Below are 56,822 nucleotides of genomic sequence, written 5' to 3' on the forward strand. Positions count from 1 at the left end.
GCGACCGGCTCGACCTTGCCGTCGGAGTCGGGCGCGGCCAAGACCATCAACCAGTTCCAGAACGATCACGACATCCAGTTGATTTCGGCGCAGCAGATGCAACAGATGGCGCAGAGCGGCTATTACACCGACAAGGATGGCAAGAGCATCCAGGTGCCGCCGGACGTGCAGGCCGCCGCGCAGGCAATGATGGCCAACAACGGCGAATTGTTCAAGAAGATGGAGTCCGCCAAGAACGGTCAGTTCGACGGTCTGCTGGGCAAGGCCGATTATCAGGCCGCCATCGACGACGGCACGATTTCGTCGGGCAACGGCGGTCCTCCGGTATTCGACCGCACCGGTCAATACGGCATGCCGCAGGGCAGCAGCTTCCCGCAAAGCGGTTTCCCGCAGGGCGGGTTCCAGATGCCGTCGTTCGCGCCACCGTCGTACCAGCAGGCGACCGGCTCAACCTTGCCGTCGGAGTCAGGCGCGGCCAAGACCATCAATCAGTTCCAGAACGATCACGACATCCAGTTGATTTCGGCGCAGCAGATGCAACAGATGGCGCAGAGCGGCTATTACACCGACAAGGATGGCAAGAGCATCCAGGTGTCGCCGGACGTGCAAGCCGCCGCGCAGGCAATGATGGCCAACAACGGCGAATTGTTCAAGAAGATGGAGTCCGCCAAGAACGGCCAGTACGACGGTCAACTGGGCAAGGGCGATTACCAGGCAGCCATCGACGACGGCACGATCTCGTCGGGCAACGGCGGTCCGCCGGTATTCGACCGTACCGGTCAATACGGCATGCCGCAGGGGCAGGGCAACGGTTTCCCGCAAAGCGGCGGGTTCCAGATGCCGTCGTTCGCGCCGCCGTCGTATCAGCAGGCGACCGGTTTCCCTGGCAACGGTCAGGCTCTGCCGTCGGATTCGGTAGCGGCCAGGGATATCAAGAAATTCCAGGACGATCACGGCATCCAGTTGATTTCGGCGCAGCAGATGCAGCAGATGGCGCAGAGCGGTTATTACACCGACAAGGATGGCAAGTCGATCCAGGTGCCGCCGGAAGTGCAGGCCGCCGCACAGGCAATGATGGCCAACAACGGCGAATTGTTCAAGAAGATGGAGTCCGCCAAGAACGGCGAATTCGACGGCCAGTTGGGCAAGGGCGATTATCAGCCGGCGATCAACTCGGGCATCATTGCCGCAGCTTGACAGGGTACATAGCAGGGCCGCGGCAGGGTACACGGCAGCACGCACCGCAGCGGTCCACGGAGGCAATCCCCATCCGGCAACGGATGGCGGGATTGCCGCCGCAGGACAGGCGCAGCGGAATATCCGCACCTGTCTTGCGGTGAATTTTTTATCAATATGTTTCAGTTTTCTAGTTTGTACTATTTATGATTTCCGCACCTTCTCCCGTGAGCACCGGGCCTTCCAGAACAAGCGACCTGGCTGCGCTATGGCGTGACTACGACGACCTGTGGAATGCTCGCAACGAAGCCGCCGCCAAGGCGCTTCCCGCCGCCGAGCCGCAGTCTCCGCAATTACGCAATAACGCCATCGATGCGCCCACGCGTAGCGCGCCGCTCTGGCTGGTCGGTTCTACCGGCGTCAGATTGTCGTCGAACCGGCGCAGCAATAGCCATAAATCCGCGTCGGAACGTCCTAATCAAGATGGCCAGGCCGAAGTGCCTCGGTGGGAGCGCATGCTGCCCGAAGAGTTTTCAGCCATCGAAGCGATTCCCGGCAATAAGCCGATGGAACGTCCGATTGCCGCCGATCGCGCTTATCAGCGTCAGATCGGCGACATGCCGGATGTCGACGCCCAGGCGCGGCAGCTTGCAGAACCGACGCCGGCGCTGCCGGCAAGCAATGCCCGGTTGACGTCGGTCAGCAGATTGGCCGGTCGGCACCGTGTGCAAGCCTCGCGCTGTTTCGTCGATGCACCGAAGGAATGGGGTCAGACCCACGCTTGGTCGGGGGCCTCGCCGCTTGCAGCGGCAGCTTGAAAGAATGCAAGCCGGAGCGGTCTTTCGCGTAAGCGCGTAGACCGCTCCGGGGTGCTGTCGGACCCGACCCTTGAGGCCGGATGTGGAAGCACGTCAGTCGATTTTTATGGATGGATGCCATGGATAAGTACACCGTTCAAGATGAAAACTTCCTCAATGCCGGCGCCGCCGGGTGGTATGCAACTGGAGGCGATGTGCATGCCGGGCACAGCGACATGGTCGGCATGACGACGTTGGCTGATGATTTTCCCTGGCACAGGATCCGCAGATTGCATCGGAAGTAGCTTCTTTACGCCAGGGCTGCCTACACACCTTGCCGGCGAGGGGCATGCTAGCTATCGCGCGCGTGGGTTACGACGCGCGATAATGCGTTTGCGAGTGGATTCTCGCGATGTTGGCGACGCCTGCGATGCGCCGCTGGCGCCGTCGTGTCTTTTATCAGGAACCATCCTCGAATGGCGGCCTCGGTCGCCTGTCGCTGTTGCCGTCCAATATCGCGCAGCGATGCGAGTCGCACCGTGCGTCGTCGAGAAACGATGGAACGAAGCGGATGAAGCTGCTTGAGCGGCGCCGATGGGCGTTGGTCGTCTGCATGCGCGCGTCTGCTGCACCGAGGGCGGAAGAATCATTTTTTACAAAAGGAGATGCGCCGCGAATCCGCGCGGCGCAGGCGTCTTGCCTTTTGGCGCGCTTGACAATAGGGGGTAAAATGCAGGTTCTTTCCACTAACGCTGTCAACGTCGGCACCCTTTCCGGGCTGCTGTACCTGCTCCAGCTTTACCAGACCATGACGCGGAAAAGCGACGATGAGATTCGCGGCAACGACATTCACGGCGACATTTCCGCAACGGCGGTCGATCGTCTTTTGTCCGACCTGATCGAGATGACCGGACAAGCATCGATCAGTCCGCGTGTGCTCGAATTGCAAATCGGCGAAATTTTCACGCGTACCGCCGTGGAGCGCGGCGCGGAACACTTTCTTTCCGTGACGGCGTCGCTGCCGAAATGCGAGCAGCCGCATTATCTGCCGCTGCCGGTGATGCCGCCGGCAGCGACCTCCCAACGCTTGTCTTCGGTCGACTTCCTCTGGCACGCCGATGAAGGTCGCTACATCGTGGTCCGCAAGATTCCGCTCGGTTGCTTCAGCGACGAGCGCAGTGTAATGGACGCCATTCTCGAAACCGCAGACATCGCCGGCGAATACCTGATCGCGGTGCAATCCGGCCAGGCCGACAATCCCGCTTCCTGAGCGCGCACCGGCGCGACGCATTGCGCAGGAAGACGAAAGTCTGGCGAGGCCGGTGTGCATGACGGCGTCCAAAGCCGATGTTCAGTTATTCCCGCGCGTGCGGGAACTGCCATATTCGTTGCGCACCGCGGCGCGCACGCGCGAGACGCGCGAACGCACCGTGCCGATCGGAATATGCAACTGCTCGGCCACCTCCTCATAAGTGGCGTCGCCATCCAATACTGCTTCGAAGGTGGAGCGGATCTTGGGCGGCAATTCGCTCAGCAAACTATCCACTTTTTCAGCGATCTGGCGCAATTCGAACAACGTGGCGGGATCGGCGTGTTTGTCGACCAGTTGTTCCATGAAAGTCTCATCCACGGTTTCATAACGGTCCGCGATATTGCGGCGGACCTGGTTGCGCGCCAGGTTGAGGGCGATGCCGAACAGCCAGGTGGAGGGTTTGGACAAACCGGAAAAACGGTGTGCCGATTTGACGGCTTCGATGAAGGTGTTTTGCACGACGTCTTCGGCATCTTCGTGATTGCCGACATAGCGCTGTACGAAGCGCAGCAGATGCGTACGGTGTTCGGTGTAGAGCTCGACGATATCGATAGGCTGGATGGATACCGCGGCGGTTTCCGGCGACGCCTCCGCTTCGGCGTCGAAGCCGGCAGGGTCGATATATCCGGAAGCTGATTGGTTCATAGCGTTCTCCTTGAGATACTGGAACTCATTTCATCAATAGGCGCGAGATGCGTTCTTCCCAGAAAGGGCACTGGCAAGGCGTGCGACGCGTCGCGTGGCGGTACCACGCGCAAGGAGCGCAACGCGGCCAGCGCCCTTTCTGGGAAGAACCCGGCGGGAGCGGCCTGTTTGGACGGATTGCTGCGTTACGAAACTGGGTCAAGACGTCCAGTCTTGACCCAGTTTCGCGCCTTGCACTCCATCCCAAACAGGACAAGCTCACACTCACGCCTATTGATGAAATGAGTTCCAACATTGTTGGTAAAAAATCGAGGCGTTGCCACTCACTTTCCCAAATCTCAAACACCGCCTCAGCAGGTATGACCGCAAGATAGCAGCGCTCACGGCAAGTGCAATCGTTCGGTGAGAATTCGTGAGACATTGAAGAAAAATGAGAAATGTCGCAGCGATCCGACGGAACCGATGCACGAGCGCAAGCCACTAGCGAGGATGTGCGTGCTGCAGGGAGGTCGACCCGGCGGGAAGAAAATATTCCGTTACCGGTGGGAACAGACTGTTCGGACGCATCACCCGCGTATGCCGGCGCCTTGTCATGGACAAGGCGCCGCACTCCGGCGATGGTTTGGGGACACTTGCCTGAAACAAGCGTCGTGACATAAGCCGATCCAAGCGTATGCGAAATTCGAACGCCCTGTCCAGAATTAATTTTTTCAATCCGGACGGAACTCTGTGCGTCGCAATGCCACGTGCGACGGGCCTTGTAGCCATCTTTGCAGTTCCCGTCATACGTTCTGCCGGCAGCGTTCCGTGCTTGCTGCGATGGCTGGCGCGACGACGGCAATGGAACCTGGCGAAGTCGTCGCGCCACGAATGGCCATGAATATGCAAATCAATCGATTCAATGACGGTGCCCTGGAGAACGCCAATACACAACAGGTTCGTCCACAAGCCAAGTCGGGCCAAAAGTCCGGCCTGGACAGGGCCGGTCAGCAGTTGGGCGCTACCGATTTCGCGCCGACGGACGCGGTGAAATCCCAGGCCGGTTTCAAGGATGGCGTGAGCTATCGGTCGCGCGCTCTGTCGCAGTTCGTATCGCCGCGGCAAAAGAGTGCGGAGAAAGGCACTTCCCAGGCTTCGCGCAGGAACCGCAGCAGGTCGAAAGAAGTATTGGATGATGAGGATCTGGACGAGGAGTTGTTGGCGCCGGTCATGGACATTCTGGATTTTCTGCGTGAGAACGCCGGTCGCCAGGGGCAGGCTATGGCGGAAGACATGCTGGCCGAAACCTTCGATCCGGTGCAGCGTTACAACGTCCTGGCCGAGGCCTTGGAAACGATCGACAATGAGGCGATGAGCATGGCGGAAAAGATCATGCTGAGGAACGCCATCATGGAAATGATGAGCGATCTGTATGAGAAGTACTTGCATGAACTCAGGAGGGCATTGCAGGAAAACGACATCCTGATGAATTCATTGGAAGCGTTGGCGCTGGATGAGGCCGGCAAGCGGATGCCGTCGACGCGCGATTTGCGGTTTTTGATCGGCGCGAAGTCGAAAGGAAAAGAGGATTTGCCGCTGACTCCGCTGACCATGCTCAAGGCATTGATAAAGAATTTTGGCGCGCGTAAGTGCATGAAGGTCATGACGGGATTGCGCTCGCGAATGATGATAGGTTTTTAAGGAAATTATGCAGAAACATTTCAGAAAGAATATTCAACACGATGTGCTGCGCCGCCTGGCGGCATGCAGGGCATCTTCGTCCTTCCGCTTCGGTTTTGCCGACGCTTTGCGGCGCGACCTGCTCGAAGGCAGGTTCCGGCAGCATGACATCTGCTGCGGTGAACCGAGGCAGGTCAATTTCATGCGCTAGCAGGAAATCCACAAAACATACGGAAAACGGAAGCACGAGAAGCGCTGCCATATCGAAGTCAGCAGCACGAAGAAAAAACGGGAAGCGGTTTTTGTTGGAGTTGCTTGAGAAATCATGAGATCTGATCTACGAAGAAACCCGCTCAGAAGCATCGGTCGATACTGGCTGACGATGTCCGATGCTTCCGCTTTCATGCTGGTCAAGTCCTGCGTGTCGATCGCGGAAACCCTGCGTAGCGAGTTATCGGACAAGGCACGGATCCACGTCAAGATCAGCGGACCTGAACTGGCGGTGATTTTGTTGACAGCCGCCGAATCGGGATGGGGAAAAGGGAAAGCCAACCAATTGGTCTTGCAGATATCGGAAATGAAAAATCCCGACGCTACGCAACGCGCCCGTGTCTTCAACCTGGTGCGCGACGCCATGGCGCAACTGCCCTTGACCTTGTGGAGCCAGGAAAAACTGCCGGCGCGGCGCGAGCTGCTGGAGGAGCTCACGCGTCAGTTGCAAGGCATTTACGGCGACTTGCCGATGCTGCCCAACCGGGAGGAAATACGCGAACAGGAGTGGCGTGCAGCCATCATGGAAACCAGCAAACGCGAAGCGCGCGACAGACGCTAGGGGAGCCGCACTATGGAAGAGTTATTGATGAGACTGGCGGCTGACGCGCGCATACAGGAGGCGGTGGCCATGGCGACGCTGGACAACGGCATGCACCTGTTCGCCTATCCGCTCGAGCAAGGCATGCTCATTGCCGTAGGTATCGGTCCGGACACACAAATACGGCCTGAATCGGTGCTGAGCAGGCGCGCGGGCAACCTGGCGCGTTATGGCGCATGGCTACCGGCGATGTTCAACGACGGCAGCATGTACGTATTGCGTCGCATGGTCGAGCATGGCGACGACATGACAGTGTTGCCGGGGGATGCTTTCGACGCGGCCGAGGAGTTGCTCGGTGATTAATACAAGTTCTCCTATCGATCGGTCGGGCTTGACGGATGTCGGCGAACTTGCCGAGATCCCCCGTTTCGAGAGCGCGGAACCGATCTTCAAGTCGCGCCCGTTCCTGCTGCCCGGCGAGGAAGAAGCGTCGCTGCCCGAGGCCGACTATCCTATCGATCCCACGCTGGCGACGCTCAAGCAAATGCTGGGCGCGCGCCTGACGGTTGACAGCCAGGCCTGGGTGGGCGACCCGATTCCGCGCATGCGCGCCTTGCAGAAAAAAATGATCGAATTCTCCCTGACCCAGGACGAGTCGGAGCGCGGCCCGTGCATGGACGCCATCCGCATTGTCGATCTGGCGGTACGCTGGCGCCTGCGCTGGCAACAGATGCGGCGCAGCGACCTGGAAGGCAATCCTGCCGGCGCGTCCAACCAGAAGGAGGAAAACGATGAGGAAAAAGAAGCCGCGTGACACCATGCCGGAAGAATTGCAGTTGGCAATCGGCCTGGTCTGGGGGCATCTGAGCGCCTACCAGTACGAAGAGGCCTACTTGCTGGCGCTCGGTTGCCTGAAACTGTGGCCCCACGATCGCCATTTGCAACTGATGGCGGCGTATGCCGCTGCGGAAGTCCTGGAACCGGTCGATCGAGTGCGCCTCGAAGCGCTGCGTGCGCCGGAGACCGACGCCTGGATCGACCTGGTCTTGCGACGCCTGGAAATCCACGACGCCAAGTCAGTCTCCGCATCCCCGGCCTGAGTCGGTTTCGCCGCCGCGTCCATCTGTCGCACCATCGCGCTCGCGCCTGGCATGTGCCGTGCGGCGCGGTTCTGTATTGCTCCTGAATAGTATTGTTTGCCTGCACCGGGGATAGAAGAAATGAGTCTTGCCGCCACCAAATCGAACGAGCGCAGAAAGGGCCAGCCGACCCAGGTGATGGGTGTCGTGCTGTTGCTGAACAAATTGGCGGCCAAGATGGCCAAGCGCGCCGAATTGCTGGCGGCGGGGCTGGTCATCGGCATCGTCTTCATGCTGGTGTTGCCGATGCCGGTGTGGTTGCTGGATATTCTGATCGCGTTCAGCCTGTGCATTTCCGGACTGATCGTGGTGGTGGCCATGTACATGCCGGGCCCCACGGCGTTTTCGACGTTTCCTGCAGTGCTGCTGCTGACCACGCTGTTCCGGCTGGCGATCTCGGTGTCGACGACGCGGCTGATCCTGCTGGAAGCCGACGCGGGCCATATTGTCGAGACCTTCGGCAATTTTGTCGTCGGCGGCAATCTGGTGGTCGGCCTGGTGATTTTCCTGATCCTGACGGTGGTGCAGTTCATCGTGATCACCAAGGGTTCAGAGCGGGTCTCCGAAGTGTCGGCGCGCTTCTCGCTGGACGCCATGCCCGGCAAGCAGATGTCGATCGACAGCGATTTGCGCGCCGGCATCCTGACGCCGGAAGAAGCCAAGGCCAAGCGCGCCATGCTGGGGCAGGAGAGCCAGTTGCACGGCGCCATGGACGGCGCCATGAAGTTCGTCAAGGGCGACGCCATTGCCGGCCTGTGCATCGTGGTCGTGAACCTGATCGGCGGCATCTCGATCGGCATCATCCAGCGCAACCTCGATGCGGCCGAGGCGATGCGTGTCTACTCCATCCTGTCGATCGGCGATGCGCTGATTGCGCAGATCCCGGCGCTGCTGATTTCGCTCGGCGCGGGCATCATCACCACGCGCGTCACCAGCGACGACGGCCACGAAGGCGAGGATAGGACCAACGTCGGCCGCGATATCGTCGCCCAGTTGTTCGCCGAACCCAAGGCCTTGCTGACCGCTGCCGGCATCATGCTGCTGTTCGGCCTCATCCCCGGCATGCCTACCGTGATCTTCGTTTCGCTGGCGGTGGCCTTGTTCGTATCGGGCGTGGTCGGTTTGCTCAAGCCGCTGGCCGACGCCGAGATACAACGCGAAAACGAAGAGCTGGAGCGCAAGAACGCTGGCATTGTCGATCTCACCAATTTTTCCGCCACGACGCCGTTCATCCTGCGCATGCCGGAGGCGCTGCGCGCTACGCCGGAAGCGGAAATGATCCGTAACGCCGTGCGCATCATGCGCAACGGCATGCTGGAAAAACGCGGCATTCCCGATCTCAAGCCAATCGAGTTCGAGTTTTCCATTCTGATGCCGGAGAATCGCGTGCACTTCCTGATGGCCGAGGTGCCGCTGGTCGATCATGAAATCATGATCGGCTGGGGGGCTACGCGTGAGACGTTGGACCGTGTCACTGAACTGGGCTTCGAAGCATTTGAGCGCAACATCTCCGGGTCGCGCCGCCGCCGCGTCTGGCTGCGCCTGGAGGACTTGGACAGAATGGAAGAGATGGGCGTCCAACACCAGCGCTGGGAAACCGTGTTTGCCGCCGATATCGAGGTGGAACTGCTGCGCAATTGCCAGATGTTCGTCGGCGTCAACGAAGTCATCCGTTTTACGCGTTGGGCCGAACGCCGTTATCCCGAGCTCGGCAAGGAAGTGTTGAAGTCGGTGACCTTGCCGCGGCTGACCGAAGTGGTGCAACGCCTGACCAAGGAAGGCGTGTCGCTGCGCAACGCGCGCCTGCTGCTCGAGACCACGCTGGACTGGGCCCCCAAGGAGCGCGACCCGGACGTCATTGCCGATTACGTACGGCTGGCTTTCAAGCGCCAGCTCTGCTTCGAGTCCGCGCGCGACGGCCTGATCGAAGTGATCCTGCTGTCGCCCGAGCTGGAAGACCAGTTGCGCAACGCCATGCGCCAGACCAGCCAGGGCAGTTACCTGGACATCGATTCCGAGCTGGAGCAACGACTGCTGGATCGGCTCAACGATCTCTCGACCAACGTCTGCACGCCGATCACGCCGCCGGTGCTGGTCACCGCCGCTGACATCCGCCGCTCGGTGCGCAAGCTGATCGAGGAGGAGTTCTTCCCGGTGCCGGTATTCGCGTTTTCCGAGCTGACCCAGCATGCCAAGGTCAAACCGGTCGGCATGATCGAGGCTTGACGATCCCGCAAGACCTCATATTGCCTGTGCCCACCGGCCAGGGAACTTGTTGCCGGCAATCGACATATAGAGTTATCGGGATGCCGATTTGTGCGGCGCGCCTGGGCGCGAGCACGACGGCAAGGTGATCGGGCGTTTCGCGGTTGACATGCCCTGCGCCGGTTTCCTGTGTTCCAACGACGTCCTTGCAAGAAGGACCAACAGAATTCAAATTGGAGTAAATGATGGCGCAAAGTCATATCCCCGGCTCTTCATCGGCGCACGCGACGGGAGTCAACAGCGACGCCGGTCTTGACCCGGGACATCGGCCGCAAGAGCAGCAGCCGCACAGACACCGAGGATCGAATTTGTTCAATGCGACTCTCGGTCGTATTGCTAATTTTAGTATCGACCGGTATACCGACGCCATATCGGCAGCGATCGTCGGCAATCCGGGCAGACCCTTCGGTCATCCGACCGAGTTATTCGGAGAACCTGCGATCGATCACAGGGAGTTTTTTCTCGGCATCATGTCGAGCGCGCGCGCCAGCATCGCAAGAAATGAGGATGACCTCAATGCCTCTTTCGTACGGATGCGGAACTCATTTTTGCAACCGGCGGACCCGCTTGCGGCTACGCCATCGCAACGCTCCGATTTTGCGGGCAGCGATGCAGGGCGTAGCCGCAACCGCGGACCCTCGGACCTGCGTAGCCAGGCGTCGGGCTCTTCCGAGGCGCACTTCCATGGCGGTCAGGACTCGGATCTGGAACGATGGCGGCGAGAGGTGAGTCCGGAAGCGCCGGAAGAAACACCGCCGGAGCCGCGAGGCGAACGGGAGGAAGCCCCGCAGTTGCCGCCGCGCCATCGGCGCGATGCTGCGCGGCATCAGCCTGCGCCGGGCGGGTTCAGGCCGGCGCAGACGGAACCGAGCGCCGAGGAGCGGGAGGCCGCCCAGAGAATATACGATAGCATGCGCGCGCAAGGCATCAAACACGCGGCTCAGCTAGTCGGCGTGACGGCCGGCAGCGGCCAGCACCATGGTCCGACAAGAGGCAACAATCAGTTCCTGCCCGCTCCGCGTGAAATTCATCATCACGACACTACGCATTCTCATGATGGCTCAGGTGATGGCGACGGCGGCGATGAAGGCGAATATGACGACCCGGGAAACACCTGACGCCGCATGACGCATCCCGGCAATCCATGCCGGGACGCTGCAATTTCGCAATTTGTTTATTCGATAGTCTGATCAACCATGGAGCGTAGTCATGAGCTTTCCTGTCAAAGAAATGTCACCTCGCGATCATGCATTGCCGATGACGCATGACGAGGCGCTGAGCATCATAGAACACGCCCGCAAGGACAAGTTTCTCGCGCAGGAGCTGGAACAATTGCGCGAGAAATGCTGTTTGTTCGTCAGCGATGTGATGCATGAAGTCAACCAGGCGCTGGCGGAGAGGGACAGGCGCACGCCCGCGCTGCTGCGCAGCAAACCGGGCGACGCCTTGTCGTTGCGCGCGGCCTCGCGCGAACGCGAACAGGCCGCACAAAAGCGGCGCGAGCTGGCCGAGGCGATGGTCATCGGCGCGCTGTTCAATAGCGACAATCCCGACTGGAATCCGCTGGATCCATCCACCCACCGCAGCAGCGGTAGCGGCAGCTTGCTGCTGGCGCTGTTGCGAACCTCTCTGGAATAGAGGCGCAGACGATGGCGACTCGCGTCAAGCGAGGTCGCCGCATTGTTTCACCCGTCTCCTGTTTCTCGCCCTCCTGCCGCACCCTCATGCCGCGGCAGGAGGGCGCTCGTCCGTCGCCGCCTGTCTCGCAGCCATTGATGGAACTGCCGACGGCGGGGGTTTTACCTATACACGAGATGTCATTGCCGCTTGAGTCAGGTTCGCTTCGCCGACCCTGATGAGGCGTCAATGACCGGACTTGGATTTGAATTGGCAACTGGAGTAGAACATGTACGACATGTACGAATTGCGAGTGCTGAACGGTTATCATCGCGGCGCGACCTTGCCTCTGACAGGGGAAACGCTGACCATCGGTGCCGGCGACACCGCCGATGTGGTGCTGGCCGATCCCGGTATTGAAGAGACGCATGCGGAGTTGGCGCCATCGTCTTCCGGCTGGACGTTGCAGAGCCTGGATGGTGCGGTGCGCGGTGCTGACAGCAACCAGGCGGTAGCTTCCTTGGCGCTGGCGCCCGGCGATTTCGTGCGGGTCGATCATATCTGGCTGGCCGTGGTCCAGCAAAACAGTCCGTGGCAGGAGCCGCCGGCGGAGCCGGGCGATGCGGCCACGCCAGCGGATGCCGCAACCGACGAAGCGATGCGGGATGCCGCCTTGGCGGATAGCGCCGACAACACGGAAACCGCGGTACAAGCGGAACAAACCGGCCCGACGGCGGCCGCCGACGCCATGAATGCGCACGTTTCCGAGCGGGCGGCGCAGCCGGGTTTCCTGTCGCGCAAGCGCCAATGGCTCTTCGCACCCGTGGCGCTGACGGCGATCCTGTCGGCCGCCGCCGCTTACGCCATGACGCGCACCTACACGCCCTTGTCCGTCGACGGCGAGGCGAACACCGCATCCGTCGACGACATGGCGGCATGGCGGCCAACGGCCGTGGCGCAGGAAGATATGCACCGCACGGCCAAGGAGAACGGCACGGCCCAGCCGGAGCGGATGCTCAACCTGCCCCGGCCGGACCTGAGCAAAATAGACCAGGCCACCCGCTCCAGAAAGGAACAGGGCAAGACCGACCGCATGGCCGACATGAAAGCCGTGTCGATCAAATCCGGGCCGGCGCTGTCGCCGGAAGAACTGCGCAGCGCCTTTCGCAAGCGACTGGCCGAAGTCGATCTCCTCAAACGTTTCAACCTGCAACTGGAAGATCGCTTCTGGAGTTTGCAGGCGGCATTGGAAGAAGAGGATGCCGAACGCTTCCAGCGCATGCTCAGCGCCTTCGTGCGCAAATACAATATCGACTTCCCCGTCGAGGTGAAGATCGGCAGCGCCGAAGCGATGTTGCCGTTCAAGATCCAGCAGGTCATTTCCGGCAACAACGCCAGCATCGTGACCGACGACGGCCGGCGCCTGTATGTTGGCGATGAATATCGCGGCATGAAACTGGCCGGCATCGAAGGCAACCAGCTCAGCTTCACCGGCAAACGTTCGATCAACGTGACATGGTGACCACCGACGTCGATTTCATTGGCAGGCTCGACGACAAGCTGCGCGATCTGCGCAGCCGTTTGCCCGACTGGCGCGACAGGATCCCTTCCAAGCCCGGTTTCACCAGCCACGGCAAGGTATCGCAAGTGCTGGGCACACTGATCGAGGCGCATATGCCGCCGGTGCAGATCGGCGAGCTGTGCAATCTCATCAATCCGGACGCGCGCGGCAAGGACATGCTGGCCGAAGTGGTCGGGTTCACCGACAAGGCTGCCATCCTGTCGGCGCTCAGTCCGCTCGAAGGCGTCTCCACCCGCACGATCATCGAACCGTTGCGGCGTGCGCATTCGATCGAAGTCGGCGACCATTTGTTCGGCTGCGTGCTGGACGGTTTCGGGCGCTGGATGTTTCGCGCGCCGGCCGCGCTTGACAATGTATCGACCTGGCGCGCCATGTCGCCGGTCATGCGCGACGCGCCCAAGGCCACCGACCGGCCGCGTATAGCAACGCCGTTGGCCACCGGCGTGCGCGCCATTGATGGCTTGCTGACCATGGGCGTCGGACAGCGCATCGGCGTGTTCGCCGGCCCCGGTTGCGGCAAGACCACGCTGATGGCGGCGATCGCACGCGGCTGCGCTGCCGACGCGATCGTGTTCGGCCTGATCGGCGAACGCGGCCGCGAACTCAATGAATTCCTGCAGCACGAACTGGACGCCGAACTGATCCGCAAGACCGTGGTGGTGTGCGCCACCTCGGATCGCACCTCGATGGAGCGCTCGCGCGCGGCGTTTACGGCGACGGCAATCGCCGAGTCTTTCCGCGATCGCGGAAAGAATGTGTTGCTGCTGGTCGATTCGCTCACGCGGTTCGCCCGTGCCCAACGCGAAATCGGGCTGGCGGCCGGTGAGCCGCCGGCACGCGGCGGCTTTACGCCGTCGGTCTACACCATGTTGCCGCGCCTGATCGAACGCGCCGGCGCCACGCCGCAGGGATCGATCACGGCGATGTATACCGTGCTGGTGGATGGCGAATCGACCTCGGATCCGATCGGGGACGAAGCCAAGTCGCTGCTCGACGGCCATATCCTGCTCACGCGCAAGCTGGCGGAGCAGGGGCATTATCCGGCCATCGACGTGCTGGCCAGCATCAGCCGCGTTATGAGCAATGTCACGACGCGCGAGCATCGCAAGGCGGCCTCGCATTTCCGCGAGCTGATGGCGCGTTACCAGGAGATGGAGTTGCTGATCCGGCTCGGCGAATACAAGGAAGGCGCCGATCCGGTCGCGGATCGCGCCATGCAACTGCGACCGGAACAACTCGATTTCCTGCGCCAGGATACCAGCGCCAGCTCTAACTTCGACCGCACCATCGATCGCATCATGGAGATGCAGGCATGAATCCGGGCAATGTAGCAGCGGGACTGGGACCGCGTCGCGGCAAGCGCGAAGTGATCGAGGTGGCTGAGCGCAAGGTGCAGGACAAACGGCTCGACCAGTTGCTGCATGTGCGCAAGCAGAGGCTCAGCCGGTTGGAACGGGAGTGCAACGAAGCACGCAGCGTCTGGCGTCGGCGGCGCCAGAAATTGCACCAGGTCAAGCAGATCTGGCGCGATGCGGTTGAGAGGACCCAGTCGGAGTGGCGCACAGCACGCCAGGAGTTCACCAACATGACCATCACCAGCGGCCAGTTCCGCAGCGCCAAGGCGATCTACGAACGCATGAAAAAAGAAGCTGCGCAGCTCTATCTCGATTGCCAGAATGAATTGAGCCGCTGTCGCGACGCCGGCAGGCTTTTTTTTGCGGCGCGCCTGGCGGTGCTGACCGCCAACAAGCAACAGGAAAAGCTGAGCATCCTGCGCGATGAAATCCGGGCGCTGGAACAAGCGGCGGAGAACTGACATGTCGCTCAATCCCATTCTTTCCGCACTGCTGGATCCACCGCCGGCGACGGCGCCCAAAAAGACCAGGCCGCTTAACGTGCGGCAGATATCGGCACATGCGCCGTCGCCGCCGTCCGGTCCGGCACAGGCGAAAGCACCGCCAAAAGCACCGACGCGCGTTGCCGCCGAGGAGCGCGAGGCGCGCAAGCAGTCACAGCGCAACGAGCCGGGAAGCGCGCCTGGGGGAGCCGACGGCTGGCTGCCGACCGGCATGCCGGGGTTTTACGGACAAGGCAACGGCGACAACAGTGGCGGCGATCAAAACGGCGGCAATAGCGACGAGGCCGGTGCAGGAGGGCAATCCGGCGTCGACGGCGGCGACTACGATACCGAGACGATCGCGGACCTGCTGCCGACCGAGGGCGACAGCGGCATCTTCGAGATATTGTTCCCGGGCGGCGAGACCATGGGTGTCATGGTCGATGTACGCGCCGCAACGGCGGCGTTCATGATTTCACCCAATGGCGACAAGTTGCGCAACTTGCTCTGCAGGAAGCAAATGGAACTGGAACAAAGCCTGGCGCGACGTATGGACAAGCACGTCAGGCTTACCGTGTTGTAGAACTTGCTCTTGAATTCGTCAGGCCCGGCAATCATGGTTTTTTTGACATGGGTTCTGGTTTTTTCGCGACCAGCCTGACGCCGATAAATGCAGACCCTGGACCGGCCATGATGCATGCCGGCCAACGCGGCGCCTCCTACGACATCTCCATGCATGCTACCGATTCCGTCATTCTCGATGCCGAACCAGCCGTTGCGCGGGGCGGCGTCCTGTTGCGCAACGCGCCCCGCGTCAGCGCCGCTCATGCCCGCTTGACGCGCCTGATAGGGCAGGGCTTGCAATTGCCGTTGCCGCTTCCGGGGGCGCAGTTGACATTGCGCCTCGACCAGGGCGCCGAGTTGCCCTGGTCCGAGGTCTTGAGCCTGTCCGGCCCGATGGGCGTGTTCGAGATTGCGCAAGGTGCGCGTTTGCTGAATGCCCTGACCGGCATCGATCTGGCGGGGCTCGAACCTGACGGCGGCGTTTATCCGGAGTGGTTTGTGTCGGCGGTGAGCGGTCGGTTGACGGGGACGCCGTTCCAGGGCATCAACAGAATCAGTTGTGTCGATCGCACGGTGCATGCTGCGGCAAGCACTTTGCAACTCAGCATGTTCCAGCAAGGACACGAAATCGCCATGCCGCTGCGCGCCGCGGCGACGACCTGGCTGCAACTGCTCGCCGGCGCCAGGCGCTGGCCGTTGCGCTTGCCGCTCGCGCCTTATCTGGGGCTGGCCAGCGTCAACACCGTCTGCATCGGTCGACACGATCTGCCGCGGTCGGTGCTGTCCAAGCTGGAGGTCGGCGACATTGTTTTACCGCGACGCCTGTACTTTGCTACCGACGGTTCAGGTACGACCCGCCTGGCGGGCCGCCATTGGCAAGTGCGCTACCAGGCGCCCTGCAATTTGCACATCATCGCCCAGGAGAACAGATTGGACACCGAAGACACTTTCGAACGACACCAGGATATGGCAGAGGCGAAGATCGATGCTGATGCCGAAGCGCCATCTGTTGCATCCGATCCAGTGCCGGCGTCGCCGGCCGCAGCGGCCGGACCAGAACCTGAATATGAACCCGACAGCGCCACGGCGGCGCTGCTGGATGAGGTACACATGACGCTGAGTTTCGAACTCGGTCGCGTCAGCTTGCCCTTGGCAGAAATACGCAGCCTGGGGCCGGCAACGGTGCTGACCTTGCAAGGCGGCGGCGCCGACGCGATCGCCATACTGTGCAGCGGTCGCGCGATCGGACGTGGCGAAGCGGTGGATGTGGATGGCGCGCTAGGCATTCGCATCACCCAGTGGGGCGGGGCATGCTGAACAGCCAATACGACATTGTCTCGTTTTCGGTGCTGCTGGCGCTATTGGCGCTGGTGCCGTTGATGGTGGTTACCACTACCTCTTTCCTCAAGATTTCGCTGGTGCTGATGGTGCTGCGTAACGCAATCGGCGTTCAGCAGGTGCCGCCGACGCTGGCGATATACGGCATTTCATTGGCACTCAGCGTGTTCATCATGGCGCCGACGGCGCAGGAAATCGGCAAGCACGCACTGACTTTCGACACCAACACCAGCAGCGGACGCAGCACGCCCTTGCTGGCCAAGGCGCAGGAATCGTTCGAGCCCCTGCGCAAGTTCATGATCAAGATCAGCAAGCCCGAACAACGCGAACTGTTCCTGGCGTCGGCAAAGAAGCTGTGGCCCAAGGAGGCTTCCAAGGATGCCCAGCCCACCGATGCCCTGATCCTGATCCCGGCGTTCGTGGTGTCAGAGTTGCAGACCGGATATGAGATCGGCTTCCTGATCTATATCCCGTTCGTAGTCATCGACCTGCTGATTTCCAATTTGCTGATGGCGCTGGGTATGCAGCAAGTCAGTCCGCAAACCATCACGGTGCCGTTGAAGCTGTTGCTGTTTACGCTGGTGGACGGGTGGGCAAAATTGCTCAACGCCTTGGCCATGTCGTATGTATGAGCATGGATTCATCCGGCGGACCCATTCAGTATTGCCTTACAAGGAAATCAATCATGGTCGATACAATCAATTTTTTTCAGCAAGGTTTGTGGATGGCCGTCGTGATGGCGGGGCCGCCGTTGATCATCGCCACTGCCTGCGGGCTGGTGGTGTCGCTGGTGCAGGCCGTGACGCAGATCCAGGACCAGACGCTGCCTTATGTCGTCAAACTGGTGGCGGTCGCGCTCACGCTGGCAGGCATGGGGCGCTGGATCGGCGTGGAACTCATCAGCATGACCGATCTGGCGTTGCGGATGGTGCCCAATGCCGGCCGGTGAACGCTGACGGGGCGCCACGATGAACGCTTCGTTGCTGCTGGACATCCAGGCAGTGCTGGTCACCATGGCCATCATCACGCCGCGTGTGCTGGTGTGCCTGGTGATCCTGCCGGGGTTCGGCCTGAACGTGCTGACCGGCATGGCGAGAAATTCGGCGGCGATGGCGATCGCCTTGCCGGCGGCTTTGCCGACCTTCTATTTTGTGCAGAAGAACGCGCCGGATTTTTTGTTCTCCGGCATGCTGGCTTTCAAGGAGGCCATGATCGGGCTGATGTTCGGCGTCCTGATGGCGATACCGATATGGGTGGTGCAATCGATCGGTTCCATTTTCGACTTGCAGCGTTCGCCGATCCAGATCCAGGCAAACAATTCCGCTGTCGATCGCGACGCCAGCGCCATCGGCGCCATGCTGCTGCAGGCGGTGGTGGTGGTCATGGTGCAGGCCGGTCTTTTTTCGGCGTTGGCGCGCATCCTTCTGGAGAGCTATGCGGTATGGCCGGCTTACGCCTTGTTGCCGCCGTTCGATCCTGGCCATTTCGATGTACTGATCAAGCGTTTCGGCAATTTGCTCTGGTATATCGTGGTCTATGGCGCGCCTGTCATCATTCCGCTGTTGTTGATTGAATTCGGTTTCGCGCTGGTCGGCGTGTTCGCCTCCAACTTGCAGGTGTCGTTTGCGTCGGCGCCGATCAAGAGCCTGGCCGGCCTGATCATCCTGCTGGCCTACTGGTCCACGCTGTCGCATTACGTGGTCGACGATTTCGCGCATTTACTGGAGCTTGGCGCAAGCCTGATCGAGGTCCGCAAATGACGGACTTGGCCTGCTTGCTGTTATCGTTGCCGTCATCGTCATTCGCCGTGGGTGCGGATCAGGAGCGGCCATGAGTGAAGACAAGAACGAAGAACCCACCCAGAAAAAGATCGATGACGCCCGCGAGAAGGGACAGATCGCGGTCAGTCGCGACCTCGCCAAACTCGCCACGCTGGTGGCGGTGGCCGAGACCGCTTTCGCCACCGAGTCCTTATGGCGCGGCGTCCTGTTCAATCTGTTCAACACCAGCATACTCGACGTCAACCGTGATTTTTCGCTGTCCATGGCGCAAATGATGACTAGCGCCGGGGTGTTCCTGGTGATTGTCTTCTTCGTATGTTTCCTGATTTGCATCCTGACTGCAGTGGCGGGGCATTGGGGCCAGTTCGGCGTATTGATCGCCCCCGAGGCGATCACGCCGAAGTTCGACAAACTCAATCCCGTCAATGGCTTGAAGCAATTGTTTTCGAAGAAGAAGGTGGTCGAATTGCTGACCACCGTCAGCAAGGCGCTGTTGATCGGCGGCATCGTCTACAGCCTGATTCGCAGCCATCTCGGCACCATCATCGCGTTGTCGAATGGCGAGCCCAAGGACAGCTTCGAGGTTTTTCTCGCGCTGCTGCGCTCGATCTTCCATGTCATTGTAGTGGTATGCCTGCTGCTGGGCATTATCGATTACGCCATCCAGCATCATTTCCACAAAAAGGAACTGATGATGGACCAGGAAGAAATCAAGAAGGAGCACAAGGAATCCGAAGGCGATCCTCTGATCAAGAACCAGCGTAAACGCCTGGCGCGGCAATGGGCCAACGAAAGCCCGGAAGCAAAGACCGAAGATGCCAATGCGGTGGTGACCAACCCGACCCATTTCGCCATCGCCTTGTATTACGACGCCGACGAACTGATGGTGCCGGTGGTGCTGGCCAAGGGCAAGGACGAAGTGGCGCAGGCAATGATCCGGCGTGCCCGCGCTTGCGGTATCCCTGTGATACGCCACGTATGGCTGGCGCGCACCTTGTATGCTTCTTGCCGTCCCGACACCGTGATTCCGAAAGCCAGTTACGAAGCGGTCGCGCAAGTCTATGCAGTAGTGCATGAATTGATGGCCACCCATCAGCTCGACAAGGAAGTGGAGCTGGAAATGTTCGGCGAGGCGCCCAACGGCACACCACCTGTCGGTTAGAACACATTCCGCCTGTTGATGAAATGGATTTTAGCCGTCCGCGAAGGAAAAATATGAGTCGCCATGACCGGAAAAAATAACGCTATCACCGACGCCATCGCGTCCAGCGCCGGCGAAGCCGCCGCGCGCGAGACGCGCAGTCGCCAGGCGCACGTCGAAGCGGAGCGTCGCGCTCAGACCTTGCGCAGCAGCACGCCCGTCAGGCTGCAACAAGACGATTCCACCGGGGCGGAGCAGGCCGAAAACAATGGGGAGGATCCTGCGATCGGCGCCGAGGCGCTAGTGCCCGCCGGACTTGAAATCATCAGCGGCGCATATCCAGGCAAGGGCGCCGGATCCGTAGCATCGGGATACGGCAATGCGGACACCGGCGTGTTATCGGGCGCGGCTCACGCCAAGGCGGGAAGCGGAGATTTTTTTCAGGACGAGGTCGAGCGCAGCGACAATACCATCCTCGGCAGCGGCGATCGCGCGCACCACATGGCGCTCAAGAATTCCTACCACCCCTTTCCTCCACGGCCGCTACCGATCGGGCGCGCGTCGCTGTTGCCTTCGCTGCGGCCGGCGTCGCGGGCGGAGTGCCAGCGCCGTTGCGGCAAGGCGGGGTTCTGCGATCCCTCTTCCGAACTCGGTTGCGGCGGCGAATATTGCGGAAACCGCTACGAGATGATGTCGGAACAGCAAGTTTCTCCTGTTGCGTCGCCGGCACTGCCACGCGGTGCCCGCGACGATGAAAAAAATGAGATTGAATAAACGAGATCGGACAAGACCGCGTTGGCCGATAGCTGTGACGAAACATTCCGCATTTTCTCCGGCGCCGGTCGGTTTCCTGGGTGTGAGCCTGGGTCATGGTGGAACCCGCAACGTCGCCGCGACCACCTACCTCCGGACAATCAAGGTATTTTGTGGAGCCGGCAAAAATGAACGCAACAACTGAAGTGGCGGCGGTTTCTGGTATTTCTTCGCGCGGCGCTGAGCAGAAGAGCCAGTTCGCAGTGGAAATACAATCGTTCGACGCCAACGACGGCATGCAGTTTCGCGCGGCGCTGGAACGCAACATGCGCGAACAGGTGCCCAAAATTTCATCCGACAGCCATTCGCTCGGCACGGCCATCGCCAATCGCACAACCAATCTCGCTTCGGAGGTGAAGCAGGACCAGCTTCACGTTTCCAAATTGCTGGAACAGGCCACCCGAACTGGTGATTCGCTGCAATTGATGAAGGCCATGATGGCGCTCAACGATTTCCAGTTGCGTGTGCAGACCATTTCAAAAACTGTATCGAAGGCGGCATCCTCGGTCGATTCGTTGACCAAGTTGCAGTAATCCGGGGCGCCATCGCCCTGCCATTTCCTGATGTCGAACCCGATCTCCGGATCGGTATTTTTCTTCGTGAAAATGAAAAACCTCTTCAAGTGGGCATGTATTTTCGGACTGCTGGCATTGCTGAGCGCCTGTGGCAAGATGGTCATTCTGCAAGCCGGACTGACCGATGGCGACGCGAATGAAATCGTCCTGATCCTGAACCGCAAGGGGATGGAGGTCGAGAAGCAGAAGAACAAGGAAGGCGTGAGCTTGCTGGTCAAGGAACAGGACCTGTCGCGCGCCACCGAAGCCATGAATGTCGCCGGCTTGCCGCGCCGCGCCTTGTCCAACCTGGGGGAGGTGTTCAAGAAGCAGGGCATGATTTCGACCCCGATGGAAGAGCGCATCCGCTATATCCACGGCTTGTCGGAAGAACTGGAAAATACCTTGCAACAATTCGACAATGTGGTGTCGGCGCGCGTGCATGTGGTGCTGCCGGAACGCATCGCGCCGGGCGAGCCGATCCAGCCGTCGTCTGCCGCCGTGTTCGTCAAATACCGACCACCGCTCGATGAGGACGCCATCATGCCGCGCGTGCGCCGACTGGTGGCCTCGAGTATCCCGGGCCTGTCGGGGGATGAGGGACGCAACAAGGTCTCGGTGGTGATGGTGCCGGCCGAACCGCCACCCCCGGGAATCGAGTGGACCACGGTGGGGCCGTTCATTGTTGCAGTCGCCTCGGCGGGAGACCTGATGTTTACATTGTTGGCGATGACTTTACTGACTTTGCTGTGTCTGGGTTATGTCGGTCTGCGCGCCGCCATGCGTAATGAAAAAGTGGCGCAATGGGTGATGCAATTGACAATGCGCTGGGCGGCGAATCGTGCTGCGGCGCGTGAAAAAGCCGTCGCCAAGGCCGCCGCCAGAACAGCCGCGGCAGCTCAGTCGCTGATGGCGACCATGCCCAAAGCGACGCCGGCGGGAACATCGCCGCCATCTTCGGCAACGCCGCCTAAATCGCGATGACTGGGATACCGGACCGGCGCGTGCATTCTGAAAATAGCCCTGGCCTGGCGTCGAATGCGTTGCCGCCATTTTTTCTGGAGTGGTGGTTTGCACCCTGGATGTATGCACCCGAACAGCCACCCATGCCGCACATTGCCGGGTTGCTGGCGCAACGCGACGGCTATCGCTTGTGGTGCAGCCGCGCCGGACTCGTGCCGGAATTGCCGCGCGTTTTCGACAGCGCCTGGCATATCGCCGCGCTGCGTCACCGTAATGAACTGTTACGGTGCGCAGGCTTGTTCGGCGGCCTGTTTGCCGCGCGTGAGCGCGACCAGGCGGCGTTGCAGGGATTACCCAGGGATTTGCAGCGTTGGTGCATGAGCGTGGCGCTGGCGCAGCCATTGAAAGCCGCCGACATGAACCTGCCTGCGCAGGCGGGATTGGAGGGACGAGGCTTGCTGGAGTTGGGCAGGCGCCTGGAGCAGGATTTTCCCGGCCTGTGGTCGCGCCTGTTGCTGATGTTGCCGCGCGCGCAAGCGAACTTGCTTGCGGAGACGCTGGCGCGGGGGAGGACCGACGTTGGTGTAGATGCCGACAGCGGCGCCGTCGACGTGCGGGCGCAGCGCTGCTGGAGAATTTGCGTCGACCGGATGCGCTCGATGGACAATTGAAGTTGTCGGCTTTCCAAAGAAAGACGGATATGAAAGATTTTTGCATCCAGACCATCAAGGTCCCCGATGTGTTGCGCGCCGATCATGGGGTGCTGCATGCAGCCTCGTTGCTGGTGACTGCCGACGCCCGCCGCGCTGCCGAGCACATCGTGGCGCAGGCGCAGGAACAGGCCGACAAGCTGCGTGCGGCGGCGCAACTGGACGCGCAGCAGGCGGTACGCCGCGAGCAGGAAGAAGTCGCTCGCCGCGCCACATATTTGCTGCAAGGTTTGCAGCACGCGCAACGCGATATGCTGGCGCGCGTGGAGACCCTGGTGGTCGCGCTTGCACAGGAGACCTTCGATCGCCTGGTGTTGGAACTGACGCCGCGCGAGCGCACCGCCGCGATGCTGCGCCGGATCGTACAGGAGGCACCCAATAAACTGGTTGCGCCCGTGCTGGCCTTGCATCCCGACGATATCGGCGAGATCGGCGACGTCTCGCATAGCGGTTGGGAGCTCAAGAGCGTACCGGCCCTGAGACCGGGGACCTGCCGGCTCGAAGCCGCGAGCGGCGAATGGCGCGCCGAATTCCAGCTCGCCGTTGATGCGTTGCGGTCGGGGCTGGGCGTGGCGGCCGAGGTATTTGCGGCGCCGCTCGCCGATGGAGAGACGCCAGGCGTGCAAAGGGAGGAAGCGGGGGTCATAAATCTTGAGAATTTCGATGGTGACGAAGCCGGCGTTGCCGCCACTCACCAGAGTCATTAACAAGAGCCGCCGGCAAGCGCAAGGGCGCAGGCGGGGCTTTTGTCAAGGCTCTTAGTCATTCGCGAGGAGAAGACGTCATGTCCAGCAATCACAATCCTGTATTGCAGAATTTACGCCATTTGAATCAGAAATTCGAGGAAGTCACGGGGAAACTCAACGACTTCAACCGTCGCCAGGCAGACGGTGAAATGCCTGACCCGAATGAATTCACCGCCTTGCTGGAAAAGCAATCCGTCGCCAAGAGCGCCATGTCGGCGCAGTTCAATCTGTTGCAAAAACCGTTGAAGACGGTATTGAACGAAACCAAGTAGGGCCATGGCTGCCGACCACATCGAACAGTGGCTGGAAAACCTGCCGCTGGATGAACCCGTCGATATCGACGGCGAAACCGCGATCCTGAAGTTGAAACCGAATGGTGCAGAACTCGGCATTTTCCTGGCGCCGATGTATACCGACGTCATGCTGGTCGACGCCTTGCGCAGCAGTTTCCAGGTTGCGCTCGACTTCAATGCCGGCCTGTCGACCGAAGGCGAAGACTTGATGTTGACGCAATGGTTGCCCTACGTCGGTTCCTGGACGGAGGCGGCTGAGGCATTGGAGAGCATATTGAACCAGGCCGGCATGTTGCGCGCCGCAATGGCCTATGCCGGCCCGGGGCGGCAAGAAAAAGACGTCAGGCGCGGCGAAGAACGTGTGCGCAAACTATTTTCCGGGGGATGAAATGAAATTCCTTGAATTGCTCAAGTCCTGGGGCATGGGGGCGTTGCTGGCGATATTGCTGCTGTGGGGGACCACTTTGCACGCGGCGACGCCGGCGGCATGGAAGGACACAGGGTTTTCCATCAATGCCACCAGTATGACCTTGCGCAGCGTCATGGAAGAATTCAGCCGCACTTATGGCGTGCGTCTGGCGATGACTGCGGAAGGCGACCGCCTGGTCAGGAATCGCCTGAAAGCGGACAACGGCATCGAGTTCCTGAATCGCCTGGCGGCCACTCATAAATTTCACTGGTTCGTCTACAACAACACCTTGTACGTGGTGTCGGCCAGCGACAATACTTCGGTGCGGCTGGAGGTCGGTGAAGATGCCGTGCAGGACGCCAAGTCGGCGCTGATCGGCCTCGGTCTGTTCGACGACCGTTTCGGCTGGGGCGAGTTGCCGGACGAAGGCGTGGTGATTGTCGGCGGTCCACGCGCTTATGTCGACCTGGCGCGCGAGATTCTGTTGCCCGAAGAAAAGAAGGAGATGCGCAAAGGCAAGCAGATCATGATGTTCCGGCTGAAGTATGCGACGGCCATGGATCGCGTGATCAATTCGCGCGGCAAGAGCGAGACCATCCCCGGGATTAAAACGATCTTGAGCAACCTGTTGTTCGGCGCGCACGCCTCGGGCGAAAGAGTGACGGGATCGTCGCCGGGCACCTATTTCGACACAGATAGCCGCAAGCGTTCGCGCATGCCAAAAAACGAACGAGGCAGCGCCCGTGAAGTCGGCGGCGATCGTTTCACGCCATTGTTCGGCGCACCATCGGCCAATTTGAAAAACCGACTGCCGGTCGACGACGACGGTGGCGACGATGAGGCCGCCTCCGGGAAACGCGGTTCGTCCGGCAATGAAGACCGTTCGCGTCCGCGCATCGAAGCCGATGCGACCTTGAATGCGATCATGATTTACGACGATATCAAGAAGAAGGAAACGTATGCCTCGCTGATCGCGCAACTGGATATCCAGCCGCAGCAGATCGAGATCGAGGCGCTGATCGTGGATATCGATCGCAGCAAGTTATCCGACATGGGCGTGGAATGGGGTGTACGCGCCGGTGCTGTCAGCACCATGGTGAACGGCATGATGGTCGATTCGGCCGGGACCAACCTGCCGCTGCCCGGCGCCACCCTGTTGATCAGCAACGCGGCGCGCTTCTATGCCCGGCTGAAAGCAATGGAGTCCAACGGCGAAGCGCACGTGCTGGCGACGCCGACCGTACTGACGTTGGATAACGTCGCGGCGGTGCTGGATCTGAGCCGCAGCGCCTACGTGTCGTTGATCGGCGAACGCGTGGCGGATATGTCCGACATCACCGCCGGCACCATGCTGCGCGTGATTCCGCGCATCATCCGCGAAGGCGGACAGACGCGTGTGCGGCTGGAGGTCGACATCGAAGACGGCTCAATCGACAGCCCTGACAGCAGCAGCTCGTCGAGTTCCGGTTCCAGCGGCAATACCGGCACCATCTCGGCGAATGTCACGCGCTCCACCATCAGCACGCAAGCCATCATCGATGCGCAGCAAACCTTGATGATCGGCGGTTATCGCGCCGAGTCGCTGACCAAGAACAAACAGAAGGTGCCGGTGCTGGGCGATATCCCACTGCTGGGCGGGCTGTTCCGCAGCGAGTCGCAATCGACCAGCACGCGCGAGCGGCTGTTCCTGATCACACCGCGCATTACCGGTACCGATGGTACGGCCGCCGCCACGTCCTCGAAAATCTCGGAGCGCGCCAAAGCCGCTGCCAAGGAACAACGCGCCGTCGCGCTTGCAGCAAGCGGCGGAACAAACGGTGTCGTCACGGGCGATCCTGCCGCCGCGCCGAAGTTGCCGTTGCCGCCGCCCGGACCGGGCGTCGGCGCTGCAGCGCCGGTAAGCGGACCGCCCGCGATGGCGTCGACGGTGGAGGGACCATTGTTGCCGATCGGTAGCGGCGTGCACTTGCCGACACGCGTGCGCAACAAATGCGCCAAGCCGCGCGGCATCGGCCTGCTGTAACGGCAATGTCAAAACGAATATGAATCTTCATGCATATGCAATGCGATTTTTACACGCGGCGGAAGGATGGCAGGAGCGCGCCGATAGAAGCGGAGGGTGTCCGCGACCGCTTCGATGAAGAGCCGGCCGACGTATTCCGGTGAGGGAACCCCGGCGTCGCAAGCGCCAGGGAGGTGCCGTGCCGGAAGGGTGCTCCGGCGTTTTTTTGAATTGAAAAATTGGTCGTTCTTCGCATCGCTGCGATGACGCCAAGATAAGTGAGCAGCATTTCTCAAGGAAATTCGGCAGAAATGCGAGCTGGCGCAAACAGTTTTCGATAGTGGATTTTTTTTGATTGCTCGATTTTCCGAGTTCCCCTTGCAGGTCATATTTTTTGAGAATTTTTATCTGGGCTTTCGTTACCATCAGAAAAAATTCAATCGCAGCAGAAAAATAAAAATGCGAAAAATTTGACCACCGTGGAATCGCGAACAGGGGGATTGTTCAATCAACAAAATTGGGAAAACGGCAAGTGTGCAGACGTGCAGATATGACAACGAGGAGTCGCAGCGCCGTTTAGCGTCGTGGCGATGGGCAGGTGATTCCTGCAAGGTCATTCAAGGCTAGGCATTTTATTTTCGTCAGCGCAGCAACGGGATGATTTGGTCGGCATTGCAACAGCGTCGAAAAATGGTCTCCCGATCGACACCGAGTCGTTGCGCTTTTGATCTTTTTACTGTGCGGCAGAGAAGGGTAGGGTTATGTATTCCACATGCATATTCGGCGAACGCGGGAACAAAGCTGTTCGATTGCTGGCGTCCTCCATTATTTTCTTTTGCGTCGGCAGTCACGCCGTGGCGGCGTCCGATGCTCCCCCGACCATGCGGTATCAGGCCTCAGGGGCCTTCCCGACGTCCGGCGTCAGTTTCGATCTGCTGGCTGTCGATGGCAACCCAGACGATTGCGACGACGCCGGCATTGGCATAGTGGCCTCGGCCGCCGCAGCCGGTGAACGCGACGACAGCGACACCATCGTCATGGCCAAACTGGACGCCGACAAGAAGACGCGCATCGTCAAGCCGAAAGGCGCAGCCTCCTCGACCGGTTCCGATACCGCGACCAAGCCGATGGCTGGGTCGGCCGCCACATCTGCGGTGACGCTGCCGGTTGCCGAAGTCAAGCCGGCCGAACCGACGTGGGAAATCATCGTCGCCGACAAGACCCTCAACGCCGCCATGGCGCGCTGGGCTGCACAAGCCGGCTGGCAGTTGTTGTGGGAGCTGCCGGTGGACTATGCCGTCGAAGCGCGCACGACGGTGCGCGGCAGCTTTGAAGAGGCGGTCAATACGGTCGCCAAGAGTATGGAAAGCGCAGAAATCCCGATGAAAGCCGTGTTCTATCAAGGCAACAAGGTGTTGCGCATCATGTCCAAGGGGAGCGAATAATGTCTTTGAAACTAGCCGCATGGGTGCCTGCCGTCCTGGTGATGGGGGGATGTACCGGATTGCCTCACAAGATTGACAACGATATTTCCCAGGCCGACGACAAGGTGCGTAATCTGGTCAAGGATGTCGGACGCACCGCGCCCGGTGCGGTCATGCCGTCGACGCCGTTGGTGACGCACGACAGCGGCATCTGGCTGGGGAAAAATATCGTCAAGCTGGGCCAGCCGGCCTTGCCGCCGCTCTTTTATGAGCAGACCACATTCGACCGCACCATCAATTCATTGACCGAACTGGCCGAGCGCATCACTTTGCGCTCCGGCATTCCCAGCAAGGTGACGCCGGATGCGTTGGCGGTCGCCAATGCGGCGTTTCGCACACGTGTGAACTTGCCGGGCGGCGCCGGCGGCATGCCGCCGTTGCCGGCCGGCCTGCCTGGTGAAACCGGTAGCAACGGCGCGAGCGGTATGCTGCCGGCACCGCGTGCCACCGGCCCCAACATGGCGGGCGGCGCGGGCATGCCGACCTTTGCCGACATGCCCAACGGCGTGCGTATTTCCTACAGCAACGGTTCGTTGAAGGGCTTGCTCGATACGTCGGCGGCGCGTTTCGGCGTGTCCTGGAAGTACATCGACGGCACGATCCAGTTCTTCCACACCGAGTCGCGCAACTTCCAGATCAATGCGATCCCGGGCGATTCCACGTTTACCGCCACCGTGACCAGCGGCGCCACGTCCACCGGTGGGGTTTCCAGCGGCAGCGGCGGCGGAGGTGGAGGTGGCGGCACTACGACAGGCAGCGCGGTTTCGGCCAACAATTCGCAAAACACCGGCGTGGCGTCCAAACTGTCGGTCTACACTGGTATCGAAAGCTCGATCAAGGTGATGTTGTCGCCGTACGGAAAAGTGCTCGCCTCGCCTGCCACCGGCGCGATCACCGTGGTCGACACACCCGATTCGCTGGATCGCATCGCGGCGTATATCGAAGGCGAAAACAAGGCGCTGTCGCGCCAGATCGCCATCAATGTGACCGTGTTGTCGGTCAGCCTGACCGACTCCGACGAATACGGCATCAACTGGAGCGCCGTCTACAACACCCTGAACCGGCACTACGGCATTACCAACAGCTTTACGCCCGGCACCAGCGCGGTGGGTTTCACGGCGGGTATCCTGGGCGGATCCAAGTTCTCGGGCACCACGGCGGTGATCAACGCCTTGTCGGAACAAGGCAAGGTCAGGCGCCAGACCACGGCGTCGGTGGTCACTCTGAACAATCAGCCGGTGCCGGTGCAGGTGGCGCGCCAGACCAGTTATCTGCAATCGTCGCAAACCTCGATCGTGGCGCAGGTGGGTACGACGACCACGTTGATCCCGGGCGTGATCACCGCCGGCTTCAATATGAGCATCCTGCCGCACGTACTGACCAACGGCACCGTGATGTTGCAGTTCTCGACCGATATCTCGACCTTGCGCAGCATCCGCCAGATCGAAAGCAATGGCACGCGCATTGAGTCGCCGGAACTGGATACGCGCAACTTCCTGCAACGCGTGTCGATGAAATCGAACGAGACGCTGATCATCAGCGGCTTTGAGCAGACCGACGATAACCTCGATTACCGAGGCGTCGGCAACCCCAAGAATTTCCTGCTCGGCGGCGGGATCAATGCGGCCAGCAACAAGGAAGTCATCGTGGTGCTGATTACGCCTGTTTCGATGGCGGCATTGTGAAACTGAAACGACGGGCTTAGCCATGGCGCTCTATATTACCCAGATCGACAAATACAAATTCGTCTGCGGCCTGTTCTGGCAGTCGCTGTCGCGTCCGCGCGAACTGACCAAGGAAGCTGCGGACCTCGGTCGCAAGATCCAGTCGGACCTGATGGTGATCCGCATGGATCACTCGACGGCGCAGGCCGGTTTCGCGCAAAGCAAGGAGGGCGTGCGCAGCGGCATGTTTTCGCTGGCCGCCGTGGTGTCCAAGACGCTGGCGCTGGAAGGCGCGTTTTATGACGGCGAACAACAGCCGGTGCACAACTGGCTTGGCGCCTTCGAACTGCCGGATGGCCAATGGGCTTACTTCGCGGTGCGCGACGCCAATTTCTTGCCCAACGGCGATTTCGCCGGTAGCAAGGAAGAGGTGCTCGATCGACTGCACAGCGATTATGCCTTGGGCGGATGGAACGTCATCATCGGCGAGGCCGAGCTGGTCAACCTCGGTTTCCACAATTTCAATGCGCGCGACATCCGTAGCTTCATCCCGCGCAAAAAAGACGGCACGCTGCGCATCCACAAATGGTGGGGATTGCGCCAGATCGACGGCACACCGTCCTGGATCAAGGCGATGGCGGCGACCACGGTGGTGGCGGTAGTGGCGGCCGGGAGCTTGTACGGCTGGAATTACTACCAGAAGAAAAAGGAAGAGGAGGCGCGCGAACGCGCCATCGTCATGGTGCGCGAGAACATGCTGCGCGAAGCCTCGGCGGCGGCGCGACCGTGGTCGAGCAGGCCGGCGCCGTTGGCCATGGTGCGTGCCTGCCGGCATCAGTTCAACTATGTCACGGCGGGCGGCTGGGAACTGGAGTCGTATGCCTGCACGCAGGAACAGCAGACATATGCATGGTCGCGCGGCAATTCGACGGTGGCTTACCTGCATGAACAGGTGCCGGGCGTCGTGGTGGAACCGAGCGGCGAGAAGGCATCGCTGACGCGACCGCTGAAGATTTCGGCGGGGCCGGACGATGTCTTGCTCGACCAGCGCAAATTGCTGGAGTCCATCGTCTCTCCGCTGCAGATGATGGGCTTGCCGGTGAAGGTTGTTGCGCAGGACCGTAAATCGGCGCAGGGAAATGCAGCGCAGTGGCAACCGAGCTGGAAATCTTTTTTATTCACGTTGAATGCCCGCGGCGTCGAACCCGAGGTTATTGCAACGATTCTTAATCGTCCAGGGGTGCGGGTGGATAAAGTCATCTATCGCGGATCCGAATGGTCAATGGAGGGAACGATCTATGCGAAATAAACTGGTGATTCCATTCGCGGTGCTGGCGGCCTTGTACGGCAATGGCGCCTATGCCGAAAGCACCTCCGACAGCCTGACCAGGATCGAGGCCGAGACGCTGGTGCTCAAGGCGCGCGAAAAACAACTGGAGGTGCAGGCCAATATCGTCGGCAAGCAAAACGAGATCGCCGCCAAGCAAAGCCTGACCGCGGCGATCACCCAGACCACGGTGGTCGGTGATCCTGTGATCCGCGCCATCGAGGGCATCAGCGGGCGCATGTACGCGACCTTGCAATTGAGCGACGGCAGCGTCGTCGATGTGCAGCAGGGTGATACGCTGGCCAGCGGCATGAAGATTGTCTCGATCGGACCGCGCGAGGTGGTGGCGCAATCGAAGAACAACCAGCGCGTGCGGCTGGCCACGTATGCTCAGGTCAATAGCGGTTTCAATCCCAACTTCCCCAGTTCCGGCTTGTCCCTGCCGGTACCGCAATTGCGGGGAGCAGCAAGATGAAACTGCGCATCGCAAAGCACAACAACGATCAGGCGCAATCGCATGCGGTGAATATGACGTTTGACAATATCCAGGATGTCAATAGTGCCGATGTAATCAGCAATGCGGGAGTTTTCCAAGCCGGAGAAGAAGAAAAGAAGTTGTTGTGCCTGCTGGCGGATGGCAGGTTGCTGGTGGTGGCGGGACAAAACCTCAATCCGCATGTGCTGTCCTACCAAGGCAGGCTCGAGCGCATGGGACGCAAGTTTCATGTGGTGCACACCACCATCGAAGTGATCCGCCGCATCAACCAGAACGGTTCTTTCCTGCTGGCCGACCGCCATCAGGAACATTCGATGATGCAGGTGACCGCGAAGGACATGCTGACCAAGGCCTGTCGCGCGCGCGCTTCTGACGTGCATCTGCGGGTGAAAAGGAATTGCACCGAGATATTTTTCCGCATCCATAACGACCTGGTGCCAGCCGGCGGCCAGACCCGCGAATACGGCGAACGCCTGCTGGCGACCTTGTACGGGGCGATGACCTCGGTCTCGGATAGCTCGTACAAGCCGACCGAACGCCAGGACGCGAGCATTGCGGATCGCGACAAATTGCCGCCCGAATTGTACGGCGTACGTATCGCGACGGTGCCGACCAACGAAGGCACGGTGATGGTGTTGCGCTTGCTATACAACGATGCCGGCGACAATATCGACCTGCGGCCGCTGGGCTTTACCGATGCACATGCGGCGGCATTGCAGCAGCTCAAGGAGCAGCCGGTGGGCATGAACATCATCAGCGGCCCGACCGGCTCGGGCAAATCGACCACGCTGCAACGCGTCCTGTCCGGCGAAATCATCGAGGCCGGCGGCAAGATGCACGTACTGACCATCGAAGATCCGGTGGAATACCCGATCGAAGGCGCGGTGCAGACGTCGGTGACCAATGCCGGCACCGAAGAGGAGCGTTCGCGCCTGTTTGCGGCGGCAATTTCCAATGCCATGCGGCTGGATCCGGACGTCATCATGATCGGTGAGGTACGCGACAAGGCGTCGGCGCAAAATGCGCTGCGCGCGTCGATGACCGGGCACCAGGTCTGGACCACCGTGCATGCCAACAGCGCGCTGGCGATCATGGACCGCCTTGTCGATCTGGGGCTGCCGGTCAACCTGGTCGCCGACCATACGGTGGTCACAGGCCTGGTCAGCCAGCGCCTGGTCAAGTTGTTATGCCCCGATTGCAAGCTGTCGCTGGCTACGCACCAGGACCAGGTGGCTCCGGCGGTGCTGGCGCGCATCAAGCAATCGATATCGCCGACGCTGGAAAGGATGTGCATCATGGGGGCGGGCTGTCCCACCTGCTCGCATCATGGCACCATCGGCCGCACCGTGGTGGCCGAGATCATCATTCCGGACGATCAGTTTTTCCGTTATGTGCGGCTCGGCGAAAAGACCCAGGCGATAAATTACTGGTTACGCGAATTGGGTGGCCGGACCATGCTGGACCATGCCATCGAGAAGGTCGCGGCAGGCTTGATCGATCCGCGCATGGCGGAGAAGGTGGTCGGGCATTTCACGATCGGGGCGACGCAACAGGCTCCTGTCCTGCACGTAGTGGAGGGCGGCGGTGCTACCTGATCTCAATCGCTGGTGGGCCAGGCTGCAGTTCACCGATACGGTGCGGCTGCGCCTGTACCGCAAGATGTCGAAGATGCTCTCCAACGGATTGCCGTTGCTGAAGATCCTCGAAGAGCTGCGCGATCGCGCCTCGCAACAAGGCAAGAAGCCGGATGAACCGCTGGCGATCATCCTGGACGATTGTCGCCGCACGGTGCAAAACGGCCGCTTGCTGTCGGAAGCGCTGGAACGCTGGGTGCCGAAAACCGAGCAGATGATCCTGATGGCCGGCGAACAGTCGGGCCGGCTTGAGACCACCTTGCTGTCCGTGGTCAGCGTGGTGCAGGCAGGCAAGAAGATCAATTCGGTGATCCTGGGCGGCATCGCGTATCCGATCACGATTCTGTTCCTGGTGATGGTCTATATCTATTTGTTCGGCACCCAGGTGATTCCGCAATTCACGCGCATGGTGGACCCGACCACCTGGCATGGCGCGGCCAGGTCCTTATACCTGATGTCGGTCTGGGTGCAGCAATGGATGCTGTACCTGATCGTGGCGCTGCTGCTGCTCTTGGCGGCCTTGTTCTTTTCCATGCCGCGCTGGCGCGGTTCGCTGCGGGTCTGGTTCGACCGGTTTCCGCCGTACTCGATTTATCGACTGATGGTCGGCAGCGGCTTCCTGATGGCGTTCGCGGCGTTGCAGTCGTCCGGCGTGACGGTGGAAAAGTCGCTGGTGCGTTTGTCGGACATGGCGCAACCCTGGCTGCGCGAACGCTTGCACGGCGCGTTGCTGGGCGTGCGTTCCGGACTGAATTGCGGCGAGGCGCTGCGTAATGCGGGATATGAATTCCCATCGCAGGAGGTCATCGAAGATCTCTGCGTCTATGCGGAATACAAGGGATTCGCGGAGGCATTGAAGTTGCTGGCGGATGAGTGGATGGAGCAGGGGGTGGAAACAATCGCGCTCCGCATGAAGGTGTTGAATGGCTTTGCAATCGTGACTCTGGCGCTGGTGATCGGCTGGCTGGTGACAGGGTTTTTTGGCATCCAACAAGAGATCGCTGCGCTGGCCCGTAGCGTGCATTGATTGTTAATTTACAGAGGATTAATCATGGACCGTGACCTTACTTTAAATATCAAAAAAAGAGAATTGCGTTCGGATAGCGTGCTGGCGCGCCAACGAGGGGCATCACTGCTGGAAGGCATCGCCTACCTCGGGATCGCAGCGATTGTGGTGCTCGGCGCGGTGTCGTTGCTGACCGGCGCCTTCGGCAGCGCCAAGTCGAACCAGGCTACCGAAGAAGTGGTGGCGATCCGCACGGCGGTGCGCAAGCTGTATATCGGCCAGAGCTATCCGACGGCCTCGCTGCTCGCTCCTCTGCTGGCGGCCAATGCCATCCCGGGCACCCTGGCGCGTGACGTTACGGCCGGCACTGTGACCAACAGTTGGGGCGGCAGCGTGACCGTGACGGGAACTTCGACGGGATTTGTCGTGACATACAACTCGGTGCCGCAGGATGTCTGCGTGAACATGCTGAGCGGTTCCAACGGCTGGACGCAGATCGCGCAAGGCGGCACGACAATCACGACTTTCCCGGTGACGGTCAATGCCGCAACCGGCCTGTGCTCGGTGACCGGCGCTGCCGGAAACACGATCACGTTTACCGGATCCTGATGAGTCTCTGCAGGCGCAACGGCTAATCGCCGTAGCGGTATGGTCCCGACCAGTCGAATCCGTCGGGACCGTATCGGCAACACGTTGAAGCGATCGCTGCGGAACCGGGCGGCTGTTTCCGGCCGCGGATTCAGCTCGCTGATTGATCTTCTGTCCCGTGCAGGGACAAGCACAGGGGTTCGATATGTGGAATATCGCGATATTGGTGGTATTGGTTTCGGTGGCGGGCATCTACTCCACCAAAAACCTCCAGACCCTGGCTGCGACCGAGAGCCGGGTCGCCGGGAGTGTGGCCAGTGAAATGGCGATCTATCGCGATGCCGTCGTCAATTATTTCACCGTCTACAACCTGTATAACACCAGCGTCAGTTTCGGAGCGCTGAAGTCGAGCGGCATGTTGCCGAGCTGGTCGCTGATGTTCCAGAAGAGCGAGGCGCCGATCTGGAACAACTATCGCGACGCCGCCGGCGTGATCTATATCTATGCGACTGCGCTGCCCGACGACAATATCCTCGGCGAACTCGCCAGCCTGTCGCACAACTCCATCCTTGCCGGGGCTTACCGCTCCAGCCTGTCGAACCTGCAGTCGCCGGTGTTTGGCGATACCAATATTCCCGTAACGGCGCTCAGCGGCAAGTCGGTTCCCGATGGCGCTCCCGTATGGATTGCGATGACAAAATGAAGCGCACAATGAAGCGACCAACTCCACACCGTCGACAACGCGGCATGGCGATCCTCGAACTGCTGGGCGCGCTGGCGATCGGCGCCATCATTCTGCTTGGCCTGTCCAATGTGATGGACAATTCGCTCGACGATCTCAAAGGTCAGCAGGCGGCTTTGTATCAGTCGCAAATCGTCGCGGCGGCCGATAAATACATCAGCGCCAATCTTGCCTCATTGCAAAGCGCAACCTCGTCTTCCTCCACCGTGGTCGCGATCACGCTGGGTCAGCTCAAATCCGGCGCTTTCCTGCCGAACGGCCTGGCCACCACCAACGTATATGGACAGACGCCTTGCGTGCTGGTGCGCCAGCCCGATCCGATCAGCCATCCCGGCCAGTTCGATGCGTTGGTGATCACCACCGGCGGCCAGAAAATCCCGGAGCGCGATATCGCCGCCGTCGCCATGAATGCCGGCTCCGGCAGCGGCTATATCAGCACCACCGATAACGGCACCGCCAAAGGCGCGACCTGGAGCATGGCCACCACCGCCTATCGTTCGGTGGCGTGCAGCGGCGCTTCGGCGTTGACCGGCGGCAGCGCCGATGGCGGTCACCTGGTATCCAATCTGTTTACCGACGGCGCCGGCCAGCTTTCCAGCGATTTCCTGTATCGCAATGCGATTCCGGGCCATCCTGAACTCAATCGCATGAACACGCCGATACGCATGGCCAGTGCGGCGCTGGCGTCGGCCGGCGCCTCCTGCCTGAATTCCGCCGGTGTCGCCGAAGCCGGCATGGCGCTGGACAGTTCCACGCGGCGCTTGCTGACATGCAGCAGCAGCGGTGCGTGGATGCCCAACTCGCAATGGCGCGAGCCTGTGAGCAGTTACAGCGACCTGCCTGGATCGGGCAGCATGACCGGCGACGTCCGCATGGTGACCGGGCTGAGTCGCGCCTTTACCTATAACGGCAGCAACTGGGTCGCGCTGGCGGTCGACCAGAACGGCAATTTTTCCGTGCCAGGCACGATCACCACCGCCGACCTGAACGCGTCAAGCAACATCGACGCAAATGGAACTATCCATGCCGATGGCGACATTAGTTCAGGAGGGTCGGTGTCTGCAGGCTACGATTTGAATGCTGTGCACGCCGTCAATACTTTCGATGTCAAGGCTAGCCATAACGTCGTGGCGCAAGGCGTCCAGGCCCTCCGGTGGATGGAGAGCGAGGCGATTACGATATTTACCGTCATGACGCCCGGCACTCCCTGCCATTACCTTCAATATGATCCGATCGACGGGACCTCGTATATCAATTATCCGATGGGCACGGTCGTCATGGATTCCAGCTACCGGCCGCTGATTTGCGGCGCTGACAAAACAATGAGATATGCAAATGGTACTTACAGCCCTTAAATCCCTTATTCGAAACTGGAGATCGTTCCTGCTGCAACTGGCGTTAGCGATGCTCTCCTTGCTTTTCTGCCTCCCCGCCAGCGCATGCTGGCAGGAGGTGGCCAACTGGTATGGCATCAACATCCATCTGTTGTATGCGATCGCCAAAACCGAGTCGAACCTGAATCCGAGCGCGATGAACAAGAACAAGAACGGTTCTTACGATATTGGCTTGATGCAGATCAACAGCAGTTGGCTGCCGACGTTGAAAAAATACGGCGTGGAAGAGAAGCAGTTGAAAGATCCTTGCGTCAATCTCCAGGTAGGCGCCTGGATCCTGTCGCAAAACATGGAGAGGATGGGCGCCACCTGGGAAGCGGTCGGCGCTTACAATGCCCGCAGTCCGGAACTGCGCATCAAGTATGCGCGCAAGGTCTACAAGAATATTCCTGCAGAGGTGCTCGCTGAGCGCTGAGTTTTGCTAACCACGAATCTGCGTGCCAACGCACGTCAGAGCTGGTCTGTCGAGGCTTCAACCAACGGCCGGCAAGGTGGTGGTGTGCGGCACGTTATTGCATAATTCGAGGCGATAGCCTTGGCTGTAGGCGGTACGGATCATGACGATCTGTTCGTTGTCGACGACAAGTTTCTTGCGTAGCTTGTAGACGTGTTGCTCGATAGTCCTGCCGGCGACTTCGCTATCGGCGCTCCAGATCACGGCGCCGATAGTCTCTCGCGATATATACACGCCGGGCGATGAAAAAAACAACCATGCCATGCTGAACTCCCGCGAGGTCAGGGATATCTGCTTGCCGTAGAAGCTGAAGTGCGCAGTCTCGCGGTTCAGTTGGAATCCGGCGAATTCGATGGTGCGTCGTAAATTGGGCGGCGCGCTGCGACGTATCAAAGCGTTGGTCCTGGCGACCAGCTCGACGGGTTCGTAAGGCCTGAGCAGGAAATCGTCGGCGCCGTTGTCGAGCGCCAGCGCCACCAGATCGGCATTGCGCAGCGGCGACAGGATCAGCGTGGGGGTGCGATCACCGCTGCCGCTACGGAAGTTGAGCCAGGAAAAAATGCTGTCGTCATCACGCGGAATAACGGCAATATCGATGATGACGAGATCGAAGGCGGTGCGTCTGATGGTGCGCAATAACGAGGTTTCCGAGTCGAAATGGGTCACCTCGAAACCTGAGCGTATCAGGTGGGTTCGCACTTGTTCGAACACGGAAACGTTGCGGATGTAACATGCAATTTTCATGATTAGAGGGGGTAATCAATTTGCGTTACGTCGGTCGGTCCGGTAGATTCTTGTTGCTTCAAAGCTAGGATATCACTGGTGAACATTCTTGAATATCATCACCTCGCAATCGCGCTATACTACCCCCGATGTGATGGTTCGGTGATGGCGGGATGGTTGCGGCAAGACCTGATATCTTGCTCGATCGATTAATGTTAAATTTCATTTACAAGCTCCCTTTTACCCAAAAACATTAAGCCATTATCAGTTGTTTGGAACAAAACAATGAACGAGTTGGTAAGTGGAAAACCGGCCTCGATCTAAAACGATTTTCAAAAATTTTTAGGTGGTTGAATGGCAAACGATTTTTCTTTTATGCGCAATCTGCAGCAGGAGATTCTTGCGCTGGTGAATGCGCGCCAGACCTTTTCGGACATCCATATCGAGCAAGACGAACTTATCATGATCAAGACTCCGCGCGGCTGGCAGTCGGTGGGGGATAAACCTACGTCGATGGCGGACATGGCGCCGCTGCTCAGCGCAATCGACGAAGATTGGGAAGACAAGATCATCGACAAGGCGATCGATTGTCCGTATGTGCTGGAAAAGTGGCGCTTGCGATGCAATATTTACCGGATGGAGCGCGGCAGCCGCGTGGCGGTGTCGATGCGGCGCTTCCCGTTGCAGCCGTTGTCGCTCGATCAGACCGGCCTGCCTATTTATGTCAAGACCATGCTCGAGGCAACCAAAGGGATCATTCTGATCACCGGCCCGACAGGTGCGGGAAAGACGACCACGATCGCCTCGATGCTCGACTATATCAACACAACGCGTCAGGGCCATATCGTCACCATAGAAGAGCCGATCGAATACGAGTTGCGCCGCAAGCAATCGATCATTTCGCAAAAAGAGGTTCCTACCGATACTGTCAGTTTTTCCAGCGGTTTGCGTGAAGCGCTGCGCCAGAAGCCGGATGTGTTGATGGTCGGCGAAATTCGCGATTTCGACACCGCCGACACGGTTTTACATGCAGGCGAATCCGGGCATCTGGTATTGGCTACCTTGCATACGAGCAGCGCTGTGCGTGCAATTTCAAAACTATTAAGCTTCTTTCCTCAAGAACAGCGCAATCAACGCGCCGCCACTCTGGCCGACTCGCTTGTCGGCGTGATATTCCAGAGTCTGTTGCCATCCGAAGACGGCAAACACCACGTGATGGCGAGCGAAATGGTGTTCAACAACAACCAACAAATCGCACCGTATATCATCGATGCCAGCAAGATGCACCTGATCGCCGATTTCATGAAGCGCAAAGAAGATAACATGTCTCGCAGCCTCAACGAGGTCTTGTTGCAACTGGTGACCAAGAAAGCGGTGAGTGCACGCGATGCCTTGCGTGTGGCCTACAATCGCCTCGAACTGCACGATATGCTCAACAATAAACGATAGTACAAATGTCTGCAGTGCTGCTGCGTTTTCCAACCCGTCTCTCATCGCTTTATGTAACGCGGTGCATATTCCTTTGACGCCTTGATGCTCTCACGGCCTTGTCATCGCGCAGGGTCATGGATACGCAATAGAGATTGCTTCGTCATCAACGACGAGTGAACGAATCCGCTTCAGGAAACATCTGAGGCGCGGAGCGTGGCCAAGGGAATGCCCTTGTCGGTCCAAGCGCGACAAATTGCGCGCAACACCACGCCACACAGTTTCTTGGGGGGTTCTTTCCAGAAAGGGCGCTGGTCACGCCGGGCTCTTTGCGTCCTGGCATTCAGCGCCGCTATGCGATGCGTCATGCCTTGTCAGCGCACTTTCTGGCAAGAACACATCTCACGGCTACTGATGAAATGCGTTGTGGGGATACCGGGATAATTAGCAGAACAAGAAGTTGCGACGCAAGAGCTATCGCTGTGCGTACATCAGCGATTGCCATCGGCGATTTTTGCAGATGGCGGCAATACAATGCTTGCCGTAGTTGCAAGAGATGAAGTTCACGACATGCTCCTGAATGAATTCAATAACAATAAAAAATTCGCAGTCAAAAAGGCTTTGATTGCAATTGTTCGCGTGTTTTTATCTCCAATACTTTGTATCGTACCACAAAACTCTTTTTGTGGCGCGACAGAAATCCCCGCTTCCGTCGCACTCGGCTGAAACAGTTATTTCGTTGCATGCGACTCAATGAAGAATGGATATTTACGCTTTTCCTTCCATTCGAATCAAGCTCCTTCAATGTGCGGGCGCAGATAGATCGGTGCGTTGTCTTATGTGTCGATCCTGTGTGCCGCGCGCCGGCCTGGCTACTTATCTTGTGCCGAAGACGCATCATCGTTTGCTGAGGGTGAAACAGGCGTAGCTGCCCATGAAAAGGGCGGAACCATTGCGGTTTCTCTTTCCACATAAAGACAATCAACCGGATTTGCTCACCACGGGACGTCAACATGTCGAAAGCGATGTTCATTGAACTGGCCGCCAATTTCTGTCGGCTTGCGAAGTTACAACAACCGGAAAAGTTGCTCGAAGGACAAGCGGTCGAAGTGGATGGCGTGACCTTCCACCTGGGGTATGACGAGGATGCCGATCCGGAGAACATGGTGGTGTATTGCGATTTCGGCCAGCCGCCGCAGGATCGTCTTCTCAATGTTTATGAAGCACTGCTCGAAGTGAATCTGGCGATGTATGGCAGCCACGCGCCGGCCTTCATGTTGTCGCCGTCGCGGCGGGTGGCGTTGGGGTATCACTATCGTCTCGGTGAGGTCGTACCAGAGCAGTTGCTGCATTTGATTTCCAATCTCGCGGCCCAGGCAAAAGACTGGCGCGAACATTATTTCCTGAGCGACGTCGCATAAAGCAAAGCGCTTGCATCCCGTTGTTATTTCCTTAAGCAGGAGAGTCAGCATGCCAAACAGTATTTCCGGTGGTCGCAACGATCACTATTTTCATCTGCACAATGACGAGACGCAGATCAAGACCGCGCAACGCGCGACGTTCTTGCCTACTCCCGGCAACAAGCTTTCGAATAAATTTCTCCAGAGCGAGAATTCACTCGTCAGAGGCGCCGGCCGCTTCATGAAAAAGATGCGTCAGGCGGACTTAGGCTTTCGCGGCACCGCGGACAAAGCCAAGACCGAACTGTACAAATTCGGCGTTAATCAACGTGCGAATTTTGAGAAATGGTCTGCCGACGGCGATCAGCAAAAAGCGGCCGTGGAGGCGCAGCGGGTTTCCAGTCGGGGCCGGCTGACCGCAAAGGCTGACATCAAGAAAATCCGGCTGGACTATAAAAAGGAAATCAGCAAGGCTGAGCCGGACATGATGGACGTTGCGGTCAATGCATATACGAAGGAATTCCAGTCGTTATTGACGAACAAAGGCTATGTCAAGTCGGGCGGGCTTGCGGAAACGGAGCTGCCTGAGGCCGAGATCGAGTATATGGAAAACCAGGAGCGCCATCGTGTTAGTACCACCTATAACCTTCCACCGCTCGCGGGGATCTTTGTGGCTCCAATCGTCAGCACGCGACATGACAACGGCGACACTGGCATTAAGCGCGCGATCGGGCGCATCCCGCTGCATGGCGTAATCGGCGTCGCCAACGGCGTCCAGCTAGCCAAGCAAGGCGTCTACGGTGCTGCCTCCGCGCTGGCGCCCGGCAATGGCGAAATGCATGAGACTTTTCTGCGCAGGGCGCGGCAGGCCAGCGATATGCGTCGGATGAATGCGTCGTCCTTGCAGGGAAGTGTCGCGCTGGATCAGACCTTCAAAGAAGCGAATCGGCAGCGCAGCGCGTTTGTGCACGAACGGCTTGACCAGCGCGGTTATAAGGTCGTCGGCGACGGCGAGGATTTGCCGCCGGAAAAGACCCGATTCATGGCGCGCGCGTTCAATCCTTACGTCAAGGCGGCCAGGGAAAAGATGGATGCCGGAGACAGCGTCTCCTCAGAGAGCGGGGCAAAATCCAAGCCCTGGATACAAACCGTCGCGTCGGCCTACGCCAAGATCGCCAATATCAAGACAAACGTTTCCGTCAGTTACCATCAGAGCAGGATCGAATGGGCGGAAAAGGACATCGCAGCCGGCAATGCCCGGGCGAAAAGCAAGAAGGCCTATCACGAAGGAAAACGCTTCAAGGCGATGTTTCTGAGTGAAACCACGAGCGCGGCAGCCCAGGGAACCATGGAAGAGAAGATCGATGAACTCAGTCCGGTGTGGCGCAAACGGGAGTTGGCGCAAAGCGACGTGCTGCGGGACGACTACACCGGAAATTACGGAGAGGAGGGCGGCAGCCAGCTTGGCGAAGAAAGAGTGCCGGCGTTCAACGATGCGAAACGCTTGGAGGAATATGCGCGATCGCAACAGCGCGAGGCGCAACTATCGAGGCAACAACTGCCGCCTCCGCTTCCGCAGCGAGAATCGCCAGCTCCGCCGGCCGCAACAGGCGGAGTGAGGGAATACTATGCAGAGGAAACACGCAGCGAGCCTGGCGAACGCGTCCCGGCATTCAACGACACTGAGCGCTTGTTGCATTTTGCGCAATTGAAACAGCAGCGCGATGCAGGGCAAGCGTCGCCGCCGCGTCAAAGAGCGGTTCCAGAGCCGCAACCGGAACCGACGGCGGCTCCATGGGGGATGTCGGCCCCGGCGTTCTATGATGAGGCGGGCTGGCGGGAGGCCGCCGATGGCGCGGACGATCTGTATGCCGACAGTACGGTGGGACAAGGAGGGCATGTCACCTATGCACAGTCCAGGGAACAATTCTACGGTAGCCAGGCCGACAGCTTTGTCGACTTCGGCAGCGGTGAGGGCTTCGTGGAGTCCGACGTCATATCGCGGTCAAGCGAATTCGACGCCAATCGCGTCGCCAACGGACGCACGCCTGCGGACTACCGGCATCGCGATGATGTCTCCGTAGAGGACCGCGATGATGATTATCAGAACGTGGACTCGGCAGAGGTCTGGAGGTCTCGATGATCATCGCTGATGCTTCGACGGTCGCTGCCGGACAACGCCGGGACTGTGATCGCCAGGTGGCCGATGCTTGAGCTATCTCGAGAGCAGCCGCCAGACTGGATGCAGTTTGCGCGCACTGCCCATGTGCCATGGGGGGACATCGACGCCATGATAGAGCGTACCCATGCGTCGATAAGCGCGCACTGCACCTTGCTGGTCGCCATCCTGCGCGCCGGCAGTCCGATCGCCGCGCTGCTGGCGCGCAAGACGGGCTTGCCGCTGGACTATCTGCTGTGCAACCGCATCAATCCGCAGCCAAGTTTCATCGACGGGTCGGGGCGCGCACCGCGTGGGCACGACATCTTGCTGGTCGACGATGTGTGCGGCAGCGGCTGGACTTTCGAACGCGCCAGGGCCTATTGCGAAAGCTTCGGCAATCGCGTCAAGACGTTCAGTATTTATCGCTGCGAGGGGCCGGACATGTACCTGCCCGACTACAGCATGGCAATGGATGCAGGTACTTACTTGCGCTGGCCATGGGAATATCAGCGCGAACCGGAAATGCCGACGCCGCTGGCGGCGCAATTCGGCTGAGTCGACAGGTGGTCATCCGCAGGTGCGAAGCTCCTGCATGAACGGCTTACTCCATCCTCTGACGAATTCACGAGAGCGGGATACGACTACAAATCGGAACATCCGTTCGTGGAATTTTATCTTCGGCTTTCATCGTGCGATTGCGGATTCACATTCATTGTTGAAGGGGGGATGGCATGGCCGTCATAGCAGCAGCAAGTTTCCCCGTAGCGCATTTGATTGCTCAAATGCAGATGCAGCAGCAACCAAGTCTTCCACCAACTCCTTCGCCGTCTCCGCCGCCGCCCGCGATGTCGCTTCCGAGCGTCACTTACCCTCGTCGTGACGATCTGGACGCACACGCACGACTTGCCCGAAGAGCTTCTTTCATGGTGCGGCAACAGTTTGTAGAAGCAAGTGAGGCGGCCAGTATTCAGCGCTCGTCCACCGCGCCCCCGAAATAAGGGGCTGGCTTCTGATCTGCTTTAAAAATCCTGGGCAGAAATAAATGTCGGTGTTCGGAGCGGATTCTGTAGTTAATCCGCAGTACGCCGAACTCCAAAAATAGAAAAGCGCCCCGAAAGGCGCTTAGCTATTAACTTCCACGAACTGAATCATTGGCGGAGACGGAGGGAGGATTTGTCCGAATGCCATAAGTCCCTGTTTGATCGAATCTTTTTCTTTGGCTTTCACGTTGTGAAGTCAAAAAAGAGGTACCCCAAGGAGGTACACCTCTCGATCATATAACAAACTCTAATGCTTATCGACAGTTCGAATCCCAATGCTGCCGAGAACCTGTTTATCTCTTATTGTGGATAGTCTTTGGCATTCAATCCAGCGTCAGCTATACATTGAAAAATCATTGCATTGAACTGATTTGGGTCGAGTTGCTGATTTTTGATTTTTTCAAGTAGTTGCATCATGACTTTCTGAGATGCATCAGAAAAAGCTCGCTCACTATAATCGGGTAGTTTTTTTGCGAATCGCTCTAAATTGTTACCGCCTTGCATGAAAAACTGCATCTGCTTTTGATATTTTTCTCTGGCGTATGGTGGTGCATTTTCAAGGCTCATTTTTGCGGTTATGCCCGCAAGCTGTAATACTCCCGTGCATCGTGAAAGATCGGACAGATTTTCTGCGTTGGCAGAGTTGAATGAACTTAACACCGTGAGAAGAAAGAAAAATGTAATTTTCATATTATTAGATGATGAGTCCTACAAATGGGATGCCATTTAACGGTGCGTGAATTATAGTCGACTCATCTTGAAAATTGAAACCAACGCTTTTGACCAAGGGCGGCAATCTTCCAATCGCGAAAACATGGGACACGTTGTGTCCTATTTTTGGGAATATGCCGGTGGCACGTGCTCACCGCAAACGAAAATCTGAGACAAAGAAATTAAATATGGTGTAGGAGTAACACCAAAACTTATACTAAACATTTGTGAACAAAATCAACCGATTGTCAAAAATAAGCCTGCCATCGAGCAGGTTTTTTTTGCGGTCGGAAATGGGGATTGGGGAAATTTCCCCAAGGTCTTGCTCTTGACGTTGCTCTTTGTTTTTGATGTTGATTTTGACTTTTCTTTTTTCGCTTACCTCGTAGAGCCTACGCAACCCCAACGTGGGTTGCAATAGTAGGTGATCTAACCTCACGGTTAGATCATTTGACTACGTCAAAATTTCAGCTACGCTATTAGGGACGGTAAATAAAAACAACGACAAAACCGTAACACCATGTATGCGATATTAAGAACAAAAAAGCTAAAAAACCGATCCAAAATCACAAGTGCCAATCGACACAATTTGCGGCTACGCTGGCAAAGAAACATCGATCCAGATCGAACACATCTAAATCAAATTTTATATAACCCAATGGGTATCGATGAAAAAGATGCCAGTAGTTTCCAGAAAAAACTGACTGAGCATTATTCGAATTTGGGCGTTAAAGAAAAACAAAATAATACGTTGGCTTTCGAATATCTTGCCACTGCCTCACCTGAATTTTTTGAAAATAAATCTCCTGAGGTGATTGGAAAGTGGGCCAGTGATCAAGTTAAGTTTATGAAAAATGAATTTGGTGATCGACTCAAACTTGCAATTTTGCATTTAGATGAGAAAAGCCCACATATCCATTTTTATGTTTCAACAGAGTTGAAATCTATTAAAAAATATCGGAATCAAAAAGGGGAGTTTCATAAGGAAACTTGGTCCTTAAATTCTGAAAAAATTAATCCTGAATACCTGGCAGACCTCCAAACACGTTTCGCAGCGAATAATAAACAATGGGGATTAATACGCGGCGTAAAGGGATCGCTACAAAAAAACGTCCCGTTAAAAGTTTTTTATAAGGTGCTGGATCGGGTTATGGCTACCGGCTACAAGAAAAAAATTGATCAGATGATTGATCAAATTGAACTGAGTCTCGGTGAACGGCTCAACATTGAAACGATACGAAATAAAATCCGTGACCATATCGCTCCGTATATTAATGGCGTCATGAAAGAGCGACAGCTATACAAGGAATTTACGAAACTGGATTTTCATAAACTCCAAACGGAGCTAATTGAAGAGCGTAAAAAATTAAAATTGGGGCTGGACGAAGTAAATGCTAGACGAGAAGTTTATGCAGAAGTTATTAATAAAGATTTTCATAAAAAATCCATCACTGAGGATGTCATTGCTGAAAATCTGCGTCTACAAAATGAACTTCAGGAAATGAAAAATAAATATGAACCTGAGATTCATCCTGTCGCTGAAAAATCTATGAAAGATAAAATTCAGTTTCCAACACCGAAACCGCAAAACGTGTGATTTTTTCCGCCGTCAATTATATTTACTTCGTAAATACTTTTAGCTACGCTATCTATTTCTCTATATATTATTTTTATCTATTCTTTGTACTGATCTTTATTTGTACTTTATGGTAAATCTTGTGCAGATCTCTGGGGATTTGTCTTTGGGTTTCCTAAAATCGTGCATGCCCGATTTTGGAAAAGTCTTACCCTAACCCGCGAAATTTTCAGCGAGTCCTGACTTTTTCCAAAATGGGTAGCTGCACAATGCGCATGCCCCTCATATGGGTGGAAACGAGTAACCGTTCCTACTTAGAAGTTCGTGTTGTTTACTAACACTGTAGCGGGGTCTTCCTTGTCTTCCCTGTGGCTTCGCTACACGTCCATTCTGACCACTTTCCAGCATTGATATTTTACTGCTTGGTTCTTCGTCACTGGTTACTAAAAGCTTTCGCCGTCGATGTATTTATTTCTATAAGCTGGTCGCAAACTTTCTCACGGTTCGGTTTATCGTCAAACGGCAGTCGGATTTAATTTAACGAGCTTCTGCGTTACGAACTTGATGTGAGCTACTGCTGGATTTGGGGAATCGGGAAGATATTTTGATAGAGACAAATCCCTAAAGAGAACTATCGGATATCTTGACGCATACAGCAAATCTAATATTGACTATAAAAAATTTTCCTCAATTGTCAATAGCACGCGCTGAAAACAAAAAAGCCAACATTTCTGCTGGCGATTTTGTAGATTTGTATTTGCGTCGCGTCTCAGTGGATTTGACAAATATAAATATATTGATAATTTTTTATTTGTCAATAGAGGAGATGAATATGACTATCGAAGAGTTCTGGAATCAAGCATTCCTAGCAGCGTTAAATAGAGTTGCTGCTAAAGAGGCGAAAATTGAGGCTGATACAGCGACAGAGCTGTGCATATTACATTGGCAGGAGCTCAAATATAAATACTACCAACCTCCAATGAAATGGCAGCGACAGGATATAGGTGCGACGTTTATTCCGGAACATCCCAATGACCCTTATCCAGGTGCTAATCCATTTAAGGTTGATGGTGATAGCTAGGTCCCAATGATCGTATGTAGTCCAACGCCTCATCGTAACTGCCGAGGTCAGTCTTTAAAATATAGTCTGGATTTCCTGGAATATAAACTTCGTAAATCAATACTTGAGGATCATACGATTTGCCATTGCGATCTTTTTTTTCGATAGATCGAATGCGAACACCTTTCGAAGCGGGTGGGGGAGGTGGGGGAATTTTCATTTGTGATTTATAGTCAAGTTTAAAGAATCTCGTAATTATTGCGCCATATGGCTTGTCTGTTTACTAATTGCTCAATTAGTTTTTGCCTTAATGTGATTCAATCGTCGTTCCTTCACCTTGAGCTTGTGAAGGGTGGTCTTAACGATAAATTCTCGTGGATAAAGAAGGTTTTCAAACGGTAAATCAAAGTCCAATTTGCTGGCTACATTTAGGGATAGATATTCCACGCTGTGAGCTTCGGAATAGTCCCTTGAGTTCGTGGTGTCATGTTCATGTCCGATGAACTGGCAGCGAGTTTCTTCCGCAACCCCTTTTTGCTTGAGGTGGTTATTTGAGGTAGAGCGGAACGAATGGAAGACTCGGTTCTTGTCCTGGATTCCAATTGAGTCAAGATATTTTCCAAAACGCTCGCTAGGTGTTTCGCTGAAATTGCCAAAGGCATTTGGTGAAAGATAGGGGAATAACATTCCACCAAATGTCTGCATATCTTTTACAAAATCCAGAAAACCCAGTTCAATCAATCGTGGGTGAATCGGAATTGTCCGCTTGGCTGCAGGCGTTTTAAGTCGCTGGGATTCGTCTTCATCAGTAATGGAGATTGCCCAAATGCCTTGGATTTGATGGATATCTTGAATCAGGAGTTGGCAAAGCTCGGCAATCCGTCCTCCAGTAAATAAACCCAGAAGAGGAAGCCAATAGTCCGTTGGATTTTTCTGCGCGAGATATTTCTCTGGATTGAAAATCTTGGCTAATTCGTCGTCCGTGAACGGCTTCCAGCCCCGTTTGTCTTTGGTCTTTTTGGCGTCCTTCTTGGTAAAAAGTTTGTGACCACGGGACGGCAGCATAACGCCTTCAGGATAGGAGCCTGTAATCTGTGCGAGCTCAAAAAGGGCGGAAATGCCGCGCAAGTATTTTTGTTGGACGGTGTTATGGGTAATTCCATCGGCAAGCAAGTCATCGATAAAAGCTGACACGTCTTGGCGGTTGATTTCCCGAATGGGGTAATGCTCGGTTTGTTTGCGCTTGGCTACCCAGTTTTTAAAAATCTTCTGGTAGTTCCTATACTCGTACAATGTTTTGGGGGCGAGCTTGTCCCCCTGTCTTGTGGCAAACCGCTCAATGAGTTCGGGAATGGTTGCTCCACCTGTTTTGGGGGCTTGTGGGGCAGGTTTGAGAATGTCGGGCAGGGTGGATGGGTCGGCAGCACGTTCTTGAATCTGCCGCTTCATTGATTGTCCCAAATCGCTGTCCCAGAACTCCCTACTAGCTCGAAGAAGTGCCTCAATGTCGTTGGGATTGTTCGGATCTGCTTTCATGGCTACGCTGGCGCCATTGGGGGTTGAATAGACAACCTCCAGCTTGCGGACCTTATCTTGAATTTGAGCGAGCAGATTTTGCGGATTTTTATCGATCACCGACACCCCCATTTTTTCTCCAATCATCATAGCCGAAATCAGCAATGATTTTTCTCGGGCAATAAGGGGGTTTTTGGTTTGGAGGGAAATTCGGGACTCTTTCCGCAACCCGTCATGGGTAAATTGAAGGCGGAAATAGTAAATGCCATGGCGTGATTGGCTGATCTTGCTGGGGATTCTCATAAGCTCTTTCAGGAGAAAGAGGTACCCCTAAGAGTGACACCAACGTCGAAGAACCAATAAAAAAGCCCCTGTAAAAACAGGGGCTTAGTAATGCTTGGCGGAGACGGAGGAAGCGCCATTTTGGCTGGAAACGCCCGTCAGGCGGCATTTTCTCTTTTTTGGAATTGGTTTTCACCAACAGATTCACCATCACTATTCGCCGCACGCGACTTCATGAGGGCTTCGATCCAGGCATCCACCTCACTCTCGACCCAGCCGACCGAGTGCGCGCCAAGAGTGATAGGTGCAGGGAATGTGCCTTCCTTTACCTTCCGGTGCAGCGTCGTCCGGCTGATGGTCGTTTTCGCAATAACCTTTTTTGTGCTCAGAATGATATGGCTCATGGTCATTTCCCTGTTGCGAACATGATACGAAAAATTGAGGCCCGGCGATAGATCCAAGGGCAGTCGGCGGCGCAATGTCCCTCCCGGCCGCAGAGGCAGCAGATGGTCACTCCATCCATTTGACGCACCCGTCGGTTTCGCAGCAGCCTGTCACATGGCCGTTATAGGCTGATTCCATCAGGTGCAGCTTGCTGCCGCAGGCGGGGCAATCAATCGTCCCTTGCTTGCCGCGCGGCCCGGATTTTTTCCACTCGTTGACGACTGGCATCACTTTCGTGTGTCGGGCAAGTATGGCGGCCCATTCGGCGGCGTCGGTCGCCACTTCCTCGGCGGTTGGCAACTGCTGCATGTCGCAGGCGTTCACCTCGGTGCCGGTCTTGCCAGTACATGGAATGCGATTGAACCGTGCGAAGGACGAGCCGCCGGCGAGCTCGGTATAGTTGATACCCTTGCGGCAGCATTCATTGAGCAGTCCGGTGAAGTGGACGCAGATTTCCGGCCTCATGATGTTCTCCAGATTTGATGGCAGACATGGCATCTGTGGGAATAGCCAAAATTCCAGTGCTGATATGGCGACACGCCACAGCGTGGGCATTTGATGGCGCTCATCCGAATATCTCCTGCATCGCTTCGTCCTGGGCGACGCACATACCAACAATCATCGGCTGCACCCAGATCGGCGCCGCCGACAGCAGGAATGTTTCGCCCGACCAGGTGAGCAGCAGCGAGCGCGCAATCTCCGAAAAGATTGCCTCGGCGGCATCCGGTGGCACGCAGTTGCCGATATGCTCGCGCCATGCCTGATCGCTCATCCCGTCCAGCAGCAAGAATTCTTCCGGTTCGATCAGCGATTGCAGCGCCGCCATCTCCAGCGTGGTGAAGGGGCGATGCCAAGTGTCGTCAAGCGCGCGGATGACTGCCACCAGCTTCTGGTCGGCGGCCGGCATGCGCGGATCAGCGACCGACCAGCGGCCGTTATCGTAGCTGCCCGAGGACGGCACGGCGCCGGAAGGGCTTTCCCACGGGACCACGCCATAATGGCCACCCGTCAGGTAGTTGTCGCCCTTGCCGCGATTCATATTGGTACGGGGATCGGCCACAGCGAACGCGCCCTGACCGGTGGTGCTGCCGCTGATCACGGTGCCGGCAGCGGTGTCCCACGGCGTGACCGCATACTTTCCAAACACGGAGCCTTGAGGCCGAGGATCTGCGACAGCCTGACCACCAGAACTAGGGCCGTGGCCGCTGGTGATTGTGCCGGCTGCCTGATCCCAATCGACGACGCGGCAAACGTTCTTGTGCGTCTTCTCAATGTCGCCGGCGCGCGGGTCGGCGACGCTGAACGTTCCCTGACCTGGTGACTTGATGCCGATCATGGCGCCGCTGTGCTCGTCCCACTTGCGCACGCCCAGGAATCCGTTGCGATATTCCGGAACGATCAGGTAATCGCGCAGCACGCCGCCTTCGACCGCCAGCTTGTTCAGGCTGCGCCAGTCACTGCCGGCCTCGACGAACGCCAGGCGCACCCATGTCTTCCATTGCAGATTCGGCACGCGGTGCATCGGTCCACCGGCTTCGGCGCCCGGCAACGGCATGCGGCCGAGCACGGTGCCGACACCCTGCAGGCGCCGGGTCGGCGGCTCATACAGGTACGTCGGTACCTTGGCCGTGTGGCGCGCGACCAGCAGGAAACGCTTGCGGCTCTGCGCCAGGCCGCCGAGCACGCCACAGTCGTGCGTGGTTTCGGCGACCGCATAGCCATAGTGGCGTAGCAAGGCGACGATCTGGTCGAGCAGGTGCCGGCCGCGCGTGGCGATGCGCGGCACATTTTCAAACAGAATGAATTCCGGCGGGTCTTCCTTAAATGCTTCCAGCATCAGGAACATGCCGCGCAGCGTCAGTCTATTCAGCGCCTGGTACTTGTCGGTCTTGCTCTTCTTCTCATTGAGCAGGCCAGAAAATCCCTTGCACGGCGCCGACAGAAAAACGATATGAGGAAACTCATATCCGGCGGCGCGGCGGATATCTTCCGGCGTGGCCTCGCGCCAGCCAGCCGGCGGTTCCTTACCGTGGAATGCCTTGTACTGATCGCGGTCGAACATATCCAGCAGCGTGGCGGCGACACCGGTCATCTTCAGGAAGTCACGATTGGCAGAAGCGTCGACGTCGATCGAGCCGATGCAGCGCGAGCGTGACACCATGTTGCCCACGCGCGCGCGGCCCTTGTTGAAGCCCTTGGCGCCGCCGCCGATCGCGCCGAACAGGTGAAAGTGACGGATTTCGCGGATGTCGTCCGGCACGCCGGTGAATTTGTCTCTTTTCATTTTTTTGCTTTCATGGCGTCCGAGATGATTGCGCATGGCTGGCTTTCGTAGATGACGACAGGAGCAGCCTGCTGCGGTTGGGACTGCGCAGAGGCGTCGTAAATCAACGGCTCATCGCTTTTTCCATGAATCCAGTCTTTTTCGGCCTGCGTAAGTTCGACCGGCGTCGTCCGCAGCGGTTGGGATTGCAGGGCTAACTCTCCGTCAATTCCGGGGCGCATATCAGTCCCACTGGATAGCGAAAGATGCCAATTCATCAAAGCTGCGGCAGTTGTAATTATGTGATGCTCCGTCTTGACCATGTTTTCGGCGGCATGTGCGTGCAATGCCTTACCTGCGAGATAACCGATCAACCAAAACCAATCAGCGGCAGTCTTTCCGGCATCGTGGGCGCTCCCCCAACGCTGGCGTTGATGCTCAGACTCAATGCTGACGGCGCGCAGGAAGTCGCCAGATTGCGGTGTATTGATGATTGCGTTCAGCCGCGCAATTTCCGCATCCTTATCTGCTGGCGCTTGTTCCTGCGCTAACGCCTCTTTCGCAGTATTTTGTAGATGCCGGACGAATTGTTTTGGTGTTGCCGTAAGGTTCGTAGTGAAGGCTATATCGCGTAAGGCCTCGGTCAATGCTCGAATAGCGTCACTGATTTGCCTCTTGGAACCCTTAAATGGCTTGCACTCATGCAGTGCATTTAATGCTAAGTTGGCAGCAGCATTCAGGCTGATTGTTTCTTTTGCTGGCGCTTGTTCCTGCGGTGTGTCGTTGATGTTCATGCTTGGCTCCATTGATCGTCGGTAAGCTCGGGCCTCTGGTCTCGGTATCCGTCAACTCGGCAGCGTTGTTGCGGCATGAGGATCGTCGCATTCGTTTTTGGCCTGAGGCGCTTGCAGTCGGGGCATTCGATGCCGTATTTGGCTCGCAGGGCCTTTTTATGGTCCTTCAGAGCCTTGAAGTCATCACCCATCTCGCTCATGCTGCTTCCTTCAGTTCAACGATTTCGCCGTCCTGCACCCAATGCGCCGCCATGCTTGCCGGAAGCTTCGATGGGAGTGCCTTGAGAGTGGCGAACAGCAGGGCGGTTTCGATTTCTCCGCTGATGACCAGGGCGTGCACCCAGCCCAGCAACTTGCTGCGGCTCGGCAGGTCCAGCACGTCGACGCGATCGAGCATCAAAATCTTGATGCCGGATAGGCGGGCGACGGTCACGGCGATCATTGCGTCAGCACGCCATTTCTCCGATTCGGAGAGCAGGGCATACGGGCGGCCGGCTGCGGTGATATCCATTTCTGGAGATATCGACACCGGCCTCCAGTCCGTTGCGCCCGCCTCTTCAAGCAGCCCATCGTTGACCGGTTTCAGCGCTTCCTTGAGCAGATCGCCGGGGATGCCGTCCGGCGCCAGCGCGTCGGCCACCACCGTCCAGGCGGAGACGTCAGCGTGATGCTTGGCCGCGTCGGCGGTCTTCTGCTTGGCAGCAGCGACTGCGGCGGCGTGGCCGGAGGCGGCGGTAATCTTGGATTGCAGGGTGGTGCGGTCGGCCTTTAGCTTGGTCAAGTTGGCCTGTAACGCGTTCAGATCGGGCAGCGCTTCTTCTTTTTTCGGCGCGGCCAGGGCATCAAACTGGCCCTTGGCGGCGGTGGCGTCAGCAAGGTCGTGTTCGCAGTTCTTGACGGCGTTCTGCATAACCTCCAGGCCGCGTTCGAATTCTGGGAGTGACGCGATTGCGTCCACATCGGCGGTACCTTCCTGTGGTAACTCACCGTGCTCTTCCTCGTATTCGTCCATGACGGCAACGGCGTTCTTGTAGACCGTTGTGCCGATGTCCTGCGGAAGGTCGATCAGGCCGGCCAGCGCGTAGGCAAGCGAGTGCAGCAATCCAACGCGAGCCGTGCCGCTGGCGCGCTCGCGCATGGCCACAACCTTCGGTTCGTACTCAGCCAGTTCCTTGCGGGCATACTCCAGCGCTTCGGTGGCGCGCGGCACACGCCCGGCCTTTTCGGCCAGCGCCGAGCGCTTGGCTGCGGCTTCTGTGCGGCTACGGACCTGCGCCGACACCTGGCCGACTAGTTGATTGGCATTGGCGATTTCGATGTCCAGCACGGCCAGTTCATCGGTTGACGGCGCATCACCTTCCGGCGCATCCGGCGCCGGCGCGGCCCAGCCTTCGGCCTTCACTTTGCCGTAGGTTTCGCCGGTGATCGTGCGCCAAGCACCTTTTGCCTCGGTGGCCTTGCTCTTTGCGAAGTCGCAGGCGCTCGGGAAGCCGGTACGCAATAATGGCAGCGTGGCCTCGATCTTGGGGAGGTCGCAGGCGCGCTTCACCATGCGCTCCCTTACGTCGTCCTGCTTGATCTTGACGCCTGTCAACTGAAACAGGAATGTGCGTCGTTCGTCGGACGACATGGTGCTGAACTGCTGGCCATTCAGTGCAACGGCAATCGCGCCGCCGGTCGGCAGACCGTCGTCAGCCTTCACTTCGCCGCCCGGGACGTTGAACGCATAGGTGCGGTCGTCGTCGACGGTAACCAGCGCGCCACCAGCCTTGGCGCCTTCGGTCACCAGCGCGCCATATTCCTTTTTCAGTTTGACGCGCACCGTCTCGCCGGTGATCGCCATGCGCACGGCCTCGCCGATGCTGGACTTGGCGGCGCCGTTCGGACCGGCAAACAACGTCACCGGCGTGGTCAGGCGCGCGTCGATGCGGTGCGCGCCGAGAAAATTATCAATCTGAATACGAGCGAGTTTCATTGTCTGCTTTCCTTGAATTGGTGCTGGTGGCCGGTGCTGTCTTCATCCGGCTTGCCGTGCGTCCCTGCGGCATTCTTTCCCTACGACTTTGGGACTTCCGATGCCCGTCAGCCCGGGCAACTCCCCCAGCGTTGAACGTTATGCTGGCTGTAGTTCCGGCTGGCGGTCGCGGATGCCGAAGAAGACCGTGCGGCAGGCAGCGACGTCGGCAGAAGCGCGGTGCGCGCCTTCGAATTTCTGGCCGGTGAAGAATTCATAGGCTTCGGACAGGTTCGGTGACTTCGGCCCCTTCATGTTCTTGGCGCGCATCTTCTCGGTCGGTGGCAGATTCAGGATATTGGTGCTGCTCGCCTGGGTGCAGAACGCCGGCGCTGCCTTCCATTCGTCGGCGAATTGCTGATAGCCTGCTGCGCGCATCAACTCGATGCGGATCATGCGCATGTCGAATGATTCGTTGTGCGCGACGCGGCGGTCGGATTCCGCCCACAGGGCCATGAAGCAAGGCAGTACCATCTTCATCGGCACGCCCACGGCGTTCGCCAGTTCGTTGCTGATACCGGTCAGCGTGGTTATCTCCGGCGGGATGGTCCAGCCTTCCGGCTTGATGATGAAGCTCATGCACGCGATCACCTCGCGGCTGTCGGTGTCGATCAGTTCGGCGGCCAGTTCGATGACGCGCGGCTGGTCGGGATGGTCGGACGGCTGGCTCCAGACGGGCAGGCCGGTGGTTTCGGTGTCGTAAATCAGTTCTTTTGTCATGTCGTTCTCGCTGTTGTTTTGGATGTTGTGACTGCGGGTTATTCGAGGGTGACCGGCGCGTCGGCGGAGGTCTCTTCATCGTGCTCGGTGTCGCCCTGGGGATCTGCGTCGCCATCCAGTTCGAGGGGTTCGGTCTGGCCATCGCCAGCGGCGCCGCCGGAAAATGCTTCGTCGAGTGCGCGTTTCTTGTCTTTTTTCGCCCGTGCCAATTCGTGCTGCTTGGCTTCGTCCGGCGGCACCAGCGTGATTTGCACTTCGGTCTGGATCAGGTCTGAGAGGCGGCCGCTCTCGTCGGCGCTGGGGTGTGCCTGCACCGAAAACTTAATGTGGAAGGTGCCGCCATCCTTGAACAGGAATGTCACGTTCTTGATCTTGACGTCGATCAGACGGATTTCGGACGGGCCGCCGATGCCGGTATGTGCGATGAACTGGTAGCCTTCGAGGGCGACCGGCCACTTGATGGCGGGGAAACCGGGGAACTTCAGGACCGGCGTGTGCGACTCGCCGTCAATCATGTCGGCTTGAGCGTTGTCGTCCTTCGAGTAGAAGGAATCCTTCAGCAGTGGGTGGAAGTGCGCTAGCATGCTATTGGGCAGATCGGCAGATACGCCGATATCGGCGGCGCTGACCAGTTCTTCGCCGTGGCGCTCTTTGCGTAGGTTCAGGCTGGTGATCTTGACCAGCTTTTCTTCGAGACTAAACATTGCGGCTCCTTCTTGTAGTTGAGATAGACAGGGCAGGGGGCGTTATTCCATGTTGAAGCTGTCGCTGGACGGCGCGGCGGCGCGCTTGCCGACTGGCTTTGCAGCCGCCGGCGTCTGGAATTTCTTCAGGTGGTCGCGGGAAATGCCGCGCAGCTCGTCTTGCTGCTCCGCATTAGGGACGCCGCTGATCATGTCGATGGCGACCTGCAGCGTTTCGATGCTGGTGGCCTTGGCCATGGCGTCGGCGACTTGCGCGTAGCTCAGCACGACGGCGTCGCCATCCTGCGCCTGCGCTGCCTGCGAGCTGGTTTCACTCGCAGGCCCGGCGGCCGTGCCGGCTTGTGGCTCGCCAGGCTCTCCTGCCTGGCTCTCGGGGGGCTGGTCGACGACGTTGCCTTGCGAGGCCTCGGAGACGACAACGCCTGCGTTGGAGTTTTGCAGTTCAGGACGCAGGGTGTTGAGGTTGACCGCGTGACGGCCATCCGGCTGCTGTTCGAAGTCGATCGTGTCGTAGACCTCTTCGGACGACTTGCCCATGCCCATGACGACGTCGGGCGCATGGATGTTGCCGAAGAACGAACCGGCGCGGTATTGGAGCATCAGCGTTTTCATGCTGGTCTGCCACTTGCTGCCTGGCTTCGAATACCAGCCTTCTTCGACCGCCATCGCCATCGACACCGGCGCACCTTCAATCACCGGCAGACCGGCCGCGATTGCTTGTGGCAATGTGCCAATGCCTGGAGGGAACTGCATGCCATAGGGGATGGCCCATGCAGTACATTCGATGTTTTCGAGTTCGACCTGTTTGTCGACGAAATCGAATCCGCCTTTTTGCTTGTTCCAGCCTTGTTTTTCGCGATACTTCGCGGTCATCATTCCCTTGTTGACCATATGGAAGCGCAGCGGCGTAAAACGATGGGAAGCGTTCACCGCAGCGATGACAAACTTGCCGCTCCAGCTCAGACGGCCTTCAATCACATTGGCGTTCTGCATCACGGCGGTGATGGACACGCCGACGGCCTGGGCAGTTTCAACGGCGACAAC

Annotated in this window: 60 protein-coding genes (1 of these 60 running past the window's edge); 46 read left to right on the forward strand and 14 right to left on the reverse strand. The window is 58.1% G+C overall.

Annotation, left to right across the window (positions count from 1 at the left end; genetic code table 11):
• From RV1423_RS30405 to RV1423_RS20905, 4 genes are all read left to right on the forward strand, one after another.
• Positions 1-1,197, forward strand: a 1,197-nt coding sequence (locus tag RV1423_RS30405; protein ID WP_034300908.1) for a hypothetical protein, incomplete at its 5' end; no start/stop codon positions are given.
• A 206-nt stretch (positions 1,198-1,403) separates the two neighbouring features.
• The gene (locus RV1423_RS20895; RefSeq protein ID WP_155835191.1) at positions 1,404-1,994 is read left to right on the forward strand and encodes a hypothetical protein; all 591 of its coding nucleotides are present in this window, start codon (positions 1,404-1,406) and stop codon (positions 1,992-1,994) included.
• A gap of 119 nt (positions 1,995-2,113) precedes the next feature.
• On the forward strand, positions 2,114-2,278 hold the full coding sequence (locus RV1423_RS20900; protein ID WP_155835192.1) for a hypothetical protein: 165 nt from the start codon (positions 2,114-2,116) through the stop codon (positions 2,276-2,278).
• A gap of 425 nt (positions 2,279-2,703) precedes the next feature.
• Complete coding sequence (locus RV1423_RS20905; protein ID WP_231502449.1) at positions 2,704-3,243, forward strand: hypothetical protein; 540 nt, start codon at positions 2,704-2,706, stop codon at positions 3,241-3,243.
• 81 nt (positions 3,244-3,324) lie between these two features.
• On the opposite strand, the gene RV1423_RS20910 is transcribed toward RV1423_RS20905, so the two are convergent.
• A complete protein-coding gene (locus RV1423_RS20910; protein WP_034300916.1) occupies positions 3,325-3,930 on the reverse strand; it encodes an RNA polymerase sigma factor in 606 nt (201 codons plus the stop codon).
• An 807-nt stretch (positions 3,931-4,737) separates the two neighbouring features.
• Between RV1423_RS20910 and RV1423_RS20915 the strand changes: the two genes are divergently transcribed.
• Positions 4,738-5,610 (forward strand): hypothetical protein, encoded by an 873-nt coding sequence (locus RV1423_RS20915; protein WP_155835193.1) that lies wholly within the window; start codon positions 4,738-4,740, stop codon positions 5,608-5,610.
• Here the strand turns inward: RV1423_RS20915 and RV1423_RS29980 are convergent.
• Positions 5,570-5,851, reverse strand: a complete 282-nt coding sequence (locus RV1423_RS29980) for a hypothetical protein (protein ID WP_155835194.1) — start codon at positions 5,849-5,851, stop codon at positions 5,570-5,572. The two genes, RV1423_RS20915 and RV1423_RS29980, sit on opposite strands and share 41 nt — an antisense overlap.
• Before the next feature lie 63 nt (positions 5,852-5,914).
• On the opposite strand from RV1423_RS29980, the gene RV1423_RS20925 reads away from it, so the two are divergent.
• The 34 genes from RV1423_RS20925 (at position 5,915) to RV1423_RS21095 (ending at position 36,904) form a co-directional block, all read left to right on the forward strand.
• Entirely contained in the window at positions 5,915-6,421 is a 507-nt protein-coding gene (locus RV1423_RS20925; RefSeq protein ID WP_081768921.1) for a hypothetical protein, read from the forward strand.
• Between the two features lie 12 nt (positions 6,422-6,433).
• The gene (locus tag RV1423_RS20930; protein ID WP_034301018.1) at positions 6,434-6,763 is read left to right on the forward strand and encodes a hypothetical protein; all 330 of its coding nucleotides are present in this window, start codon (positions 6,434-6,436) and stop codon (positions 6,761-6,763) included.
• Positions 6,756-7,214: a hypothetical protein gene (locus RV1423_RS20935; protein WP_155835195.1), complete on the forward strand. Its 459-nt coding sequence runs from the start codon at positions 6,756-6,758 to the stop codon at positions 7,212-7,214. Before RV1423_RS20930 ends, RV1423_RS20935 begins: the two co-directional genes overlap by 8 nt.
• Positions 7,192-7,500: a hypothetical protein gene (locus RV1423_RS20940; protein WP_034300925.1), complete on the forward strand. Its 309-nt coding sequence runs from the start codon at positions 7,192-7,194 to the stop codon at positions 7,498-7,500. The genes RV1423_RS20935 and RV1423_RS20940 overlap by 23 nt, the downstream gene beginning before the upstream one ends.
• A gap of 120 nt (positions 7,501-7,620) precedes the next feature.
• Positions 7,621-9,765 carry a type III secretion system export apparatus subunit SctV gene (sctV, locus tag RV1423_RS20945; protein WP_081768922.1) on the forward strand — a complete coding sequence of 715 codons (2,145 nt, stop codon included), beginning with the start codon at positions 7,621-7,623 and terminating at the stop codon, positions 9,763-9,765.
• A 221-nt stretch (positions 9,766-9,986) separates the two neighbouring features.
• Entirely contained in the window at positions 9,987-10,922 is a 936-nt protein-coding gene (locus RV1423_RS20950) for a hypothetical protein (protein WP_155835196.1), read from the forward strand.
• A 91-nt stretch (positions 10,923-11,013) separates the two neighbouring features.
• Positions 11,014-11,442 carry a hypothetical protein gene (locus tag RV1423_RS20955; RefSeq protein ID WP_231502451.1) on the forward strand — a complete coding sequence of 143 codons (429 nt, stop codon included), beginning with the start codon at positions 11,014-11,016 and terminating at the stop codon, positions 11,440-11,442.
• A 268-nt stretch (positions 11,443-11,710) separates the two neighbouring features.
• Positions 11,711-12,943, forward strand: coding sequence for an FHA domain-containing protein (locus RV1423_RS29240; protein WP_081768923.1), 1,233 nt, complete (start codon positions 11,711-11,713; stop codon positions 12,941-12,943).
• Positions 12,937-14,319, forward strand: a complete 1,383-nt coding sequence (locus RV1423_RS20970) for a FliI/YscN family ATPase (RefSeq protein ID WP_155835197.1) — start codon at positions 12,937-12,939, stop codon at positions 14,317-14,319. Before RV1423_RS29240 ends, RV1423_RS20970 begins: the two co-directional genes overlap by 7 nt.
• Positions 14,316-14,819, forward strand: a complete 504-nt coding sequence (locus RV1423_RS20975; RefSeq protein WP_034300930.1) for a hypothetical protein — start codon at positions 14,316-14,318, stop codon at positions 14,817-14,819. Before RV1423_RS20970 ends, RV1423_RS20975 begins: the two co-directional genes overlap by 4 nt.
• Before the next feature lies 1 nt (position 14,820).
• Positions 14,821-15,423, forward strand: a complete 603-nt coding sequence (locus RV1423_RS28655) for a hypothetical protein (RefSeq protein ID WP_051516829.1) — start codon at positions 14,821-14,823, stop codon at positions 15,421-15,423.
• A gap of 107 nt (positions 15,424-15,530) precedes the next feature.
• Positions 15,531-16,721, forward strand: coding sequence for a type III secretion system cytoplasmic ring protein SctQ (gene sctQ, locus RV1423_RS28660; protein WP_197034978.1), 1,191 nt, complete (start codon positions 15,531-15,533; stop codon positions 16,719-16,721).
• Positions 16,715-17,374, forward strand: a complete 660-nt coding sequence (sctR, locus tag RV1423_RS20990) for a type III secretion system export apparatus subunit SctR (RefSeq protein ID WP_034300933.1) — start codon at positions 16,715-16,717, stop codon at positions 17,372-17,374. Before sctQ ends, sctR begins: the two co-directional genes overlap by 7 nt.
• Before the next feature lie 53 nt (positions 17,375-17,427).
• Positions 17,428-17,691: a type III secretion system export apparatus subunit SctS gene (sctS, locus tag RV1423_RS20995; protein ID WP_034300936.1), complete on the forward strand. Its 264-nt coding sequence runs from the start codon at positions 17,428-17,430 to the stop codon at positions 17,689-17,691.
• Between the two features lie 19 nt (positions 17,692-17,710).
• Positions 17,711-18,502, forward strand: coding sequence for a type III secretion system export apparatus subunit SctT (gene sctT, locus RV1423_RS21000; protein ID WP_034300938.1), 792 nt, complete (start codon positions 17,711-17,713; stop codon positions 18,500-18,502).
• A 70-nt stretch (positions 18,503-18,572) separates the two neighbouring features.
• Complete coding sequence (gene sctU, locus RV1423_RS21005; RefSeq protein WP_034300940.1) at positions 18,573-19,685, forward strand: type III secretion system export apparatus subunit SctU; 1,113 nt, start codon at positions 18,573-18,575, stop codon at positions 19,683-19,685.
• Positions 19,686-19,748: 63 nt separating this feature from the next.
• A complete protein-coding gene (locus RV1423_RS21010; RefSeq protein WP_034300942.1) occupies positions 19,749-20,438 on the forward strand; it encodes a hypothetical protein in 690 nt (229 codons plus the stop codon).
• Between the two features lie 167 nt (positions 20,439-20,605).
• Positions 20,606-21,010, forward strand: coding sequence for an EscI/YscI/HrpB family type III secretion system inner rod protein (locus tag RV1423_RS21015; protein ID WP_034300944.1), 405 nt, complete (start codon positions 20,606-20,608; stop codon positions 21,008-21,010).
• A 72-nt stretch (positions 21,011-21,082) separates the two neighbouring features.
• Entirely contained in the window at positions 21,083-22,015 is a 933-nt protein-coding gene (gene sctJ, locus RV1423_RS21020; RefSeq protein ID WP_081768927.1) for a type III secretion system inner membrane ring lipoprotein SctJ, read from the forward strand.
• Positions 22,016-22,035: 20 nt separating this feature from the next.
• Positions 22,036-22,665: a hypothetical protein gene (locus RV1423_RS21025; protein WP_155835198.1), complete on the forward strand. Its 630-nt coding sequence runs from the start codon at positions 22,036-22,038 to the stop codon at positions 22,663-22,665.
• Between the two features lie 29 nt (positions 22,666-22,694).
• Positions 22,695-23,411: an HrpE/YscL family type III secretion apparatus protein gene (locus tag RV1423_RS21030; protein ID WP_081768928.1), complete on the forward strand. Its 717-nt coding sequence runs from the start codon at positions 22,695-22,697 to the stop codon at positions 23,409-23,411.
• Between the two features lie 77 nt (positions 23,412-23,488).
• Positions 23,489-23,722 (forward strand): hypothetical protein, encoded by a 234-nt coding sequence (locus RV1423_RS21035; RefSeq protein ID WP_034300948.1) that lies wholly within the window; start codon positions 23,489-23,491, stop codon positions 23,720-23,722.
• Positions 23,723-23,726: 4 nt separating this feature from the next.
• Positions 23,727-24,131: a hypothetical protein gene (locus RV1423_RS21040; RefSeq protein ID WP_034300950.1), complete on the forward strand. Its 405-nt coding sequence runs from the start codon at positions 23,727-23,729 to the stop codon at positions 24,129-24,131.
• Between the two features lies 1 nt (position 24,132).
• Positions 24,133-26,175 carry a type III secretion system outer membrane ring subunit SctC gene (sctC, locus tag RV1423_RS21045; protein ID WP_034300953.1) on the forward strand — a complete coding sequence of 681 codons (2,043 nt, stop codon included), beginning with the start codon at positions 24,133-24,135 and terminating at the stop codon, positions 26,173-26,175.
• Between the two features lie 740 nt (positions 26,176-26,915).
• Positions 26,916-27,599, forward strand: coding sequence for a toxin co-regulated pilus biosynthesis Q family protein (locus RV1423_RS21050; protein WP_081768924.1), 684 nt, complete (start codon positions 26,916-26,918; stop codon positions 27,597-27,599).
• A complete protein-coding gene (locus tag RV1423_RS21055; RefSeq protein WP_034300956.1) occupies positions 27,599-29,323 on the forward strand; it encodes a PilN family type IVB pilus formation outer membrane protein in 1,725 nt (574 codons plus the stop codon). The genes RV1423_RS21050 and RV1423_RS21055 overlap by 1 nt, the downstream gene beginning before the upstream one ends.
• A gap of 22 nt (positions 29,324-29,345) precedes the next feature.
• Entirely contained in the window at positions 29,346-30,611 is a 1,266-nt protein-coding gene (gene pilO2 / locus RV1423_RS21060; RefSeq protein WP_034300958.1) for a type 4b pilus protein PilO2, read from the forward strand.
• Positions 30,601-31,104 (forward strand): type IV pilus biogenesis protein PilP, encoded by a 504-nt coding sequence (gene pilP / locus RV1423_RS21065; protein ID WP_034300961.1) that lies wholly within the window; start codon positions 30,601-30,603, stop codon positions 31,102-31,104. The genes pilO2 and pilP overlap by 11 nt, the downstream gene beginning before the upstream one ends.
• A 53-nt stretch (positions 31,105-31,157) precedes the next feature.
• A complete protein-coding gene (locus RV1423_RS21070; RefSeq protein ID WP_231502455.1) occupies positions 31,158-32,720 on the forward strand; it encodes a GspE/PulE family protein in 1,563 nt (520 codons plus the stop codon).
• Positions 32,710-33,786: a type II secretion system F family protein gene (locus RV1423_RS21075; protein WP_034300966.1), complete on the forward strand. Its 1,077-nt coding sequence runs from the start codon at positions 32,710-32,712 to the stop codon at positions 33,784-33,786. Before RV1423_RS21070 ends, RV1423_RS21075 begins: the two co-directional genes overlap by 11 nt.
• Positions 33,787-33,810: 24 nt before the next feature.
• Positions 33,811-34,374, forward strand: a complete 564-nt coding sequence (locus tag RV1423_RS21080) for a type 4 pilus major pilin (protein WP_051516832.1) — start codon at positions 33,811-33,813, stop codon at positions 34,372-34,374.
• A 184-nt stretch (positions 34,375-34,558) separates the two neighbouring features.
• Positions 34,559-35,056 (forward strand): type IV pilus biogenesis protein PilM, encoded by a 498-nt coding sequence (gene pilM / locus RV1423_RS21085; RefSeq protein ID WP_034300968.1) that lies wholly within the window; start codon positions 34,559-34,561, stop codon positions 35,054-35,056.
• 8 nt (positions 35,057-35,064) lie between these two features.
• Positions 35,065-36,450, forward strand: a complete 1,386-nt coding sequence (pilV, locus tag RV1423_RS21090; RefSeq protein WP_034301051.1) for a shufflon system plasmid conjugative transfer pilus tip adhesin PilV — start codon at positions 35,065-35,067, stop codon at positions 36,448-36,450.
• 49 nt (positions 36,451-36,499) lie between these two features.
• On the forward strand, positions 36,500-36,904 hold the full coding sequence (locus RV1423_RS21095) for a lytic transglycosylase domain-containing protein (RefSeq protein WP_231502453.1): 405 nt from the start codon (positions 36,500-36,502) through the stop codon (positions 36,902-36,904).
• A gap of 57 nt (positions 36,905-36,961) precedes the next feature.
• On the opposite strand, the gene RV1423_RS21100 is transcribed toward RV1423_RS21095, so the two are convergent.
• Positions 36,962-37,687, reverse strand: a complete 726-nt coding sequence (locus tag RV1423_RS21100) for a response regulator transcription factor (protein ID WP_034300974.1) — start codon at positions 37,685-37,687, stop codon at positions 36,962-36,964.
• 333 nt (positions 37,688-38,020) lie between these two features.
• Here RV1423_RS21100 and RV1423_RS21105 point away from each other — a divergent pair, with 333 nt between their 5' ends.
• From RV1423_RS21105 to RV1423_RS21120, 5 genes are all read left to right on the forward strand, one after another.
• Complete coding sequence (locus RV1423_RS21105) at positions 38,021-39,115, forward strand: type IV pilus twitching motility protein PilT (protein ID WP_034300977.1); 1,095 nt, start codon at positions 38,021-38,023, stop codon at positions 39,113-39,115.
• A 513-nt stretch (positions 39,116-39,628) separates the two neighbouring features.
• Positions 39,629-39,820: a hypothetical protein gene (locus RV1423_RS29985; RefSeq protein WP_155835200.1), complete on the forward strand. Its 192-nt coding sequence runs from the start codon at positions 39,629-39,631 to the stop codon at positions 39,818-39,820.
• Between the two features lie 287 nt (positions 39,821-40,107).
• Positions 40,108-40,515 (forward strand): CesT family type III secretion system chaperone, encoded by a 408-nt coding sequence (locus tag RV1423_RS21110; protein ID WP_034300978.1) that lies wholly within the window; start codon positions 40,108-40,110, stop codon positions 40,513-40,515.
• A 49-nt stretch (positions 40,516-40,564) separates the two neighbouring features.
• The gene (locus RV1423_RS21115; protein WP_034300981.1) at positions 40,565-42,637 is read left to right on the forward strand and encodes a hypothetical protein; all 2,073 of its coding nucleotides are present in this window, start codon (positions 40,565-40,567) and stop codon (positions 42,635-42,637) included.
• 63 nt (positions 42,638-42,700) lie between these two features.
• Positions 42,701-43,210, forward strand: coding sequence for a phosphoribosyltransferase (locus RV1423_RS21120; RefSeq protein WP_034301053.1), 510 nt, complete (start codon positions 42,701-42,703; stop codon positions 43,208-43,210).
• Between the two features lie 785 nt (positions 43,211-43,995).
• On the opposite strand, the gene RV1423_RS29990 is transcribed toward RV1423_RS21120, so the two are convergent.
• Entirely contained in the window at positions 43,996-44,385 is a 390-nt protein-coding gene (locus RV1423_RS29990) for a hypothetical protein (protein WP_155835201.1), read from the reverse strand.
• 541 nt (positions 44,386-44,926) lie between these two features.
• On the opposite strand from RV1423_RS29990, the gene mobV reads away from it, so the two are divergent.
• Both mobV and RV1423_RS21140 read left to right on the forward strand, forming a co-directional pair.
• Complete coding sequence (mobV, locus tag RV1423_RS21135; RefSeq protein ID WP_081768925.1) at positions 44,927-46,003, forward strand: MobV family relaxase; 1,077 nt, start codon at positions 44,927-44,929, stop codon at positions 46,001-46,003.
• A gap of 622 nt (positions 46,004-46,625) precedes the next feature.
• Positions 46,626-47,063, forward strand: a complete 438-nt coding sequence (locus RV1423_RS21140) for a hypothetical protein (RefSeq protein ID WP_155835202.1) — start codon at positions 46,626-46,628, stop codon at positions 47,061-47,063.
• Between the two features lie 270 nt (positions 47,064-47,333).
• Here the strand turns inward: RV1423_RS21140 and RV1423_RS21145 are convergent, their stop codons facing one another.
• The 10 genes from RV1423_RS21145 to RV1423_RS21190 all read right to left on the reverse strand — a co-directional run.
• Complete coding sequence (locus RV1423_RS21145; protein WP_034300990.1) at positions 47,334-48,860, reverse strand: site-specific integrase; 1,527 nt, start codon at positions 48,858-48,860, stop codon at positions 47,334-47,336.
• A gap of 137 nt (positions 48,861-48,997) precedes the next feature.
• Positions 48,998-49,243: an AlpA family transcriptional regulator gene (locus RV1423_RS21150; protein WP_197034979.1), complete on the reverse strand. Its 246-nt coding sequence runs from the start codon at positions 49,241-49,243 to the stop codon at positions 48,998-49,000.
• Positions 49,244-49,349: 106 nt separating this feature from the next.
• Positions 49,350-49,748 (reverse strand): hypothetical protein, encoded by a 399-nt coding sequence (locus RV1423_RS21155; RefSeq protein WP_034300992.1) that lies wholly within the window; start codon positions 49,746-49,748, stop codon positions 49,350-49,352.
• 100 nt (positions 49,749-49,848) lie between these two features.
• Complete coding sequence (locus RV1423_RS21160; RefSeq protein WP_051516834.1) at positions 49,849-51,567, reverse strand: DNA cytosine methyltransferase; 1,719 nt, start codon at positions 51,565-51,567, stop codon at positions 49,849-49,851.
• Positions 51,564-52,340: a hypothetical protein gene (locus RV1423_RS30410; protein WP_051516835.1), complete on the reverse strand. Its 777-nt coding sequence runs from the start codon at positions 52,338-52,340 to the stop codon at positions 51,564-51,566. The genes RV1423_RS21160 and RV1423_RS30410 overlap by 4 nt, the downstream gene beginning before the upstream one ends.
• On the reverse strand, positions 52,337-52,540 hold the full coding sequence (locus RV1423_RS21170; RefSeq protein ID WP_034300996.1) for a hypothetical protein: 204 nt from the start codon (positions 52,538-52,540) through the stop codon (positions 52,337-52,339). Before RV1423_RS21170 ends, RV1423_RS30410 begins: the two co-directional genes overlap by 4 nt.
• On the reverse strand, positions 52,537-54,315 hold the full coding sequence (locus tag RV1423_RS21175) for an AAA family ATPase (RefSeq protein WP_034300999.1): 1,779 nt from the start codon (positions 54,313-54,315) through the stop codon (positions 52,537-52,539). Before RV1423_RS21175 ends, RV1423_RS21170 begins: the two co-directional genes overlap by 4 nt.
• A gap of 138 nt (positions 54,316-54,453) precedes the next feature.
• Complete coding sequence (locus RV1423_RS21180) at positions 54,454-55,074, reverse strand: 3'-5' exonuclease (RefSeq protein ID WP_034301001.1); 621 nt, start codon at positions 55,072-55,074, stop codon at positions 54,454-54,456.
• Between the two features lie 38 nt (positions 55,075-55,112).
• Positions 55,113-55,778 carry a hypothetical protein gene (locus tag RV1423_RS21185; protein ID WP_034301005.1) on the reverse strand — a complete coding sequence of 222 codons (666 nt, stop codon included), beginning with the start codon at positions 55,776-55,778 and terminating at the stop codon, positions 55,113-55,115.
• A 42-nt stretch (positions 55,779-55,820) separates the two neighbouring features.
• On the reverse strand, positions 55,821-56,822 hold the 3' portion of the coding sequence (locus tag RV1423_RS21190) for a hypothetical protein (protein WP_051516836.1). It continues 246 nt past the right edge of the window; the window shows 1,002 of its 1,248 coding nt (coding positions 247-1,248); the start codon falls outside the window, past its right edge — the gene reads right to left on this strand; its stop codon occupies positions 55,821-55,823.

Origin of the sequence: Herbaspirillum sp. RV1423 (assembly GCF_000577615.1) — a bacterium.
In the GTDB taxonomy this organism is placed as follows: Bacteria; Pseudomonadota; Gammaproteobacteria; order Burkholderiales; family Burkholderiaceae_D; genus Herbaspirillum.

Excerpts from the sequence above, each read along its gene's own strand:
- RV1423_RS20925 (WP_081768921.1), top strand. The coding sequence starts at position 5,915 with ATGAGATCTGATCTACGAAGAAACCCGCTCAGAAGCATCGGTCGATAC.
- RV1423_RS21145 (WP_034300990.1), bottom strand. The coding sequence starts at position 48,860 with ATGAGAATCCCCAGCAAGATCAGCCAATCACGCCATGGCATTTACTAT.
- RV1423_RS21115 (WP_034300981.1), top strand. The coding sequence starts at position 40,565 with ATGCCAAACAGTATTTCCGGTGGTCGCAACGATCACTATTTTCATCTG.
- RV1423_RS21030 (WP_081768928.1), top strand. The coding sequence starts at position 22,695 with ATGAAAGATTTTTGCATCCAGACCATCAAGGTCCCCGATGTGTTGCGC.
- RV1423_RS21180 (WP_034301001.1), bottom strand. The coding sequence starts at position 55,074 with ATGACAAAAGAACTGATTTACGACACCGAAACCACCGGCCTGCCCGTC.
- sctT (WP_034300938.1), top strand. The coding sequence starts at position 17,711 with ATGAACGCTTCGTTGCTGCTGGACATCCAGGCAGTGCTGGTCACCATG.
- RV1423_RS21175 (WP_034300999.1), bottom strand. The coding sequence starts at position 54,315 with ATGAAACTCGCTCGTATTCAGATTGATAATTTTCTCGGCGCGCACCGC.
- RV1423_RS29985 (WP_155835200.1), top strand. The coding sequence starts at position 39,629 with ATGCTTGCCGTAGTTGCAAGAGATGAAGTTCACGACATGCTCCTGAAT.
- RV1423_RS21055 (WP_034300956.1), top strand. The coding sequence starts at position 27,599 with ATGTCTTTGAAACTAGCCGCATGGGTGCCTGCCGTCCTGGTGATGGGG.
- sctC (WP_034300953.1), top strand. The coding sequence starts at position 24,133 with ATGAAATTCCTTGAATTGCTCAAGTCCTGGGGCATGGGGGCGTTGCTG.
- RV1423_RS21105 (WP_034300977.1), top strand. The coding sequence starts at position 38,021 with ATGGCAAACGATTTTTCTTTTATGCGCAATCTGCAGCAGGAGATTCTT.
- RV1423_RS29980 (WP_155835194.1), bottom strand. The coding sequence starts at position 5,851 with ATGGCAGCGCTTCTCGTGCTTCCGTTTTCCGTATGTTTTGTGGATTTC.
- RV1423_RS20970 (WP_155835197.1), top strand. The coding sequence starts at position 12,937 with ATGGTGACCACCGACGTCGATTTCATTGGCAGGCTCGACGACAAGCTG.
- RV1423_RS21100 (WP_034300974.1), bottom strand. The coding sequence starts at position 37,687 with ATGAAAATTGCATGTTACATCCGCAACGTTTCCGTGTTCGAACAAGTG.
- RV1423_RS21155 (WP_034300992.1), bottom strand. The coding sequence starts at position 49,748 with ATGAGGCCGGAAATCTGCGTCCACTTCACCGGACTGCTCAATGAATGC.
- RV1423_RS20910 (WP_034300916.1), bottom strand. The coding sequence starts at position 3,930 with ATGAACCAATCAGCTTCCGGATATATCGACCCTGCCGGCTTCGACGCC.
- RV1423_RS20900 (WP_155835192.1), top strand. The coding sequence starts at position 2,114 with ATGGATAAGTACACCGTTCAAGATGAAAACTTCCTCAATGCCGGCGCC.
- RV1423_RS29990 (WP_155835201.1), bottom strand. The coding sequence starts at position 44,385 with ATGAAAATTACATTTTTCTTTCTTCTCACGGTGTTAAGTTCATTCAAC.
- RV1423_RS21170 (WP_034300996.1), bottom strand. The coding sequence starts at position 52,540 with ATGAGCGAGATGGGTGATGACTTCAAGGCTCTGAAGGACCATAAAAAG.
- RV1423_RS30410 (WP_051516835.1), bottom strand. The coding sequence starts at position 52,340 with ATGAACATCAACGACACACCGCAGGAACAAGCGCCAGCAAAAGAAACA.
- RV1423_RS21120 (WP_034301053.1), top strand. The coding sequence starts at position 42,701 with ATGCTTGAGCTATCTCGAGAGCAGCCGCCAGACTGGATGCAGTTTGCG.
- sctR (WP_034300933.1), top strand. The coding sequence starts at position 16,715 with ATGCTGAACAGCCAATACGACATTGTCTCGTTTTCGGTGCTGCTGGCG.
- RV1423_RS21050 (WP_081768924.1), top strand. The coding sequence starts at position 26,916 with ATGTATTCCACATGCATATTCGGCGAACGCGGGAACAAAGCTGTTCGA.
- pilP (WP_034300961.1), top strand. The coding sequence starts at position 30,601 with ATGCGAAATAAACTGGTGATTCCATTCGCGGTGCTGGCGGCCTTGTAC.
- RV1423_RS28655 (WP_051516829.1), top strand. The coding sequence starts at position 14,821 with ATGTCGCTCAATCCCATTCTTTCCGCACTGCTGGATCCACCGCCGGCG.
- RV1423_RS20955 (WP_231502451.1), top strand. The coding sequence starts at position 11,014 with ATGAGCTTTCCTGTCAAAGAAATGTCACCTCGCGATCATGCATTGCCG.
- RV1423_RS21040 (WP_034300950.1), top strand. The coding sequence starts at position 23,727 with ATGGCTGCCGACCACATCGAACAGTGGCTGGAAAACCTGCCGCTGGAT.
- RV1423_RS29240 (WP_081768923.1), top strand. The coding sequence starts at position 11,711 with ATGTACGACATGTACGAATTGCGAGTGCTGAACGGTTATCATCGCGGC.
- RV1423_RS21160 (WP_051516834.1), bottom strand. The coding sequence starts at position 51,567 with ATGAAAAGAGACAAATTCACCGGCGTGCCGGACGACATCCGCGAAATC.
- RV1423_RS20940 (WP_034300925.1), top strand. The coding sequence starts at position 7,192 with ATGAGGAAAAAGAAGCCGCGTGACACCATGCCGGAAGAATTGCAGTTG.
- RV1423_RS20975 (WP_034300930.1), top strand. The coding sequence starts at position 14,316 with ATGAATCCGGGCAATGTAGCAGCGGGACTGGGACCGCGTCGCGGCAAG.
- sctV (WP_081768922.1), top strand. The coding sequence starts at position 7,621 with ATGAGTCTTGCCGCCACCAAATCGAACGAGCGCAGAAAGGGCCAGCCG.
- RV1423_RS21070 (WP_231502455.1), top strand. The coding sequence starts at position 31,158 with ATGACGTTTGACAATATCCAGGATGTCAATAGTGCCGATGTAATCAGC.
- sctJ (WP_081768927.1), top strand. The coding sequence starts at position 21,083 with ATGAAAAACCTCTTCAAGTGGGCATGTATTTTCGGACTGCTGGCATTG.
- RV1423_RS20905 (WP_231502449.1), top strand. The coding sequence starts at position 2,704 with ATGCAGGTTCTTTCCACTAACGCTGTCAACGTCGGCACCCTTTCCGGG.
- RV1423_RS20930 (WP_034301018.1), top strand. The coding sequence starts at position 6,434 with ATGGAAGAGTTATTGATGAGACTGGCGGCTGACGCGCGCATACAGGAG.
- RV1423_RS21110 (WP_034300978.1), top strand. The coding sequence starts at position 40,108 with ATGTCGAAAGCGATGTTCATTGAACTGGCCGCCAATTTCTGTCGGCTT.
- RV1423_RS21035 (WP_034300948.1), top strand. The coding sequence starts at position 23,489 with ATGTCCAGCAATCACAATCCTGTATTGCAGAATTTACGCCATTTGAAT.
- RV1423_RS21080 (WP_051516832.1), top strand. The coding sequence starts at position 33,811 with ATGGACCGTGACCTTACTTTAAATATCAAAAAAAGAGAATTGCGTTCG.
- sctU (WP_034300940.1), top strand. The coding sequence starts at position 18,573 with ATGAGTGAAGACAAGAACGAAGAACCCACCCAGAAAAAGATCGATGAC.
- RV1423_RS20950 (WP_155835196.1), top strand. The coding sequence starts at position 9,987 with ATGATGGCGCAAAGTCATATCCCCGGCTCTTCATCGGCGCACGCGACG.
- RV1423_RS21095 (WP_231502453.1), top strand. The coding sequence starts at position 36,500 with ATGCTCTCCTTGCTTTTCTGCCTCCCCGCCAGCGCATGCTGGCAGGAG.
- mobV (WP_081768925.1), top strand. The coding sequence starts at position 44,927 with ATGTATGCGATATTAAGAACAAAAAAGCTAAAAAACCGATCCAAAATC.
- RV1423_RS21185 (WP_034301005.1), bottom strand. The coding sequence starts at position 55,778 with ATGTTTAGTCTCGAAGAAAAGCTGGTCAAGATCACCAGCCTGAACCTA.
- pilO2 (WP_034300958.1), top strand. The coding sequence starts at position 29,346 with ATGGCGCTCTATATTACCCAGATCGACAAATACAAATTCGTCTGCGGC.
- RV1423_RS21150 (WP_197034979.1), bottom strand. The coding sequence starts at position 49,243 with ATGAGCCATATCATTCTGAGCACAAAAAAGGTTATTGCGAAAACGACC.
- RV1423_RS21015 (WP_034300944.1), top strand. The coding sequence starts at position 20,606 with ATGAACGCAACAACTGAAGTGGCGGCGGTTTCTGGTATTTCTTCGCGC.
- sctQ (WP_197034978.1), top strand. The coding sequence starts at position 15,531 with ATGATGCATGCCGGCCAACGCGGCGCCTCCTACGACATCTCCATGCAT.
- pilV (WP_034301051.1), top strand. The coding sequence starts at position 35,065 with ATGAAGCGACCAACTCCACACCGTCGACAACGCGGCATGGCGATCCTC.
- pilM (WP_034300968.1), top strand. The coding sequence starts at position 34,559 with ATGTGGAATATCGCGATATTGGTGGTATTGGTTTCGGTGGCGGGCATC.
- RV1423_RS21010 (WP_034300942.1), top strand. The coding sequence starts at position 19,749 with ATGACCGGAAAAAATAACGCTATCACCGACGCCATCGCGTCCAGCGCC.
- sctS (WP_034300936.1), top strand. The coding sequence starts at position 17,428 with ATGGTCGATACAATCAATTTTTTTCAGCAAGGTTTGTGGATGGCCGTC.